Raw genomic sequence first — 57,671 nt, 5'->3', positions numbered from 1 at the left:
CGCGCCGGCCGGCCGACACGATCGCCGACTTCGTCGAGCAGGACGTGGAGCTCTTCCGGGCCCAGACCCGCTCGGTCGCGGAGCGCGCGTACGGCCTGATGAGCCACGCCGTCAGCCGCGGCACGCGGGGCATGCGCGCCCACGCGGACGTGGCCCCGGCCTACGGCCTGGCCGGGGTGGAGGGCCTGGCCGAGGCCCGCCGCCGGCTCGCCCACGCGCTCGACGTGCAGATCGTCGCCTTCCCGCAGCACGGCGTGATCCGGACGCCCGGCACCGCGCGCCTCCTGGAGGAGGGCGCCCGCCGGGGCGTCGTCGACATGATCGGCGGCATCGACCCCATCGGCTTCGACCACGCCCTCGACGAGCACCTGGACACCGTCTTCGGCATAGCGGACCGGCACGGCGTCGGCGTCGACATCCACCTGCACGACGACGGGGACGAGGGCGTACGGGCCGTCCGCGGCATCATCGACCGCACCCGGGCCCTGTCCCTCGCCGGCAAGGTGACGATCAGCCACGTCTTCTGCCTGCCGTTCCTGTCCGACCGCGACCTCGGCGCCCTCGCGACCGAGCTCGCCGCCCAGGACATCGCCCTCACGACCGTCGCCCCCTCCCGCGACCTCGTCCTCCCGATCGCCCGCCTGCGCGAGCACGGGGTCCGCGTCGGCCTCGGCTCCGACGGCGTCCGCGACTCCTGGAGCCCCTTCGGCAACGCCGACATGCTCCACCGCGCCCACCTCCTCGGCTGGGTCACCGACGTCCGCCTCGACGAGGAACTGGCCGACTGCTACCGCGCGGCCGCCCACGGCGGCGCCGACGTCATGGGCCTCCCGCACGCCGACCTGAAGCCGGGTGCCCCCGCCGACTTCGTCCTGGTCCGGGGCCAGAACCTCCCCCAGGTCGTGGTGGACATGCCGCAGCGCGACCTCGTCGTCCACGGCGGCGCGGTCGTGGCCCGGGACGGCGAGTTCCTGGACTGACCGAACGGGCGGCGCCGCTCGGGGAACTGACGTGACGTCGGGGTCGGGAACGGCCGCGGAATGAACGCGGGACGGCGGGGTACGCGCAGCACATCCAACCCACCAGGGAGGGAACAACCATGGGTCTGGGACTGTGCATCATCCTGATCGCCGTCGGAGCCATCCTCACCTTCGCGACCGACTGGGAGGTCGACACGGTCGACCTCGACCTCGTCGGCCTGATCCTCATGGCGGTCGGCGTCATCGGGATCGCCGTCTACACCAGCATCCTGCGCCGCCGCAGGATGGTCGTCCCGCCCGTCGCCCCCACGGTGACCGAGAGCGACCGTCGTGACCTGCTCTGACCCCGGCCCGCGCGGAGGGCGGGGTGTGGGGCGGGACGGGCGGGGTAGGCGCGGAACCGGCCGCGGAGATCCCGCGGCACGGACGCCCCCGGCACGCCGGACGGCTGGACCGCGTGGAGGACGCGCCGAGCGCGCGGCCACGCGGAGCACGCCGGCGCAGGGAACGCGTCGAGCACGTCAGGAGGGCCGATGAGCATCCCGCCCCCGAACGACCCCGTCCCCCCGAGCCCCACGCCCCCGCCCGGGCCGGGCCCGGCCCCCGAGCCCGGTCCGCTGCCGGGTCCGGCCCCCGGGCCCGGCGGACCGGATCCCGTACCCCCGACGCCCCCGACGCCCCCGGACCCGCCGTGGCCCACCCCGGGGCCGGTCCGGGAGGGGTGACCCGACGCCGGCCAGGTGGCCGACAGCGGCCCGGATCGCCGGGCGCTCCTGCCGGGGCCCCGCCGGGCGGGGTGGCCACGAGACCGGGCGCGACGACGTCGACGGCGACGCCCCTCTTCGCCGGACGCACCGGGGCGCCCCCGGAGTCGTCCGCCCCGGGGCGTACGGGGCAGCGGCTCCAGGGGCGCGGGCTGGGGCTCGGGAAGGTCCATCGGCGCGTAGAAGTGCCGGCGCAGCAGCTCGGCGACCGGCCCGGCTCCGAGGTGACGAACCCGGCGGGCCCCCGCCCCGACCGGTACGCGAATCGCCGGAGGCCCGGGCCCCGTCCGTGACCTCCTGAACGTGCCGACGTCGTGGCGCAACCGGCCCGTCCGCCGCGAAAGGCACCCCTCGGAGCGCGAGGAGGAGGATGGGAGGATGCGTCGATGGAGATGATCGAGGCCGGCGACGACACCGTCCACTACGTGCGGTTCCAGTCTCCGCACCGGAACGACCGAGGCCACTTCACCGGAGTTTTCGGACTCCTCAACAATCTCGCGAGAGAGGGAAGGCTCACGGACGAGCAGGAGTCGTTCCGCCGCCGTAACAACAGCTGGTACGACGCCGCGTACACCGACCCCTCGACCGTCGACCCCCGTGTCTACGACGACGGGATCAACCCCGGTGCGGCGGCCTGGTTCAAACCGACGGCCGTGCATCTCCTCGCCCGCGTCCCCGGTTATCTGCGGATCCTGGCCGCGCACGGCGTCGACTGCCAGGTCCTTCGCTCCGCGGACCCGGGACGGGTCGTCTACGAGGACGACGTACAGATCGTGGTGGTGCCCCACGCGCTGCACGCGACCGCTGTCCCGGGCGCTTCGGCGCCTGACGTGCGGGCCGTGGAGGTCCCGGAACCCCTGGCGGAATGACTCTTCGAGATCGGCTCCTCGTCGCGCAACGGTGTCGGACAGCAGGGGGGACGGCCTTCGGCCGGCCTCTGGCGCGCGAGCGAACGCGGTGCCTGACGGTGCCCGCTCCTTGTGGCCGGCCCGGTGGCACAGCCTGTCCCACCGCTATGAGGGGCCCCGTCAGCCGAGGTGCGAGCGGTTGATCACCGCCCGGAGTCGCGCGTTCGGTCTGCTCGCGGAGAGCTCGCCGCGTCAGGTCGCCGCGTGAGGTCGCCGCGATGGGGCGGTCCGGGGTTCGTGTCGGTCGGATGACCGATGTGGGGCGGGGGCGGGTCCGGCGAGGGTTCTCGGAGACCGTTCGTGGGCGCCGGTCGTGCGCCCGGTTTTCGAAAGGACCCTGCTGTGGGTACGTATGCGGATCTGGTGTTCGTCGGTGGGCGGGTGGTCACGGTGGACGCGGAGTTCTCCGTGGCGGAGGCGCTGGCGGTGACCGGGGCGGTGATCGGCGCGGTGGGTACGCGGGAGGACGTCGCGCCGCTGATCGGGCCCGGCACCCGCGTCGTCGACCTGGAGGGGGCCACGCTGCTGCCCGGGATCAACGACTCCCACCTGCACGGCTGCGCCTACGGGATGGCGTCCCCGCCGTTGTCGGTGGAGGTCGGGCATCCCGCCGTCTCGTCCCTCGCGGACGTGGCGGAGGCGGTGCGGGAGGCCGTGGGGCGGGTGCCCGCCGGGCAGTGGGTGACCGGGCACGGCTGGGACGCCGGCTTCCTCGCCGAGTGCGTGGCCGACCCGTCGCGGCAGCCCTCCCGGGCGGACCTCGACGCGGTCAGCCCGGACCACCCCGTCGTCCTGTACTCCTTCTCCGGGCACGCGACCTGGGTCAACTCCAAGGCCCTGGAGCTGATGGGCGTCGACCGGGACACCGTGGCCCCGCCCGGCGGCGCGATCGTCACCGACGCCGAGGGCGAGCCGACCGGGCTGCTCCACGAGGGCGCACAGGCCCTCGTCCAGAACGCGCTGCCGCCGCTCGGCCTGCGGGAGCGGACCGAGGCGATCCGGTCCACCCTGGCCTCGCTCGCCGCCCTCGGGATCACCAGCTACACCGAGCCGGGTCTCGGGCCCGGCGGTGACGGCATCATGCGCGGCGCGCTCGGGACGCAGACGCTGGAGGTCTACCGGCGGCTGCTCGCGGACGGCGAGCTGACCGCCCGCGTCGGCGTCCTGCTCCTTCCGACCGGGATGACGAGCACCGCCGAGGAGTTCGCCCGCACCCTCGACGCCCTCGACCTCCCCGGGGAGCCGGACCCGCGCCGCCTCGCCGTCCACGGCGTGAAGGTCTTCGCGGACGGCATCGTCCCCAACAAGACGGCCTGGATGCACGAGCCGTACGTCGGCGGCGGCTGCGGCTCCCTGTGCGTGGGCGGCGAGGTCGACGACGAGCGGGTCGCGGAGATCCGGGCCATGGTCCGCCACGCGCACGCCGCCGGGCACCAGCTCGGCGTCCACGCCACCGGGGACCGGGCCATCGACACCGTCGCGGACGCCTTCGCCGAGGCCGCCGCCGAGAACCCGCGCGAGGACGCGCGCCACTACGTCATCCACGGCGACTTCCTCACCCCGCACGCCATGAAGGTCCTCGCCGCGCACGACTTCGGCGTCAACATGAACCCGACCATCAAGTGGACGGTCGCGGACATGGAGGAGGAGTTCGTCGGGGCCGGACGGGCCGCGTACGCCTGGCCCTACCGTGACGCCCTCGACGCCGGGGTGCGGGTCGCGAGCGGTTCTGACGCGCCCGTCACCCACCCGGACTGGCGCCAGGGCGTGGCCACCATGGTGCTGCGCGAGTCGAAGGCCGCCGGCCGGGTCAGCGGTCCGGAGCAGCGCATCCTCCTGGCCGAGGCGATCCGCACGTACACGATCGACGCGGCCTGGCAGGACTTCGCCGAGGACTGGAAGGGGTCGCTGGAGCCGGGGAAGGCCGCCGACCTGTGCGTGCTCGGCGGCGACCTGCTCGGCGCGGACCCCCACGCCGTCCCGGAGATGCCCGTCCTCCTCACCGTCATGGACGGCCGGGTGGTGCACGACGCCCTGCCGGCCTCCTGAGCGGCGTCCCGCGCGACATCCCGCACGTTTGACGTATCCCGGGCGGATGATCATCCTGGGGTGCATGGCGGCACGGCACAGCACAGCGGACATCCTGGACGCCGCCGTCCACGTCCGTGAAGCCGCCAGGAGCGTCGCGGCCGGCGCGACCGGCGTCGACACGGTCCTGGCGGCGCTCTCGGAGGTGGTGGAGCACGACCACGCCTCCCTGACCCGCTGGGACCCCCGGCGGCAGCGCCACGCCACGCTGGCGGGCAGCTACCCCGAGGCCGCGACCTCCTACATCGAGACCCGCCTCCACCGCGATCCGGTGTTCTCCGTGCTGCACAGCCCGGCCCGGGGCGGACTCTGGCTCGGGGACGTCCCCGGGGAGCTGCTGGCCGTCTCGCCCGGGTTCCAGGACGTGCTGTCCCCCCTCGGCGTCGAGGACGGCGTGGCCCAGTGCCTGTTCGCCGCGGACGGCCGGTACGTCGGCATGCTGAACCTCAGCATCCGCGGCCGGCACCGCAGCCCCGGCCCGGCCCGTGCCGTGGTCACCCTCCTCACCGAGTCCCTCGCCGCCGCCGTGGCCTCCTGCGGAGCCGGTGCGGAGCGGGGACCGGGCCGCCCCGGCGGGCTGTCGCCGCGCGAGCTGGAGGTGCTGGCCGAGCTGACGACCGGGCGCACCAACCGGCAGATCGCCGAACGCCTCCACGTCACGCCGCGCACCGTGGGCACCCACATCGAGCACATCCTCGCCAAGCTCGACCTCCCCAACCGCGCGGCGGCCGCGGCCCGCGCCGTCGCCTGGGGGATCACCCCCGACCGCTGAGCCGGGGGCGGACCGGAGCCGTCCGGTCCGTACGGGACCCCGGTCCCGCCTCAGCCGACGGCGACGTCCAGGCGCTCCGCGACCGCGGTGAGGGTCTTGCCGAGGGGAAGGGCGATCCGGGCGGCGGCGAGCTTGTCGCCGCGCGTGGGGTCATGGTTGACGATGACCACGGGCGTGCCGGCCTGCGCGGCCTGCCGCACGAACCGCAGCCCCGACATGACGGTCAGCGACGACCCGAGGACCAGTACCGACCTCGCGCCGCGGACCAGCTCCCGGCAGCGTTCCACGCGCTCCGCCGGGACGGTCTCCCCGAAGAAGACCACGTCCGGCTTGAGGACCCCGCCGCAGACCACGCACGGGACCACGTGGAAGCCCGCGACCTGCTCGTCCGTGAGGTCGGCGTCCCCGTCCGGGTTGAGGGCGGCGGGCACGGGGTCGAAGCCCGGATTGGCCTCCTCCAGGCGCCGGGCGAGCTCCCGGCGCGCGCTCACGTCACCGCAGTCCAGGCACACGACCCGGTCGAGGCTGCCGTGCAGCTCCACGACCCCGTCGCTCCCCGCGGCCTGGTGCAGCCCGTCCACGTTCTGGGTGATGACCCCGGCCAGCAGCCCGTGGCGCCCGAAGGCCGCCACCGCCCGGTGCCCCTCGTTGGGCCGGGCCCGTCCGAAGGTCCGCCACCCCAGGTGGCTGCGCGCCCAGTACCGCCGCCGCGCCGGCTCCCCGCCCGTGAAGTCCTGGTAGGTCATCGGGGTGTGCCGGGTCAGGCTGCCGCCCTCGCCCCGGTAGTCCGGGATCCCCGACTCGGTCGAGATCCCGGCCCCGCTGAGCACCAGCACGCCGCCGCCCCGCACCACCTCCACGACGGGTTCCGGATCCGTCGTCCCCGGCGGGAGGTCCTCGGTCGGGGTCCAGCTCAACGTAGGCCGCATGCGCATGCAGCCAGCGTACGGAACCGGCCGCCCCACGAGAGGCGGGGCGGGGCCGGACGGGGACGGGGCCGGAGGGGGGCGGGGCCGGGACCCGGGATCAGAACCAGTGCAGGCAGTGCGGCGCGCGGTCGGTGCGGAACAGGGCGTCGGCGAGGGCGACCGCGGCCGGGTGGTGGGCCCGGACGTGCCCGGCGCGCACGAGCGTGCCGGGGGTGGTGCCGCCGAGGTAGACCGCGCCCAGGTCGGCCACGTCGAGGGAGAGGTTGGGCTCCCGGTCCGTGGGGACGCACGTGGCCCTGCCGTCCCGGACGGTCAGCAGGAGACGCTCGCGTCCGCCGAGGAACGGGTCGGTGACGTCGAGGACCAGCTCGCCGTCGGCGGACCAGCCCCGGGCGGTCAGCGCGCGCGGGACGTCCAGCAGCCGCACCCAGAGCCAGTCGGTCTCGCTCGCCTGCGCGGCACGGAGGTCCGCGAGCTGCCAGCGCAGCGGGTGCCCGGGCGGGAGGTGCTTGAGGACGACCTCGGTGACCAGGTCGTGCCCGAGCACGAAGCGGACGAGGGCCGTGAAGACGGCGTCGTCGAGGGCGATCGTCTCGTCCACGCCGAGGGTGGTGCCGTCGAGGGAGTACACCGCGTACCCGTCCGGGACTCCTGCCGCGTCCCGGTGGACCGCGACGTAGCGCGGCGCGGCGGCGACCGGCGGCTGTCCCGCGCCCCGGGCCCACCAGCGGTGCGGCCGGGACAGCGCGCCGTGCTGCGCGCGCCGGTACCGGTCGTAGACCTCCTCCAGGACCTCCCCGCACTCGGAGCGCCGCAGCACCTCCACGGAGCCGGAGTCGGGGGCGGAGCCGGGGGCCGTCTCCGGGGCGCCGCCGGCCGTCCCGTACGCCCGGGGACGGGCGAAGCCGGCCTGGTGGCGCGGCACCGTCATGCGCTGGGTGTAGGTCGCGGGGCCGTAGCCGTACCGGCCGTAGATCGGCGCCTCGGAGGCCAGCAGGACGGACAGGAACTCCCCGCGGGCCCGCAGCTCGTCGAGCTGGTGCCGCATCATCGCGTTGAGCACGCCCCGGCGCCGGTGCGAGGGCACGACGCCGACGGCGGTCACGCCGGGCGCCGGGACGACGGCCCCGCCGGGGAGGGTGAGCTCGAAGGAGTACGCGGCGGCGGTCCCGACGGTCCGCCCGTCCGCCGTCACGGCGACCAGACCGCGGTCCATCTCGAACGCCGACCACCAGACCCCGCTGCCGTCCTCGGCCGCGGTCTCCGGGAAACGTCCGAACGCGGTGTGAAGGGTGTCGACGAAGACGTCGAGGTCCTTCTCGGTCGTGGGACGGATCTCCATGCTGTTTCTGCCTCCCCGTGGACGGGCGCCGCGCGCCGCGGCACCCCCGCCCCAGTGCAGCGGTGATCGACTACGGGGTCAAACGAATTACGCCCGCGTCCCGTGGGAGCGCGGAGCCACCGGCCGGGCCGGTCCCGGGCGGACAGGACCAGCAGGCACCCGTCCGGGTCCCGGAGGACGACGCCCCGGATTCGTCCCCGCCTCCCGTGCCGGTGCGGCCCTCTCCGGGCCGGGGGCGGCACCGGGCCCGGGAAGCGCGCGCCGGTCGTGCGTCGGGCGCCGGTCCTGGAACCGTCGCCCCTCCCCGGGCGGGGCCGGAGCACACCGGCGGCGGTTATCGTCACCGGATGTCCGGAGCAGCCGAAGCACGCGAAGTCCCGACGGCCCCCGGGGCCCCGACGGCCCCGAAAACCCCCCGGGTGCCGGAAACCCCCAAGCCCCCCAAGACCACCGAAGCTCCCGAAGTGCCCGACCCGGCGCAGAAGTTCGGCCGGGCCATGTCCGTGTGGAAGGAGTGGCAGGAGGCGCCCTGGGGCCGTCTGCGCTACGCGATCGCCGAGGCCAACCTGGTGCGCCACTGCGAGGCGCTCTCCGACGGGCCGCTGCGCGTCCTCGACCTGGCCGGCGGGGACGGCGGCGACGCCGTGCGGCTGGCGGCCCGCGGCCACCACGTGACGATCGTCGACCTCGCCCCCGCCATGCTCGAAGCGGCGGCCGGGCGCGCCCGGGAGGCCGGTCTGGCGGACCTCGTCGACTGCGTCGAGGCCGACGTGGACCGGCTCCCCGCCGGGCTCGCCGGCGGCGGGTTCGACGTGGTGCTGTGCCACAACCTCCTCGCGTACGCGGACGACGCCCGGCACACGCTCGGCGCGGCCCTCGCCCCGCTGCGCCCGGACGGCCTGTTCTCGGTGATGGCCCTGAACCGGCACTCGCAGCCGCTGACCGTCGCCGTACGCGAGACGGACCTGCCCGCGGCGGTGGCCGCGCTCGACTCCGACCGGGCGGGGACGCGGATGTTCGGCTCGACGCTGACGCTGCACACGGCCGAGGAGGTCACCCGCCACCTGACCGGCCTGGGCTGCCGGGACGTGCGCCACTACGGCGTCCGCAGCGTCTGCGACTACCTCGTCGACGACGCCCGCAAGTACGAGCCCGCCTTCTACGCCGAACTCGAAAGCCTCGAACTCGCCCTGACCGACCGTCACCCCTACATGCACACCGCGCGCCTCTTCCAGCTCATCGCCCGGAAGGACGGCTGACCGCGCCCGGCTCGGGGACGGGAGGGGCCGGTCCGGCCCGGCACCGTGTGCTTCCGTCAGGCCGGAAAGGCCACCCGCCGGGGAGACCGCCTGGACACCGGCGGCGGCCCCGGCACCCCCGTCCCCGAGCCGGGCGCGCCCCGCCCTCTCCCGCTCCGCTTTCCGTACGGCTCCGACCCGCGGCGCCCTCCGTCGGCGTGGACTCGCCACCGCGGCGAACGGTTCGCGCCGGGAGGAGGCGAAGCGGAGATCCGCTCCCGCACCCGCACGCCCCCGCACCGCGCCGCGTGCGACCTGCCCCGCCACGGCCGTCCCCGGGCAGGGTTCGATCCGTGATCTTCCACGCCCCGCCCTCCCCGGGCGGGCCGACGACAGGAGTGGCGACATGGGACGGACCCCGACCCGACTGCGTCTCGCCGCGGCGGGCGCCGCCGTGCTCACCGCGAGCGTGCTGCTCGCCCCCACGGCCCCCGCGGCCGCGGCGCCCACCGCGCCCGCCGCCTGGAACTGCAACGACGGATCCTTCTGCGTCTACAGCGGGAGCAACGGAACCGGCTCGGTCTGCGCCTGGAGCGGCGACGACCCGGACTGGAACAACGGCACCAGCCGCTGTAGCTGGTCGCCCCGCACCCGCGTCCGGTCCGCCTACAACCACGGCCTCTCCGGCGCGTCGGTGTCCGCGTACACGGCCGTCGACCTCGGCGGCACGAAGGTCTTCTGCCTCCGCCAGGGCGGCAGGACGAACCTCCCCGGCTCCGGGACCTTCCTCCGCTCCCACACCTGGTCCTGCTGAGCCGTCCCGCGGCTCACGCGTCCGAGGCGGTGGCGTGCCTGTCGAGTTCGCGCACCGCCTCGGCGTGGGCGCTCATCCGGCCGCTCGGCGTGCCGAGGGCGAAGAGGGCGACACCGGCGATCGACACCGGCACGGACAGGCCCAGGACGGCCAGGGCCTCGGGCCAGTTGCGCTCGCTCGCGCACCAGGTGGCGGTGCGGCGGCCCCCGACGACCAGCCGGCGGACCATCCGCCCGCCCCCGCCCCCCTCCCCGCCCGGACCCTCTGGACGGGGCCCCCCTTCCCGGTCCTGCGACCGTGAGCGGCTTGCGGAGAAGGGCGGTTCGGCGCCGTGCGCGGGTGGCCGGCAGCCGGTGCGGGGCGGCGGCCGCCTGCGGACCCCAGGCGGGTCCGCCGCCGGGCCGGCCCCCACGCCGGGCGCGTCTCCGAGGAGCCGGCCGCCCCTGACGGAAGGCCCCGCTGTGCCGCCGGGCCGGATTCCCCGTGGCGCCGGAGCGGTCCGGGTCGGCATCATGCGCCGGTGACCCCACCCCTTCCCGACGCCCTCCCTGACGACGGAAACCCCTCCGCCCCCTTCCCCGTCCCCACGTTCCGCCGGGCGTGGCGGCTCCCCCTCGCCGACGCCGCCCGGGGGCGCCGGGCGCTGTGGTGGACCGCGGGCCCCGCGGGGGAGCTCGCGGTCCTCCTGGTCCACCGGCGGCACCTGACCCGCGCCCGCCACGTCAAGGGCTGGCCCGGCCGGAGCCCCCGCACCCCCTTCGACGCCGAACTGGTCACGGTCTCCGGGCGGGGCGGGGAGCACCGTCTCCCCCTGGCGGACGTCCAGGTGCGGCCCGGTCACCTGGCCGTGCTGCCGGACGGACGGTTCCTGCTGGCCGGAGGCCGTACGTTCCCCGGCGCCGACGGCGTGTGGGCGCCCAACGCCACGGTGTTCTCGCCGGAGGGGGTCCCCGAGCGGGAGTTCTGCGTCGGCGACGACATCGCCGCGCTGACCACCGACCGCCGGGGAGGGATCTGGACCGTCCACGGGGACGAGGGCGTCTACGGCGGCCACCCCGAGTCGGGCGCCGGCCTGGCGGGCTGGGACGACCGGGGCGGCGCCGTGTGGGGCCCGCGGGGGCGGCTCCCCGCGATCCCCCTGCAGGGCTGCACGGCCGCGACCGAGGGCGACCGGGTGTGGGCGGTCTGGTACTCGGGCGGCGGACGGAGGGGCGCGGGCACCTTCCTGACGCAGATCGACCCGCCCACCGGAGAGGTGACCACCTGGCCCAGCCCCGTCCACCAGCCGGACGGCTTCGCGGTCCGGGGGACCCGGGCCGTGCTCACCCGCCGCGTCCACGGCAGGCGCGCCGTCGACCTCACCCGCGCCGAACTGCACGGCTCCACCTGGACCGTGACGGAGCGTCGGAGGATCCGGGTGCCGGGGAGGGTGGTCCTCCGCTGCGCCCAGGGCCGCGACGGCTTCCTGTGGCTCCGCGCGGGAGACACCTGGATCCGCGTCGCGGCCTGACCCGGTCCCGGCTCATACGGGAGTGCGATTGTCGGTCGCACGTGATAGTCACTACACCCACGGGCGGGGAGATCATCAGCCGCCCCGTGTGAACACGGCAAGGGGTGGGGACATGGCGTTGCTCCGGAATCTGGGGACCACGCTGGGTAAATGGACGGGCAGGCCCGCGGCGCGCATCGACGCGGACGCGGGGGACCCGGACGTCCGGAGGGTCCGCGAGGCCGCCGAGGCGGCGGACTGGGCGACCGTGCGGGAGGTGCTCGAAGCGCGTCCCGAGAGCGAGGACCGGACCGGTCTGCTGTGGGCGGTGGGGGACGTCGCCGGAGCGGAGCGGTGGCTCGCCGAGGCGACGGCGGCGGAGCCGGACGCCCCGCTGCCGCGCCTCGCGGCGGCCGTCCGGCACATCGGCTGGGCCTGGGAGGCACGGACGGCGGCCAGCGCCAAGCACGTGTCCCGCGAGCAGTTCCGGATCTTCCACGAGCGGCTCGACACGGCCGAGACCTGGCTCTACGAGGTCGCCGAGCGCGAGCCGGAGTGGATCTCGCCCTGGTACGGCCTCCAGATCACCGGCCGCGGGCTCCAGGTCGGGCAGGAGACGGCACGGCGCCGCTTCGAGGCGGCGGTGCGCCGGGACCCGCACCACCTGGGGGCGCACCAGCAGCAGTTGCAGCAGGTCTGCGAGAAGTGGGGCGGCTCCCACGAGGAGATGCACGCCTTCGCCCGCGAGGCGGCCTTCGGCGCGCCCGGCGGGACGCCCCTCGGCCAGCTCGTCGCCCTCGCGCACCTGGAGCACTGGCTCGCCCTCGACTCCGGCCCGGACGCCCGCTACATCCGGCAGCCCCAGGTGGTCGCCGCCCTGAACGAGGCCGCCGACCACACGTACCGGCACCCGGACTTCGCCGGCGGACCCGGCCTGCTCCCGCTCCACAACACCTTCGCCATGGCGTTCTCCCTGGCGGGCGACACCGCCTCCGCCCGGGAGTGCTTCCGCGCCACGGAGGGCCGGGTCACCGAGTTCCCCTGGAACTACCTCGACGGCTCCGACCCCGTCCGCGCCTACACGGAGCACCGCGCCCGCGCCGGGCGCTGACCCCGGCCGAAAGGCGCCGGTCCCGGCCGACGGCTCCGACAGGCGGTGCCGGCCGCCGGTCCTGGTACGAGACCCGGTACGAGGCACCCGTACGGCTCCGAGGCCGTACGGGCCCGCCCGGTACCCACGTCCACGCCCATGCCCGCACCCACACCCGTACCCGCGTCCGCGAAGAGCCCGGGAGCCCGGGAGCGCCGCCCCGCCGCCGACCAGCGCCCGTCCCCGTACAGGCACCCGCATCCGCACCCGTACCTGTGCCCGCACCCGTCCCCGTACTCCTTCCGCACCCCGCCCCTCATCGAAGGACTGCCCCAGGTGTCCCACTCAGAGACCTCCCACACCTTCCAGGTCGACCTGCGCGGCCTGGTCGACCTGCTCTCCCACCACCTCTACTCCAGCCCCCGCGTCTACCTGCGCGAACTGCTCCAGAACGCCGTCGACGCCCTCACCGCCCGACAGGCCCTCGAACCCGGCGCGCCCGGGACCATCACCGTGCGGGCCGGGGAGACCCTGACCGTCACGGACACCGGCATCGGCCTGTCCGAGGCCGACGTGCACCGCTTCCTCGCCACCATCGGCCGCAGTTCCAAGCGGACCGCCGACGGGGCGCTGGACGGGGCCGGCCTCGACGCGGCCCGCGGCGAGTTCATCGGCCAGTTCGGCATCGGCCTGCTCGCCTGCTTCGTCGTCGCCGACGAGATCACCGTCCTGAGCCGGTCCGCCGCCGACCCGGCCGCGCCCACCGTCGAATGGCGCGGCCACTCCGACGGCCGCTACACCATCCGCACCCTGCCCTCCGGGACCCTCCCCGAACCCGGCACCACCGTGCGGCTCGTCCCGCGCGCCGACACCGCCGAGTGGACGACCCCCGAGCGGGTCGTCTCCCTCGCCCGGCACTACGGCGGGCTGCTGCGCCACGAGGTCACCGTCGTCGGCCCGCGCGGCGAGACCCACCGCGTCGACGAGGCGCCGCCGTGGGCGAGGACGCACCGCTCCCCGCTGGCCAAGCGCGAGGCGTACACCGCGTACTGCCGGGAACTCTTCGACTTCACCCCGCTCGACACGATCGAACTGGACCTGCCGGCCGCCGGACTGCGCGGCGTCGCCTACGTCCTGCCGACCGCCGTCAGCCCCGGCCGGCGCGCCGGACACCGCGTCCACCTCAAGGGCATGCTGCTCACCGACCAGGCACCCGAACTGCTCCCCGAGTGGGCGTTCTTCGTGCGCTGCGTCGTCGACACCACCAGCCTCCGGCCGACCGCCTCCCGCGAGTCGCTCTACGAGGACGGCGCCCTGTCCGCCGTACGGGACGCCCTCGGCGACCGGATCCGCGACTGGCTCACCGGGCTCGCCGCCAGCGACCCCGCCCTCCTGCACCGCTTCATCGACATCCACCACCTCGCGGTCAAGGCGCTCGCCCGCCACGACGACGAGCTGCTGCGGATCGTGCTGCCCTGGCTGCCGTTCGAGACCACCGACGGCAACGTCACCCTGGAGGAGTTCGCGCGGACCCACCCGACCCTCCTCGTGACCCGCAGCGTCGAGGAGTTCCGCCAGGTCGCGCCCATCGCCGCGGCCGCCGGACTCGGCGTCGTCAACGGCGGCTACACCTACGACCGCGACCTCGTCCACCGGCTCCCCGAGATCCGCCCCGGCACGTCCGTCACCGACCTCGACCCGGCCACCGTCACCGCCCACCTCGACGCCGTCGACCCGAGCGCCGAACTCCGCGCCGCCGCCTTCCTCGCCGTCGCCCGCGAGACGATCGGCGTCCACGACTGCGACGTCGTCCTGCGCGACTTCCAGCCCGTCACCGCGCCCGCGCTGCTCCTCGACAACCGCGACGCCCGGCACGAGCGCACCCGGTCGAGCCTCGCCGCCGAGAGCGACGGCCTGTGGGCCGACATCCTCGGCTCCCTCCGGAACGACACCCCGCGCGCCCAGCTCGTCCTCAACCACCTCAACCCGCTGGTCCGCCAGGCCCTCACGATCGGCGAGCGCGGCCTCGCCGTCACCACCGCCGAAGCCCTCTACGGCCAGGCGCTGCTGCTCAGCCGCCGCCCGCTGCGCGCGAGCGAGAGCGCCCTGCTCAACCGGGCCTTCATCGGCCTCCTCACCCACGCCATGCACCACCCCGCCACGGCGGGCCCCGGCACCGACGACTCCGCGCCCCGGAAGGAACTGTAGAGATGCTGGACACCCCCGAGGCCGTCGTCGAGGCGCTCCGCGAGAACCACGAGCGCCCCCACGGCCTGCCCCGCACCGTCATCGCCGAGGAACTCGTCGAGGCCGCCGAGGCCTTCGAGCAGCCCGACGTCCTCGTCACCGCGCTCCTCGAACTGATGACGGCGTACGAGTTCACCGGCGAGCAGCGCAAGTCACCGGTCGCCTTCGCCCGCATCCTGAAGCTGTGGGACACCGCCCCCGACTCCTTCAGCCCCTACGAGGCCCACCAGGTCTTCTGGCGCTTCAAGTGGGTGACGACCTCCCTCCTCCAGGTGCCCGACATCCCGCTGACCGCGATCGGCGGCTGGATCGACCAGATGCGCGCCCGGTACGAGGCCGCGGGCCACGGCGTCCAGCCCGTCGCCGCCATGCGCTACCACCTCGCGCACCACACCGGCACCGGCGTCGCCGACGCGTACGACCTCTGGGCCACCCGCCCCCGCACCGACCTCAGCGACTGCGAGGCGTGCGAGACCCGGCACCTCGCCTGGCACCGGGTCGCCGAGGGCGACGACGCCGCCGCGCTCGACGCCTGGCGGCCCGTCCTCACCGGCGAGCAGGGGTGCAGCGAGGAACCGCAGATGAGCCAGGCGCGCGCCCTGCTCCCGCTGCTGCGCACCGGCCGCACCGACGAGGCCCGCTCCCACCACCTCACCGGCTACCGCAAGGTGCGCGGCAACACCGGCATGCAGGACGAGGTCGGCCTCCACCTGGAGTTCTGCGCCCTCTCCCGCAACGAGGGCCGCGGCTTGGAGATCCTCGCGGAGAACCGGTCCCTCTTCGAGGCGACGGGCGCCCCGCTCGACCGCCTCGGCTTCCTCACCGGCGTCGAGGTGCTCCTCGCCCGGCTCGCCGGGACCGGCCACGAGGACACCGCCGTGGCCGGTCCGCCCGGCCGCTCCTGGACGGCGGCGGAACTCCTCGCCCACGTCCGCGCCGAGGCCGGGCCGCTCGCCGCCGCCTTCGACGCCCGCAACGGCACGAGTGCCGTCGGCGACCGCCGCCGTGCCCGGCTCGCCCGCCGCCCCCTGCTCGACGAGCCGCTGCCGCTCGGCCTGCGCACCGCCGCCGCCGCCGTCGCCCGCCCCGCGACCCCGGCCCCCGCGTCCGCCGCCCCGGCCACCGCCCGCACGGAGGTCCCCGACGACTTCACCGCCCTCGTGCGGGAGGCCCGCCGCATGGGCCGCGACGGCCACCCCGGCGACTCCCGGCTCTGGGACCGGATCGGCGAACGGCTCGCGGAGACCACGGCCCCGGACTTCGAGGCGTACGCGGACGAGCTCGGCCCCGAGGAGCTCCTCCGGGCCGAACTCGCCGAGCACCGGGCCCAGGAGCTCTGGCTGGACGACCGCCACAAGGCGTCCGCCGCCGAACTCGCCGCCGCCGTCGAGGGGTACGAACGGCTCCGCATGCCCTGGCACGCCCTTTCCGCCCGCGCCCGCGCCCTCGCCTGGACGACCCGCCCGGGAGCTCGGGACGGGGAGGACGAGGAGAGCGGTGGAGCGGGGTCGGGCACCGGCGGCCTGGACCGCGCCGAGGTCCGCGCCGCGCTCGACGCCGTGATGGGGGAGACGGAGAAGCTGCTCGCCGAGGTGCCCTTCGACGGCGCGTCGCTGGGTGACGCGGAGGCGGTGTTCGGCGCCGACCTGAGGACCGAGCGGACCCTGGCGTACCTCTCCGTCCGCTACGCCGACACCTTCGCCGCCTACCAGGAGCTGGTCGAGGCCGCGGAATCCGATGCCGATGCCGATCCAGACGCAGACGCCGGCCTCGACCTCGCGGGCCGGTTCGAGGAGCGTGCCGGGACCCTCCTGACGGAGGCCGAGCGCCTCGGCTTCCCGCACCAGAGCGCCAACGCCCGCCAGTTCCGCGCGGACGTCATGGGGCGCGGCGGCGACCTGACCGGAGCCGAGCGGGAGCTCCGCGCGGCCCTCCAGGACCTGGAGACCGCCGGGCGGCCCTGGCGCCGTCCGCGCCCGCGCGCCCTCCTCGCGCAGGTCCTCCTCGCCCGGGACGAGCCGCAGGAGGCGGTCGACCTCCTCCACGGCGCGATCGCCGACGCCGTCGCGCACGACGACGCCTCCTTCGCGCTCGCCCCGACGTACCTGCTGCTCGGCCAGGCATCCGCGCACCTCGGGGACTTCTCCGGCGCGGTCCGCCACCTGTCCGAGGCCGCCGCGCGGTTCGACCAGGCGGGGGACCCCGGCGAGGCCACGCAGGCCCGGCTCCGGCTCGCCGACGTGCTGTCCCGCTCCGGTCAGCCCGCCGACGCCGTCGCCGTCCTGGAGTCCGTCCTCGCCGACGACGCCACGGCCGGCGTCGACGAACGGATGCTCGCCCAGGCCCGTCTCACCTTCGCCCGGGGCCTGCGCGACCTGGAGGAACACCTGCCCGCCGCCCGGGAGTTCCTGGCCCTCGCGGACACCGTCGCCGGCTGGCCGCAGGAGGACCGGGCCGTCCTCACCCTCGTGGCGTCGGAGGCGGCGACCGCCCTGGCCACCGCCGACCACTGGGAGGCCGCGGACACGGCGTACGAACGCGCCGTCGCCGCCCACGCCGAGGCCCCGAACCCGCCCATGATCGCCCTGATGATGCGGGAGTTCGCCCGCCTCACCATGCGGGCCCGGGGCGCCGAGGGGACGGACGCGGCCCTCGCGCACCTGGACCGCGCCGACGCGGTCCTCGCCGCCCTGCCGGCCGACGAGGACGGCTTCGCCGTCTGGTACGAGCGCGGCGAGATCCACTACCGCCGGGCCAGGGTCCTCGCGGAGGCCGATCGCTACGAAGAGGCCCTGCCCCAGGCCGAGGCGGCCGTCGCCGCCCACGAGGAGGGCGGCCCGCAGGGCGAGTTGGCCCGCGCCGAGGCCGTCCGCGTCGCGGCCCTGATCGAGGGCAACGGCCTGGACCGGACGAACGAGGCCATCGCCCGCCTCACCACCGCGGCGGCCCGCTGCCGCAAGGCCGAACTCCCGGAAGCGGCCCAGGTCCTGGACGCCCTCCGCCAGGAACTCCTCTCCCGGTAGACGCGGAACACCGCCGCCCGGTCCTCGCTCAGTCCCCGCGCGTCCGGAGGACGGCCGGCGGGGGCGGCGGAGGAGGCGGGAAGGCCGGCGGGGGCGGGACGCGGGGCCCGGGCGGCCGCGCCGCCGGAGGCGGCGGCGGAGGCGGCGGCGGAGGCTCCGACGGGAGCCCGCCCCCGCCCCGCCGAGGCGGACGCCCCGGGGGCGGAACCGCCGGCGGAGGCGGGAGCGGGGGCGGCGGGACGGGCGGTTCCACGCCCAGGAGGAGGGGGCCGCCGGCGCGGAGCCGGGCGACGGCGAGTTCGTTGCGGCGGCGGGCCGGGGGACCGTCGTCGCGCTCGTAGACGAGCTTGACGCCGTAGAGGAAACCGAGGTTCTCGACGCCGGCCGGCCGGTAGCCGAGCGCATGGGCGATGGCTTCGATCCGCTCTCTGCCGGCCGTCGTGAGCCGGTTGCCCGGCCGCAGTTCGACCCGTCCGCCGCCGTCGAAACGCGCACGCACCTCGTCGTCGTCCACCCGGCTCCGCCCTCCCGCGAAGAGGCCCCGGCCGGGACCGCCCCGACCACCTCGCCCCAAGGCCCGCCCCCGGCCCGCCCCATGGCAGGCCAGGGTCTTTCCGTCGCCCCCTCCTTCTTCCCTTCCGGGGGACGACGCACCTTGTTATGGGGATGTTAGTGGCTTGTTCTCACCGCTCGGCAGGATGGTGATCAAGCGAGCGGGGCCCGCCGCACGCGGTGCGGACCGCGGGCCCGGCCCGCACGTGTCACCCGTGCACAGGAAACGGAGAACACCGGGCATGAAGCGCACGATCGCCGCCACGGGAGCGGCCGCGGCCGTCCCCGCGGGCCTGGTCGTCACGGCCCCCACGGCCTCGGCGGCCGGCGGGGCGTACGGCCCGAACACCCGCGACGCCGTCTCGTGGCGCCGGATCCACCATCCGTCCGGCGGCGGGACCCACGCCCGCCTCTGACGGACCGAACGCCCCGCACGGCCGGTGATCCTCCCCGGCCGGGGGCGAACCACAGCTCCGCCACCGGCCACCGTACCGGCGGCGGATCACGACGGGCCGTCCCCGCGCGGGCGGGGGAGCTCGGCGGGCGGCCCGTCGAAGGTGAAACGGGACCGGGCGGTCCGGGGCGGAAGGGGCCCCGGGCCGCCCTCTTCCGTGCCCGCCCCACCGTCTTCCCGCGCCACCCCCTGCCTTCCCGCGCCCACCCCACCACCTTCTCCCGCCCTGCCCCGCCCCCGCCGTCGTACGGTGGCCGGCCGCCCTCCGTTGTCAGTGGCGTCCGGCAGGATCGCGTCCATGACGCCCTTCCTTCTCTCCGACATCGAACGGGCCGTGCGCGGCAGCTGGAGCGCCGAGACCTGCACCCCCGAGTTCCGCGCGCACTGGACCGAGGACAATCCGGCCCGGGACCAGTGCGGGGTCACCGCCATGGTGCTCAACGACCTCCTGGGCGGCGAGCTGCTCCGGGGCGAGGTGCACGTCGGCGGGCGGCGCGTCGACTACCACTGGTGGAACCGTCTGGGCGCGGGTGTCGAGGTCGACCTCACCCGCGAGCAGTTCGGCCCGGAGGAGACCGTCACCGAGGGCGTCGTCGTGCCCCGCCCGCCCGTGACCCAGTGGTCCAGGCTCCAGGCGGAGTACGAGCTGCTGCGCGACCGGGTCCTGCGGGAGCTCGGCCGGGAGCGGACCGCCGCCCCCGAGGCCCCGTCCGCCTGACCGCGTCCGGGCCGGACCGGACCGGGCCGAGGTCCGGTCCGGAGGACGGTGGTCAGGACGGGGAGGCCCCGCCGAGGAGCGGCGCGAGGCCGTCGAGGAGCCTCTGGAGCCCGAACTCGAAGAGGTCGTCGAGGCCGAAGTCGTACCCGCGCTCCGCGAGGAGGGCGAGCATGGGGTAGGGCCCCTCGCCGAAGGACGCCACGACCTCGGGCTCCTGGGTGTCCATCCACTCCTCGCTGTCGAGCCCGCTCTGGGCCTCCGCCTCCCGCTCCGCCTCCAGGTTGACGGCGAGGCCGCGGATGTAGTTGAGCAGCATGAGGTGCGCGGTGAAGGCCGTCTGGAGGTCGAGCCCGTTCCGGTGCAGGGCGGACAGTCCCCACTCGCTGTACGAGAGGGCGGAGGTGATCAGCTGCGGCCGGGTCATCGACAGGGCCGGCGCCAGCCAGGGGTGGGCCCGGAACACGCCCCAGAGCTGCCGGGCCGCCAGTTCGAGCGGTTCGCGCCAGCCCGGGGGCGGTGCCGCGGGCAGCGGATGCCCGGCGATGACCGTGTCCATCATCCGCACCAGCAGGTCGTCCTTGTCGGCGACGTGCCGGTAGAGCGACATCGTCGCCACCCCCAGCTCGGCCGCGACCCGCCGCATCGACAGGGCCGCCAGCCCCTCCCCGTCGGCGACCGCGACGGCCGCCTCCACGATCCGCCCGAGCGTCAGCGCCCCCGGTTCCGCCCCGTCCCCCTGCCCGGCCCCCGTCCTCGGGGCCGACCGCATCACCGGTCCCGACTCCGGCCCTGACCGCGACCCCGGTCCTGACCGCGACCCCGACTCCGGTCCCGACCCGGCCCGTGAATCCGCCCCCGCCGCCCCCGGCTCCCGCCCCTGTGCCACGGCCGGGCGGGCCGTCCGCGCCGGGCGGGACGCCGTGGTCGCCACGACCGTGCCGACGCCGGGGACGGCGCGGACCAGGCCCTCGTGGCGCAGCTCGGTCAGCACCTTGGTCGCGGTCGCCATGGCGACGCCCCACTGCCGGGTGATCTCCCGGGTCGACGGCACGCGGTCGCCCGGCGCCAGCTCCCCCGTCTCGATCCGCCCTCGCAGCTCGGCGACGATCCGGCTGTACCGAGGCACTGATTTCTCGCCCACCGACACTCCTCCGCACTAGTGCACCTGGATGCCCGTCATCCTAGCCCTGACGGGCGGGAATCCCCGCGCGCCAGTGCGCCAACACCGCATTGCACTAGTGCGCGAACTGCCAACAGTACAGCAGAACGCTGTATTTAGTGCTTGCGCACTACCCTGCGTACGGCGTACGTTCAGTGCATGACGAACAACGAGATCCTCATCAGCGGCGCAGGCATCGCAGGGACCGCGCTGGCGTACTGGCTACGCAAGCGGGGCTTCGCGGTCACGATCGTGGAGCGCGCCCCCGAGCCCCGCCCGGGCGGGCAGACCGTCGACCTCCGCGGCGCCGGCCGCACCGTGATCGAGCGCATGGGCCTGATGAACCGGGCCAAGGCCCTCACCGTCGACCAGCGGGGCCTCGCCCTCGTCGACAGGGCGGGCCGGGTCACCGCCCGCGTCCCCGCCGACAGTTTCGGCGGCGAGGGCATCGTCTCCGAGATCGAGATCCTCCGCGGCGACCTCGCCCACCTCCTGTACGAGGCGACGCTGCCCGACACGGAGTACCTCTTCGACGACACCGTCACCGGCATCGACCAGGAGACGGACCCGGACGCGGTCCTCGTCACCTTCGAGAAGGCCGCGCCGCGCAGGTTCGCGCTGGTCGTCGGAGCGGACGGGACGCACTCCGTCGTGCGCGCCCTGGCCTTCGGACCGGAGCGGGACCACACCCACCCCCTCGGCCTCTACACGGCCTGGTTCACGGCCTTCGAGGAGGATCTGGACCTCGACGGCTGGTACCTGATGCACAACGCCCCCGGCGGGCTCGTCGCCTCCGCCCGTCCCGGCCGCCTCCCCGGCGAGATCAAGGCAGGCTTCAGCTTCCGCTCGGAGCCGCTCTCCTACGACCGCCGGGACGCCGCCGCCCAGAAGGAGATCGTCGCCCGCCGCTTCGCCGCCGCGGGCTGGGAGACCCCGCGCCTGCTGCGGGCGATGCGCACCGCCCCGGACTTCTTCCTCGACTCCATGGCGCAGGTGCGGCTCGACAGCTGGTCGCGCGGCCGCGTGGCGCTGCTCGGCGACGCCGGCTACTGCGCGACCCCGCTGACCGGCCTCGGCACCAGCCTCGCCCTGGTCGGCGCCTACGTCCTCGCCGGTGAGCTCGCCGCCGCCGGCGGCGCCCACGCGCCCGCCTTCCGCCGCTACGACACGGTGATGCGCCCCTACGTGACCCAGGCCCAGGAACTGCCGCCCGGCGGCGCCGCGGGCTACGCCCCGTCCGGCCGCCTCGGCATCCGCCTGCGGGACTTCTCCATGCGTTCCATGACCCGCTGGCCGATGCGGAACCTGATGGCCGCCCAGTTCGCCAAGGCCGGCGACATCGCCCTGCCGGAGTACGACCCGGCCCCGGCCCGCCCGACGGGCGCCACCGCCGAGCGGTGACGGCCGCCGGGAAGCGGACCGGGGAACGGAAGGCACGGAGGCCCGGGGAACGGAAGGCACGGCGGCCCGGGGAACGGACAGGACGGCGGCCCGGGCGACGGACCGGGCGACGGCCCGGGGCAGACCCCTCGGAAGGTCAGTTCATCAGCAGCAGGCGGGTGTTCGACACGAGCTTGCGGTTGACGCTGGTGCTCTGCACGAAGATGGTGAAGTCGGCGTTCTGGTCGGGCTTGACGCGGACCTCCTCGTCGGGCAGGCCGAGCAGGGCCCGGGCCTCGGGCCCCGCGTACACCCGGTCCGTCTTCTTCTCCAGCACCGCGATCCGCTTCCGCGCCTGGATCTTCTCCGACTTGCTCAGCTGGTAGAACGCGCCGCCGGTGCGGTACGTGTGCCCGGACTCGGTGACCCACTCGCGGATCGCCACGTCCCGGGACACGGGGATCAGGTGGTAGCCGGCCGGGTCCACCGGGGTGAGGCCGGCCGCCTCGATGGTCTCCTTGTTGACCGCGTCGGCCCCCGTGGAGAACACCGCCCGGGAACCCCGGATGCCCTTGGTGCGGCCCACCATGAACTTCTCGGTGGCCTGCTGGATGACCTGCGCGGCCTCTTCGAGGCCCCGGGTGCTCGTGGCGTCCCAGATGGCCACGTTGTCCTTGGGGAAGCCGCAGTTCATCGCCTCGCGCCGGCCCATCTGGTCCGGCACCAGGACGGCCAGCGTCCAGTTGTCGTCCTGCGTCTCGATCATCCGGGACACCGCCTCCACCAGTGCGGCCGGCTTCTTCGAGGGGGCGTCCGGGCAGCGGTGGCTGGCGTTCTCCTGCCCGTCGGTCAGCACGAAGGTGAGGAAGCTGTGGTCGCCGTACAGCTGGGCGGTCTGCGCGAGCTCCCGCTGCGACTTCAGCGCCGCCGCCAGCAGCGAGGTCATCCCCCCGACCCGGTACAGCTCCTTCAGGGACGGCATCCGCAGCACGTCCTTGTCGTAGATGACGCACTCCACCTTGTCCGCGAACACGTACACCGTGACCCGCGTCTCCTGGTCCAGCTCCCGCGACCGGCGCGCGAGGTACGCGATCTGCTGGTCGGCGACCTCGACGACCTTGCCCCTCAGGTGCGACATGGACGAGCTCGCGTCCAGGACGAGCGCGACGTGATTGATGTAGTTCTGGTTTCCGGACACAGTCAACTCCCCGTCTCCGCCGGCGCGGTGTCCCGGCCGGCTCGATGGGAAAACCGTCTCACCCACCACTGACAATCGAGCCGCCCGAAGCCCCCGTGCGCCCGCACCGCGCACGACACGGGCCACCCCGCCGAGACCCCGCGCCGACCGGGACCGCGCCCCCGTCGGCACCCCGTCCCGCGTCCCCCGCCCCCGCGTCCGGTCCCCGCCCCCGCCCCGTCACACGCCGCCCGCGGCCTTGTCCTCGGCGAGGGTGTGGGCGACGAGGGCGTTGGCGTGGCCGTGTCCGAGGCCGTGCTCGGACTTGAGCCAGCCGACGAGCTCCATGTGCTTGGTGAGCGGCGAGGAGCGGATGGCCTCCTGCCATTCGGCGATCGGCCGGCCGTACTTCTTCTCGATGGAGGGGAAGTAGCTGGCGGGGCCCTTCACGGCGTCGGTCATGAGGTGTCTCCGTTGTGCAGGGGTGCGGCCGGGCGGCCGCACGACCATCGAAATGATCTTGATGGGGTCCATGGTGCCCCGAGGGCCGGGGGACCGCTACCGGTTCGCCGTCGTGCCGCCGGCCGGCCGGGCCGTCACCAGGGCCGGCCACAGCAGCCCGAGCCCCGCGGCGGGGGTGAACGCCAGGGCGGAGGCGGCCGACGCCATGAACCCGGCGAGGACGAACGCCGGAACGATCCGGCAGGCGACGGCCCAGCCCCGCAGTCCCCGCGCGGCGAACGCCCGCGCCAGGACGACGAACGCCGCGCACAGCGCCAGGTGGCCGACCGTCCCGTGCCCGCTCATCACCGTCTCCTCGGCGGCACCGGCCGGGAACCCCGCCCCGGCGTCGGCGGGGAAGCCCGCCGCCACCCAGAACGACACGCCGAACACCCCGACCAGCACCGGCCCCCAGGTCCCGCCGGGCCCGCCCCGCAGCACCTTCCGCAGCCCCACCGCCGCACCCGTCAACAGCACTCCGGCGAGCAGGAAGTCGACCGTCCGGATCCAGCCCGCCTCGCCGAGGGCGAGCCGGCTGATCGCGTTCCGGGTGGAGGAGAACCCGTCCCGCGCGAGGCCCTGGGCGACGCCCACCGCCAGGAACAGCGGCCCCGCCACCACCCCGCCGAGGGCGGCTCACGACACGCACGGGGCGGTGGCGGTGGTGGCGGTGGTCTGAAGGGGAGTGGCGAGCGTGTCGGTCATGACGGGCCTTCCTCGCGGCTCTGGTGGGGCCGCTGTTCCTCTTGCTTCGTTCTCGACACCGGTATGACCGTCCCCGCCCCGGAAACTCATCGCCCGTCCGGCGATCCGGTCACGTGGCGGCCTCCTCGTCCCACGGCCGGGGGAGCGACCGCCGGCAGCACGAAGCCCCGGGGCACTCGCCCCGGGGCTTCGGACTGAGACATGGGCCAGCGCGCCGGGACACTCTCCGGCGTCGTCGTCGCGACGGCGAAAGGGGCGCGCTTCATGCCGGGAGAGCCGACAGCGGGAGGAGACGCCCGCATCCGCTTTTCCGGCGGGCTCCGACCGGAGCCCCCCTCGTCCTGCCGTGCCCGGCCTAGCCGATGGCCTCGGCGGAGAAGCTGCCGTCGCCGTCACCGGTGGACTCGGTGAAGCCGTCCTCCTCGAAGCCGGCGCCCTCCTCGAAGCCCTCGTCCCCGAAGCCCTCGTCCTCGCCCATGGCGGAGCCGAAGCCGCTCATGAGCTCCTCCATGTCCAGCTCGGCGGCGCCGGCCGGGGCGACGGGCTCGACGCCCTCGCTCATCTTCAGGGAGAGGCCGAACTTCTTGATCTTCGCGTTCTCGGTCAGCTTGGCGAGGTCGATGTACACCTCGGCCAGATCGCCGTTCTTGAGCGTGAAGTCGGCCGTGACCTTGGTGGCCGGGGCGTCCTTCAGGTCGCTGTTCGACGGCAGGTCCATGCCGGGCGGCAGGTCCTTGGCGAGCGGGCGGATCTCGTCGAAGAGGTCCGTGATCAGGGTGCGGAACGGCGCCGTGGCGGTGATGTGCTCGGTGCCGTCCTTCCCGCCGGCCGTCGCGAACTCGACGTCCCGGGCGATGACCTTCCGCAGCGACTCCAGGAGCTTCTTCTGCGTCTTGGGGTCCAGCGACGGCTCGGGCGACGCCTCGGCGTCCGCGGCCATCTCCTCGCCGGCCTTCTGCATCGCCTTGATGTCGAACTTGACCCACTCGCCCTTGAGGAGGTTCTTCAGGGCCCCGGCCTCGGCCGGCAGCTCGTCGGCGGGCGGCATGGGGGAGCCCATGGCCTCGCCGATCGCCTTGGCGTCGGAGCGGAGGTAGGCGTAGTCGCCGATGACCCGGTACTCGACGAGGTCGCCCTTCGGCGTGTCGACCTTCATGGCGATGCCGACGAAGTCCTTCTCCCCGGACTCGGAGATCGGCTTCTTCGAGGTCATCGTGACGTTGATCTTCGCGCCGGCGATCAGGTCGGCGGCCTCGTCCGGGATCTCCTCGCCGGGCTCCGGGTCCGTGCCGGAGTCCAGCTGCTTGAGCGTCTCGGCGTCGGCGTCGAGGGCCAGTTCGAAGGAGACCGACTTCTCCTTGCTCAGCTTCTCGAAGGCCTGGTCCAGCTTCTTTCCTGCGGACAGCTGCTCCACCGTGCCACAGGCGGCCGAACCCACCAGGACGGCGCCGACGACTGCGGTGGCGGTGAGGGTCTTGCGGATGGCGGTGATGATGGTCTCCTCGAAAGTCCGATCACGAGACGGTGATCGCCCAAGGTGACTCACAGCGTCCGCACAGGGTTGTACGACGATCGCTTTTTTATTTTTCCTGTCCGGTTTCTTTCTTCCTTGGCTGAATCCCCCCTCTCCCGGATCTCAGGCGGGCGCCGGCGGAAGCCCGCGCGGCCCCACGCACAGGGCCCCCGTCTCCTCCACCCGCCGCCGCAGCTCGCGGTCGGCGGTCACCACCAGACACGGCCGCCCCCGCGCGGCCCGGGCCAGCTCGGCGATCAGGTCGTCGCCGCTGCCCGGCGCCTCCTCGACCCGCACGCCGGGCACCGACGCGACGCCCCGGGCCCGCCCCTCCACGACCAGGACGATCTCGTACGGCCCCGGGAACGGCCCGTCCACCGGCCCGCCGACCGCCGCGAGCCGGTCCCGCAACCGCTCCGCCGCCCCGCGCCGGTCACGCCACCACCCGTCCGGCACCGACCCCACGACATTGGCGCCGTCCACCACCAGCAGGGGAAGGACGGCCGGCTGCTCAGCACTCATGGCCCCAGCATGGCAGCCGCACCCCGCCGCCGCCCCGGCCGGCGATCCGGACGGGATGGTAGAACCGTCCGGTCACCCCTCCCGGACCTTCCGGAGGAACGACACCCACCGACGGAACGGCGCGGACGAAAAGGGGCTCAAGCGTGACCGATGGGGGACGGAACCCGTATGCCTCCGGGCAGGGTTACGGAAACGGCCACGGCTCTCACCGGAACCGACGGCGCGACGGGAGCCCGAACAACCCGTACGCCGCACCGACCTGGGGACCGGGCGTCCCGCCGCAACCTTCCCGCCCCCCGTACGCGCCCCGCTCGCCGTACTCCCCCCACACCCCGCCCCGCCCGCGCTGGGAACGCTTCCGCGAGGGCGACTGGCCCACCTCCCGGGAGCTGCTGGGACGGGTGCGCCTCGGCGGGTGCGTCTGGGCGCTGCTGCTGTTCTGCCTCTGGCCCCTGCTCCTGCTGCTCACCGTCTATCCGCTGGCCCGCACGGCGTGCCGGAAGGCCCACCAGGTGTTCCCGGGCCACGCCTATCCCCGCGTGGTGGACCCGTTCATGAAGCGCGTGCAGGACGCCAGGGCCTGGGCCGCGCTCGTGGCGAGCGGCCTGATCCTCGTCGCCTACGGGGCGGAGCAGACCTTCTCGGACCTCCAGGAGCAGTACTTCCTCCGGGTCACGACGACCCCGTGGCTGCTGCTCCTCACGGCGCCGCTGGTCGTGCTGGTGGTCTTCCGCCTGGCGCCTCCGGCCGCGCGCCCCGGCATGCGGTCCGGCCTCGCCTTCTCGGGCCGCGCGGCGCTCCGCTACTTCGGCGCCTTCACCGCCGTGCCGCTGCTCTTCGTGGGCGTGGTGTTCGTGAACGCGGAGTACACCTCGTCCGTGACGCTCGGACCGCTGCTCATGCTCGCCATGCTGGCGCCGGTGGTCTGGGCGCTGTTCTTCGTGGTCTTCGCCTCCCTGACCCTGGTCCCGTCCGTCTTCGGGATCTCCCGGGTCCACTCCGGCCTCCCCGCCCTGATCACCGGCGTCCTGGTCTGGGAGCTGGCCGCCGTCAACCTGGCGGCCTCCGGCCTGCCGCCGGGCCCCCTCCCCGTCCAGCTCTGCGCCGTCCTGGGCGGCCCCGCCTCGGTCACGGCCGTGGCCCACTGGGAGCTCAAACGCCTCCGGACCCACTACGGCGTCACCTTCAGGGCCCCGGCCGCACGCGGACCGCACGCGCCGAACGACCCGGTCTGATCCGGCGCCGGTCGCCGGACAGGCCCTAGGCGTCCGAGGACACGGCCCGGACGTCCTGCGACGCCTCCGCGTGCCGCAGTTCCGCGAGGAGTTCGCTCTGCCCCGCCAGCAGTTCGGTGAGGATGCGGCGGGCCGCCTTCAGGAGGTCCGCCACGTCACCGCCCGCGAGGGCGTAGCTGACCGTGGAGCCGTCGCGGATCGAGATCACGATGCCGGACCGGCGCAGCACCGCGAGCTGCTGGGACAGGCTGGACGGCTCGATCTCGATGTCCTTGAGCAGTTCGCGCACGGGACGGGGGCCGCCCTGGAGCAGTTCCAGGACGCGGATCCGGACGGGGTGCCCGAGCATGCGGAAGAACTCCGCCTTGGCCTGGTAAAGCGGCACCTGCATACGACAACACTCCCACCCGGATCGATCCGCCTGGACGCCGCCGGCCGGACCTGCCGGTTCCTCGTTCCACGGCCGCGGTCATTCTCCCGTCTCCCGGCCCCCGCACACCCTCAAGTGATCACTTTCGGATGTGACGAGTTGAAGACTTCTTCAAGTCGAGGGCGTGCGGAGCCGGGACGAAGGAGGACGACTACAGCTCCAGCTCCGCTTCGATGCGCTTGAGCTGGTGCCGGGCCATGGCCAGGTTGGACCTCTCCTTGTCCAGGACCACGTAGAGGAACAGGCCGTTCCCGCCGCGCCCCTTGAGCAGCCGGATGAGGTGGTACTGGGTGTCCAGGGTGATCAGGACGTCCTCGATGCCGTCGTTGAGGCCCAGCATCTCCATGGCGCGTATCTTCGCCCGGATCACGTCGGTGTTGCCGGCCGCCGCGACGGTCAGGTCGAGATCCTTGCCCCCGCCGAGCGTGCCGAGCGCCATCCCGCTCGTGTAGTCGACCAGCGCGACCCCGACGCTGCCCTCGATCGAGGTCATCGCCTCTTTCAGCGACGTCTCCACACTCATCATCTGTACGTGCTCCCTTGTTTCCCGACTGCCCCGGCCGGACTTCGCGTCCACGGCGGGGGGTTGATCTGACGCCTCCCACTAGACACCAACAGCGAAGGGAGTGAAGGGGTTTTGCCGGAAAGCGATGCCCCGGGCATAGGCCGAAAGGCGTGACGGCGCGACGGCCGCACCGCTCGACGCCCCTGCCCGCCGCCGCTACTCGACGACCCGGTCCCGCACCGGGGCCCGCGCCCCGCCGTTCTCCGCGCCCAGGTCCGCGAGCAGCCGCAGCCCGTCCTCGGCGGGACTGCCCGGCGCGGCGGACAGCACCAGCAGCTCCCTGCCCGGCGCGTCGGGCAGCGCGAAGTTCTCCTGGTGCAGTTCCAGCAGCCCGACCAGCGGATGCCGGTACGCCTTGCGCCCGTGGGTGCGGGCGCGCACGTCCGCGCGGGCCCACAGACGGCGGAAGCGCTCGCTGCCCATCGCCAGTTCGCCGATGAGCGAGGCCAGCCGGGGGTCGTCGGGATACTTGCCCGCGGCCAGCCGCAGGTGCCCGACCACGTCGAGGGTGCACTGCTCCCAGTCCGCGTAGAGCCCCCGCTCGGCCTCCTCCAGGAAGATGTGCCGGGCCGTGTTCAGCCCCGGCAGCGACCGGCCGAGGAGGAGCTCCGCGAGCCGGTTCCCGGCTAGCACGTCCAGCCGGTGGTCCATGATCAGCGCGGGCGCGCCGGAGACCAGGCCGAGGACGCGCAGCAGCTCCGGCCGGACCCGCCCGCCCGGCGCCTTCGCCGGACGGCGGCGCTGCCGGGCGAGCCGGCGCAGGTGCCCCTGTTCGGTCCCGTCGAGCCCGAGGACCCGGGCGAGCGCGTCGAGCACCTGCTCGGAGGGCTGGGTCGCGCGCCCCTGCTCCAGCCGCACGTAGTAGTCGACGCTGACCCCCGACAGGTGCGCGACCTCCTCGCGGCGCAGCCCCTCGACCCGGCGGCGGCTGTCGGCCGGGATGCCGACGGCCGCCGGATCGACCCGGGCGCGCCGGGTCCGCAGGAAGCCCGCGAGATCGTCCATGCCTCCCAGTATCGCTCCGGGGGCGCGTCCGAGGGTGGCCCTGCCGGTACCAGGAACCGCCGTCCGACGGAAACGGCGCCCCTGAACGACGGCCGCCGAACGGCGCAGGATCGACCGCGTCCGATCCGAGACCCCTGCCCCGAGGAACACCCCATGAAGACGCTGATCGTCCACGCCCACCCGGAACCGAACTCGCTCAACGGCGCCCTGAAGGACCTCGCGGTGTCCACCCTGGAGGGGGCGGGGCACGAGGTGCGGGTGAGCGACCTGTACGCGATGGGCTGGAAGGCCGTCGTCGACGCCGGGGACTACGGCCCCGAGGCGTCCTCCCCGCTGAAGGTCGCCCGGGACTCCGGCCGCGCCTTCGACGCCGGGACGCTCACCCCGGACGTCCGCGCCGAGCAGGAGAAGCTGCTGTGGGCCGACACGATCGTCCTCCAGTTCCCCCTGTGGTGGTACACGATGCCCGCGATCCTCAAGGGCTGGGTGGACCGGGTCTTCACCCACCACTTCGCGTACGGCGTCGGCGAGCACAGCGCCACCCGGTACGGCGACCGCTTCGGCGAGGGCACCCTCGCGGGCCGGCGGGCCCTCCTGTCGGTGACCGCCGGCGGCCCGGAGTCGCACTACGCCGCCCGCGGGATCAACGGCCCCATCGAGGACCTGCTGTTCCCCATCCACCACGGCATCCTCTACCACCCGGGCATCGAGCCGCTGCCGCCGTTCGTCGTGTACGGCGCCGACCGGATGGACGAGGACGGGTACGCGGACGTCGCCGAGGCGTGGCGGCGGCGCCTGCTCACCCTGGAGACCACCGAACCGATCCCGTTCCGCCGCCAGAACGCCGGCGACTACGAGATCCCGTCGCTCCACCTGAAGGAGGGCCTGGAGCCCGCGGGCCGCACGGGCTTCGGCCTGCACGTACGCGGCTGACCCCGGTGCGGGACGCGCCCGCCCCGCACCGGGGCCGCCCGCACCGGAGGCCGTACCCCGCCTCAGGCCGCGTTCGGACCCACGTCCGCCGTCGTCAGCGGGGCGCGGACCGGCGCCAGGGCGGAGTACTCGTCGGCACCGACGTCCCGGGCGGAGCCGCGGGCGTGTCCGTCCGCGTCCTCGGTCACCACGGCCGCCGTGGAGACGGCCGAGTCGATCGCCGGGCTGCCGGCGGTCAGGCGGTACACCCCGTCGGCGTCCTTGCGGAGCAGCGGGTCGACGCGCCGGAAACCGCCCGCCGGGATGGTGCCGTTGGCGGCCGAACCCCAGAGGATGTTGCCCTGCCAGACGAAACCGCTGGTGGTGCCCAGGTTCACCAGGCTGCCGCTGGACCCGACGAGGATGTTGTCGGCGACGGTCACGTCGCGCGGCTCGTAGGTCCGGCTCTCGCCCGAGATCGTGGCGGAGTTGCCGACCAGGGTGTTGTGGACGATGACGGCCCGGTCGCAGGCGTCGTTCCCGCGCCGCTCCTCCGTCGTCTCGCCCGCGTCGTGGTCGCGGGTCGTGCCGCTGCCGATGACGATGCCCCGGGAGGTCGTCCCGGAGATGTGGTTGTTCACCACGAGGTGGTCGTTGCCGTACAGCCGCACGCCGTTCTCGCCGCCGAGTACGTGGTTGCCCGCGACGGTGGTGCCGTTGCCGTGCCGCAGCACGATGCCGCCCCTGCCGTCGCGGAGCGTGTTGTAGCGCACGGTGTTGCCGGACGACTTCACCGAGATCGCCTCGGGGTCCCCGTCGCAGCGCTCGAAGAGGTTGTACTCCACGAGGGCGTCGGCGGTGGACAGGGCCCGCTGGCTGACGCCGAGCCGGATCGCCTCGCCGCCGTTGTCGCCGCTGTAGGAGTGGTCGGCGAAGTAGTTGCGGAAGATGTGGGTCCGCTGCGCCATGGCCGTGGCCCCCGGACCGTCGACCACGAGGAAGATGCCCTGCGAGGTCCGGTGGTGGAAGTAGTTCCGGTCGATCTTGGCGTCGTCGCCCCGCACCGTCACCCAGTCGAGCCCGGTGGTGTCGGCGAGCTTGAAGTCGTTGCGGGTCAGCCGGATGCGGGCGCAGTCCGCGGGGACGGCGAGCGTGCTGCTCTGCCGGAAGGCGAAACCGCTGATCGTGATGTTGCTGGAGGCCGAGAGGAGGAAGCTCACCGACCCGGTGAGCACGGCCCCGCCGCGGCTGGCGGAGACGATCGTGATCGGGGCGCTGCTCGTCCCGTTCTTGCCGGACACGCGGATGCCGGCCGACGGGACGGCGTAGGTGCCGTCGGCGAGGACGATCCGGTCGCCCGGCACGGCGGCGTCGATCGCGCTCTGGAGCGCGGAGATGCTGCTCACGGTCACGGTCCCGGCCGCGGAGGCCGCCCCCGCGGACAGGACCGACAGCGGGACGGCGGCCGTGGCCGCCCCCATCAGGGTCCCCTTGAGAAAGATGCGTCGTCGCATGGATGCCTCCTGGTGTGGTCCCCCCTACCCTGACCCGCACCCCTGACGTCTCGCTGACGTCCGGCTAACGGCGGAGCACCCTGTCCGGAACGCGCCCCCGGACACGCGCGCTGGGCCGCCCCGGCCGCAGGCTCCGGCGACCCGGATCCAGCGGTGCGGAACGGCCCAGCACCCCCCGTTCCCCGGCGGCGGACCACCGGAGAGATGCCTCCGAAGCTACGCGGAAGCCGCGCCTCCCGACGTCAACCCGCCGGTGGAGCCGGGGTAAACCCTGGCGGTACACGCCACCCCCGACATGGCCGGAAACACTCCGCGCAACCGGCCCCGGAACAGGCCCGGTTCCTCTCCGCCGCCCCCACCTCCCCGCGTACCGCGCACGGTTGACGCCCGCCCGGCACCCCGCCGCTAGGCTGCGCCGATGCAGCGTCAGCGCCCACGGCCCCGAAGACCGGCCAGGACCCCGATCCCCAGATCCCCCCTGGTCGCGGACACCGGCATCGCCGCCGCCGTCCTGGCCTGCGCGCTGCTCCTGGGCCGCCAGGACACCGGCGAGGGATACCCGCCCCTGGGCGTCACGGGCGGCCTGCTGACGCTCGCCGCCCACCTGCCCCTGTGCCTGCGGCGCCGGCACCCCGTCGCGGTGGCCGGAGCCGTCTTCGCCGTCTGGACGCCCTACATCGCGCTCGGCCACTGGCCGGTGGTCAACAGCCTCGCGGCCCAGCTCGCCCTCTACACCGTCGCGTCCACCCGCCCCCTGCGCACGGCCGCCGCCACCGCAGCGGCACTCGGCGCGATCTGGCTGTACTCGGGGTTCGCGGCCCCCGACGGCTCGGTGGCGGCGGCCGCCGCCCTGGCCCTCGTCGTCCCGGCGGTCCTGGTGAGATTCGGCCAGTCCGCGCGCGAGTCCGAACGCCGCGGCGAGCGACTGGCCGAACTCGCCGCCCAGCTCCAGGAGGAACGCGACGCCAAGGCGCGCCGGGCGGTCGCCGAGGAACAGGCCCGGATCGCCCGCGAACTGCACGACGTGATCGCCCACCACATCTCGGTGATCTCCGTGCAGGCGGGCCTGGCCGACTACGTCTTCGACACCGACCCCGGCACCGCGCGCAAGTCCCTCGGCACCATCGCCGACACCTCCAGCGAAGCCCTGGAGGAGATGCGCCGCATGCTGACCCTCCTGCGCACGGGCGACCGCACCCCCGAGACGCACGCCCCGGAGCCGTACGACCCCGAGCCCTACGCCCCGATGCCCACCCTGAGCGGCCTGGAGGAGATGGCCGCCCGCATGCGCGCCGGCGGGGTGCCCGTCGACCTCCTCGTGGAGGGCCGCCCCCGCACCCTGCCGCCCGGCGTGGAGCTGTGCGCGTACCGCGTGGTCCAGGAGGCCCTCACCAACGTCCTCAAGCACGCCCGCCCGGCCGCCGCGGTGGTACGCGTGCGCTACCGGCCGCACCGGCTCCTGGTGGACGTCACGGACGACGGCCCCGGCCCGGACCCCGCCCGGATCCCCACCGGAGGCGGCCACGGCTTGATCGGCATGCGCGAACGCGCGAAGCTCTACGGCGGCGCCGTGACGACCGGCCCGCGCCCCGAAGGGGGCTTTCAGGTACGGCTGGTGCTGCCGGCCCCCTCCACCCCGGCGGGGGAGACGGCGGCCGGAGGCTGAGACGAGGGAAGGGGAGCGGTCCGCCATGACGATCCGGGTGCTCGTGGTCGACGACCAGTACCTCATCCGCGCCGGCATCGTCGGCCTGCTGAGGGCCGCCGACGGCATGACCGTCGTGGGGGAGGCGGCGGACGGCACGGAAGCCGTCACCGAGGCGGCGCGCTCCCGGCCCGACGTGGTCCTCGCGGACACCGCCGACCCGCCGCCGAGGATCCTGATGCTGACCACCTTCGACCTCGACGAATACGTCTACCGGGCGCTCCGGGCCGGCGCGAGCGGCTTCGTCCTCAAGGACACCGGACCGCAGCGCCTGCTCGCCGCGGTGACCGCCGTCGCGGGCGGCGACACCCTCTTCGCACCGAGCGTGACGCGGCGGCTGGTGGAGGCGTTCACCCGGGCGCCCGCGCCCGACGGCCCCGCCGCCCGGCGGCCGGAGATCGACCAGCTCACGGCCCGCGAGACGGAGGTGCTGCGCCTGACCGGCACCGGCAGGTCCAACGCCGAGATCGCGGAACGCCTCTTCATCTCCGAGGCCACGGTGAAGACCCACCTCAACCGCACCATGGCGAAACTGGACCTGAACAGCCGGGCCCAGGCCGTGGTGCTGGCGTACGAGTCGGGCCTGGTGGCCCCGGGCCGCCCCCTCACCCCCGACACCCCGGACTGACACCACCCCCTCCCGTGCAGGCGGCGGGTCACGCCTCCGTGTCGAGGCCCCGCAGCGCCGCGACGGCGAGCCGCACGGCACGCCGGGACACCGCGTCGTAGTCGCCCCCCGACTCCAGGGCGCTGGTGGCGGCGTTGACGAAGCCCTGGAGCAGCCGGGCGGTCAGCAGGGGAGCGTCGTCGCCGAGCTCGCGGAGGGCGGCGACGAGTGGATCGAGAAGGGCCCGGTGGGCCGCGTCGGCCCCCTCGCGCAGGGCCGCTGCGTCCTGCGCGTCGGCGGTGGCCCGGGCGACGCGGTGCTCCCCGTCGCGGACCATTTCGAGCTGGGCGGTGACATGGGCGGCCACCCGCTCCTCGGGGGAGTCCCCGGCGGCGGCGAGCGCGGCGCGGATCCGCTCGGTCCAGCGCGGAGCCGCCTCGCGGACCACCTCGGTCAGGAGGTGGCGCCGGTCGGGGAAGTACTTGTAGACGCTGTTGCGGGCGAGACCGGTGCGGCGCGCCACCTCCGCGAACGTCACCCGTGACGCGTCGCCCTCCGCGAGCAGCTCCCGCGCCGCGTCGAGGAGCGCGGCACGCTGCTGGGAGCGGTGATCGGCGACCGTGGCGGCGTGGATCTTGGGCACCGGCCCAGTCTAGGCGCCCACCCACCACCCCACTTGGGGACGCTGCGTCGCCATCTTCTATCTTGGGGACGCCCTGTCCCTATCTTTGGAGAGAACGCCATGCTCCTCGCCCTGCTGGAGTTGAAAGCGGCCCGGGGCCGCTTCCTGCTGATGGGCAGCGTCGTCGTGCTCGTCGCCGCCCTCGTCGGCATCGTCTCCGGCTTCACGACCGGACTCGGGGACGACACCGTCTCCGCCCTGCGCAGACTCCCCGCGACACACATCGCCTTCGCCGCCGGCTCGGACTCCGACCAGTTCGCCCGCGGCCTGATCGACGACCGCACCGCCTCCGGCTGGAGCGGGGAGGACCACACCGAGGCCACCCCGCTCGGCGTCTCCCTCACCCGCGGCACCACCGGCCGCGGCGTCGAGGTGGACCTCGCCGCCTTCGGCGTCGACCCCGGCGCCTTCGCCGCCCCCGCCACCGACACCGGCACCCCCCTCGACGGCGCCGCGCCGAACGGCGTCGTCGTCTCGCGCCAGCTCGTGAACGAAGGCGTCCGCGTCGGCGACACCCTGACCGTCGACCGCCTCGGGATCACCCTCGACGTCGTCGGCACCACCGGCCGCTCCTCCTACGGCCACGTCCCCGTCGCCTACGTCACCACCGACACCTGGCGCCGCATCCGCTTCACCGTCCCCGGCGCGAAGGACCTCCCCGCCGACCTGCCGGCCCAGTACAGCGCCATGGCGCTGAGGCTTCCCGCGGACACCGGCACGGTTGAGCTCGCCGCCGCCGACCACCGCCACGGCACCACGACCGTCCCCCTGGAGGAGGCATTCGCGGCAGCCCCCGGCTACGACGGGGAACGCCTCACGATGACGTCCATCCAGACCTTCCTCTTCCTCATCGCCCCCCTGGTCGTCGGCGCCTTCTTCGCCGTGTGGACCGTCCAGCGCACCCCCGAGCTCGCCCTGCTGCGCGCCATGGGCGCCTCCCGCCGCCGCCTGCTCGGCCACACCCTCGCCCAGGCGGCCGTGGTCGTCGTCACCGGCACCGCCGTCGGCGCTGCCCTCGCCTCGGCGGTCGGCCTGCTCGTCGGCGAACAGGTCCCCTTCAGCCTCCCCGCGAGCACCCTCGCGACCACCATGGCCGCGGTGGCCCTGGTCGGCCTCGCGGGCTCCGCCCTCACCCTGCGGCGCGTCACCACCGTCGACCCGATGACCATGCTGGGAGCCGCCCGATGAGCCTCCACCTCCACGACGTCACCGTCACGCTGGGCCGGGGCGACTCCCGCACCACCGCCCTGTCCGGACTCGACGCCACCTTCAGCCCCGGCGCCCTCACCGCACTCGTGGGCCCTTCCGGCTCCGGAAAGTCCACCCTGCTCGCCGTCGCCGGCGCCCTGCTCCGCCCCGACGAGGGCCGGGTCCTCCTGAACGGCACCGACCTCGCCGCCCTCACCGACCGCGAACGGGCCCGCGCCCGCCGCGAGCGCATCGGCTACGTGTTCCAGAGCGGCAACCTCCTGACCGGCCTCACCGCAGAGGAGCAGCTCCTCGCCGCGGCCTCCCTCACCGGCCGCAGGCCCCGCACCCTGCGCGCCAGGATCCGGGAGCTGCTCACCGAGGTCGGACTGGAACACCGGCTGGCCCACCGTCCCGACCAGCTCTCCGGCGGCGAACGCCAGCGCATCGCCCTGGCCCGGGCCCTCCTCCTCGAACCGGAGCTCCTCCTCGTCGACGAACCCACCGCCGCCGTCGACCGCACCCGCGCCCACGACCTCACCGCCCTCATCGCCCGCGCCACCCACGACCGCGCCTGCGTCACCGTCGTCGCCACCCACGACCCCGTGGTCACCGCCGCCGCCGACACCACCGTCGACATGCAGACCCACCCGACCCCGACCCCCGCCTGACCCCCACCCCCGGCACACCCCACGTCGGAGTCCCGCAGGAGCCACCTGCGGGACGGGGGTTGACACGGCCGCGTCCGATCCGTAATGTCCTCCGAGCTGTCCGACGTGAGCACCGGCCCAGGCCGGCCCCGGACGGCCATTCCGCAAGAACCACAAAGCCTGACGGTTTCGATTCGTCGTCCCGTTCTGTCTTCCTGTGTTGTTCTCGCGAAATGAGGAATCCGTGTTCGAATTCTGGACGCGGCCCCCGATTCGCACCGGGGGCGGGGAATCCGCTAAAGTCTCACTCGTCGGAACGGCCCAATAGCCGGAAAGACGAAATCCCCTTCCGACGGGGAATCGGACACCGAAAGGGTCTGATAGAGTCAGAAACGAAGGAAGCGCCCGGAGGGCCCGGAAACGGGATCGAAGGAAGCGTCCGCACCTTGAGAACTCAACAGCGTGCCAAAAATCAACGCCAGATTAGTTGATACCCCGTCCAGCCGGTTCCGGTTGGTCGAGGTTCCTTTGAAAAGTCCATCCTCTTCGGGGGGTGGCGATGACACAGCGAGGACGCTGTGGACAGCGGGCCTTATTCCGGCTCGTCTGTCCCGCTCAACGCGAGTGTGACCGGATATCCGGTAAACATTCACGGAGAGTTTGATCCTGGCTCAGGACGAACGCTGGCGGCGTGCTTAACACATGCAAGTCGAACGATGAAGCCCTTCGGGGTGGATTAGTGGCGAACGGGTGAGTAACACGTGGGCAATCTGCCCTTCACTCTGGGACAAGCCCTGGAAACGGGGTCTAATACCGGATACGAGTTCAGGAGGCATCTTCTGGACTGGAAAGCTCCGGCGGTGAAGGATGAGCCCGCGGCCTATCAGCTTGTTGGTGGGGTAACGGCCCACCAAGGCGACGACGGGTAGCCGGCCTGAGAGGGCGACCGGCCACACTGGGACTGAGACACGGCCCAGACTCCTACGGGAGGCAGCAGTGGGGAATATTGCACAATGGGCGAAAGCCTGATGCAGCGACGCCGCGTGAGGGATGACGGCCTTCGGGTTGTAAACCTCTTTCAGCAGGGAAGAAGCGAAAGTGACGGTACCTGCAGAAGAAGCGCCGGCTAACTACGTGCCAGCAGCCGCGGTAATACGTAGGGCGCAAGCGTTGTCCGGAATTATTGGGCGTAAAGAGCTCGTAGGCGGCTTGTCACGTCGGGTGTGAAAGCCCGGGGCTTAACCCCGGGTCTGCATCCGATACGGGCAGGCTAGAGTGTGGTAGGGGAGATCGGAATTCCTGGTGTAGCGGTGAAATGCGCAGATATCAGGAGGAACACCGGTGGCGAAGGCGGATCTCTGGGCCATTACTGACGCTGAGGAGCGAAAGCGTGGGGAGCGAACAGGATTAGATACCCTGGTAGTCCACGCCGTAAACGTTGGGAACTAGGTGTTGGCGACATTCCACGTCGTCGGTGCCGCAGCTAACGCATTAAGTTCCCCGCCTGGGGAGTACGGCCGCAAGGCTAAAACTCAAAGGAATTGACGGGGGCCCGCACAAGCAGCGGAGCATGTGGCTTAATTCGACGCAACGCGAAGAACCTTACCAAGGCTTGACATATACCGGAAAGCGCCAGAGATGGTGCCCCCCTTGTGGTCGGTATACAGGTGGTGCATGGCTGTCGTCAGCTCGTGTCGTGAGATGTTGGGTTAAGTCCCGCAACGAGCGCAACCCTTGTCCTGTGTTGCCAGCATGCCCTTCGGGGTGATGGGGACTCACAGGAGACCGCCGGGGTCAACTCGGAGGAAGGTGGGGACGACGTCAAGTCATCATGCCCCTTATGTCTTGGGCTGCACACGTGCTACAATGGCCGGTACAAAGAGCTGCGATGCCGCGAGGCGGAGCGAATCTCAAAAAGCCGGTCTCAGTTCGGATTGGGGTCTGCAACTCGACCCCATGAAGTCGGAGTTGCTAGTAATCGCAGATCAGCATTGCTGCGGTGAATACGTTCCCGGGCCTTGTACACACCGCCCGTCACGTCACGAAAGTCGGTAACACCCGAAGCCGGTGGCCCAACCCCTCGGGGAGGGAGCTGTCGAAGGTGGGACCAGCGATTGGGACGAAGTCGTAACAAGGTAGCCGTACCGGAAGGTGCGGCTGGATCACCTCCTTTCTAAGGAGCACAGTACCGATTGCAGGCAAACGTTCTGCACGGTCAGCTCATGGGTGGAACGTTGATTAGTTGGCGTGATTCTTCAGAGTCTCCGGTAAGTACTGCTTCGGCGTGGAACACCGGACGAACCGAGAAGGTCACGCCTGGCACGTTGTTGGGTATCTGAGGGTACGGCCGCAAGGTTGTATCTTCGCGATGCCGGCCCCAGTGAAGCACCGAGTTTCGGTGTGTGATGGGTGGCTGGTCGTTGCTTGAGAACTGCACAGTGGACGCGAGCATCTGTGGCCAAGTTTTTAAGGGCGCACGGTGGATGCCTTGGCACCAGGAACCGATGAAGGACGTGGGAGGCCGCGATAGTCCCCGGGGAGCCGTCAACCAGGCTTTGATCCGGGGGTTTCCGAATGGGGAAACCCGGCAGTCGTCATGGGCTGTCACCCACTGCTGAACACATAGGCAGTGTGGAGGGAACGAGGGGAAGTGAAACATCTCAGTACCCTCAGGAAGAGAAAACAACCGTGATTCCGGGAGTAGTGGCGAGCGAAACCGGATGAGGCCAAACCGTATGCGTGTGATACCCGGCAGGGGTTGCGCATGCGGGGTTGTGGGAGTTCTCTTGATCAGTCTGCCGGCTGGTCGGCGAGTCAGAAACCGTATGGATAGTCGAAGGACATGCGAAAGGTCCGGCGTAGAGGGTAAGACCCCCGTAGACGAAATCTGTACGGCTCGCTTGAGTATTTCCCAAGTAGCACGGGGCCCGAGAAATCCCGTGTGAATCTGGCGGGACCACCCGCTAAGCCTAAATATTCCCTGGTGACCGATAGCGGATAGTACCGTGAGGGAATGGTGAAAAGTACCGCGGGAGCGGAGTGAAATAGTACCTGAAACCGTGTGCCTACAAGCCGTGGGAGCGTCGGACACAAGCTTGCTTGTGTCTCGTGACTGCGTGCCTTTTGAAGAATGAGCCTGCGAGTTTGCGGTGTGTTGCGAGGTTAACCCGTGTGGGGAAGCCGTAGCGAAAGCGAGTCCGAACAGGGCGGTTCAGTAGCACGCTCAAGACCCGAAGCGGAGTGATCTAGCCATGGGCAGGTTGAAGCGGAGGTAAGACTTCGTGGAGGACCGAACCCACCAGGGTTGAAAACCTGGGGGATGACCTGTGGTTAGGGGTGAAAGGCCAATCAAACTCCGTGATAGCTGGTTCTCCCCGAAATGCATTTAGGTGCAGCGTCGTGTGTTTCTTGCCGGAGGTAGAGCACTGGATAGGCGATGGGCCCTACCGGGTTACTGACCTTAGCCAAACTCCGAATGCCGGTAAGTGAGAGCACGGCAGTGAGACTGTGGGGGATAAGCTCCATGGTCGAGAGGGAAACAGCCCAGAGCATCGACTAAGGCCCCTAAGCGTACGCTAAGTGGGAAAGGATGTGGAGTCGCAGAGACAACCAGGAGGTTGGCTTAGAAGCAGCCACCCTTGAAAGAGTGCGTAATAGCTCACTGGTCAAGTGATTCCGCGCCGACAATGTAGCGGGGCTCAAGCGTACCGCCGAAGTCGTGTCATTGCAGTACATACCCCCAACGGGGACTGTGATGGGTAGGGGAGCGTCGTGTGCCGGGTGAAGCAGCCGCGGAAGCGAGTTGTGGACGGTTCACGAGTGAGAATGCAGGCATGAGTAGCGATACACACGTGAGAAACGTGTGCGCCGATTGACTAAGGGTTCCTGGGTCAAGCTGATCTGCCCAGGGTAAGTCGGGACCTAAGGCGAGGCCGACAGGCGTAGTCGATGGACAACCGGTTGATATTCCGGTACCCGCTTTGAAACGCCCAATATCGAGCCCATTAATGCTAAGCCCGTGAAGCCGTTCCGGACCCTTCGGGGAATGGAAAGTGGTGGAGCCGGCGAACCAAGGTGGTAGTAGGTAAGCGATGGGGTGACGCAGGAAGGTAGTCCAGCCCGGGCGGTGGTTGTCCCGGGGTAAGGGTGTAGGCCGTGTGGTAGGCAAATCCGTCACACGTTAAGGCTGAGACCTGATGCCGAGCCGATTGTGGTGAAGTGGATGATCCTATGCTGTCGAGAAAAGCCTCTAGCGAGTTTCATGGCGGCCCGTACCCTAAACCGACTCAGGTGGTCAGGTAGAGAATACCGAGGCGTTCGGGTGAACTATGGTTAAGGAACTCGGCAAAATGCCCCCGTAACTTCGGGAGAAGGGGGGCCATCACCGGTGATGACACTTGCTGTCTGAGCTGGGGGTGGCCGCAGAGACCAGCGAGAAGCGACTGTTTACTAAAAACACAGGTCCGTGCGAAGCCGTAAGGCGATGTATACGGACTGACGCCTGCCCGGTGCTGGAACGTTAAGGGGACCGGTTAGTGACCTTTCGGGGTTGCGAAGCTGAGAACTTAAGCGCCAGTAAACGGCGGTGGTAACTATAACCATCCTAAGGTAGCGAAATTCCTTGTCGGGTAAGTTCCGACCTGCACGAATGGCGTAACGACTTCTCGACTGTCTCAACCATAGGCCCGGTGAAATTGCACTACGAGTAAAGATGCTCGTTTCGCGCAGAAGGACGGAAAGACCCCGGGACCTTTACTACAGTTTGATATTGGTGTTCGGTTCGGCTTGTGTAGGATAGGTGGGAGACTGTGAAGCGGCCACGCCAGTGGTTGTGGAGTCGTCGTTGAAATACCACTCTGGTCGTGCTGGATGTCTAACCTCGGTCCGTGATCCGGATCAGGGACAGTGTCTGATGGGTAGTTTAACTGGGGCGGTTGCCTCCCAAAGGGTAACGGAGGCGCCCAAAGGTTCCCTCAGCCTGGTTGGCAATCAGGTGTTGAGTGTAAGTGCACAAGGGAGCTTGACTGTGAGACCGACGGGTCGAGCAGGGACGAAAGTCGGGACTAGTGATCCGGCGGTGGCTTGTGGAAGCGCCGTCGCTCAACGGATAAAAGGTACCCCGGGGATAACAGGCTGATCTTCCCCAAGAGTCCATATCGACGGGATGGTTTGGCACCTCGATGTCGGCTCGTCGCATCCTGGGGCTGGAGTCGGTCCCAAGGGTTGGGCTGTTCGCCCATTAAAGCGGTACGCGAGCTGGGTTTAGAACGTCGTGAGACAGTTCGGTCCCTATCCTCTGTGCGCGTAGGAATATTGAGAAGGGCTGTCCCTAGTACGAGAGGACCGGGACGGACGAACCTCTGGTGTGCCAGTTGTCCTGCCAAGGGCATGGCTGGTTGGCTACGTTCGGGAGGGATAACCGCTGAAAGCATCTAAGCGGGAAGCCTGCTTCGAGATGAGTATTCCCACCTCCTTGAGAGGGTAAGGCTCCCAGTAGACGACTGGGTTGATAGGCCGGATGTGGAAGCCCAGTAATGGGTGGAGCTGACCGGTACTAATAGGCCGAGGGCTTGTCCTCAGTTGCTCGCGTCCACTGTGTTTGTTCTGAAGTAACGAACTCGCCAAGTATCTGGCTGGAGTTCAACTTCATAGTGTTTCGGTGGTCATAGCGTTAGGGAAACGCCCGGTTACATTCCGAACCCGGAAGCTAAGCCTTTCAGCGCCGATGGTACTGCAGGGGGGACCCTGTGGGAGAGTAGGACGCCGCCGAACAATCATTGTGGGAAAGCCCCGCACCATCTGGTGCGGGGCTTTCCTGCGTTCCGGGGCCTTTTTCTCGGGGGCCCAGATCCTGTCGGACAGCTTTGCGAGTGCTGGTCATTGAGGATGAAGCGGCGCTCATGCCGTGCCTCCGGCGGCCCTCCGGCTGTTCTTCCGGCGGAAGATCGTCTTCGAGATGGGGAGAGGCGCGATGGAGGTCGGGAGCCCGGCCGTTTCCGAGTCCGCCCGGACGGCCGGTACGGCCCGTGCGGTGGCCGAGGAACTGCTCGGCCGTACGCTGGACGGCGCTTCGGCCGGCGTGGGTGACCGGCCGCAGTGGACCGTCGGGGGCGCCGGGCCCGTCGGCATCGACGCGGGGGACGAGCGTGCGGCGCAGGCCGCGTGCGGTGTCATGGAGGTGCACGGGCGGGCCACCGGGGCCCCCGCGCCGCTCGCCGTGGACTACGTGTCCACCGTGACGGGAGTGCTCGCCGCCCAAGGGGTGACGGCTGCCCTGCTGGCCCGTGCCCGGGGCCGTGGGCCGCTGAGGGTCGGGACCTCGCTCGCCCAGGGAGCGCTGCTGACGGTCACCCAGTACCTCGCCGCCGCCACGGCCGCGGACCACGACGACGAACTGCTTCCGCCCGGGAACTGCTCGGGGCTCGCCACGCTCGTCACCGCCGAAGGGGTGCGCGTCGAGGTCGAGACGCTCGACCCGACCGCATGGGCCGGGTTCTGGCGTCGGTTGGGAGTGACGTCCCGGGCGGCGGGGCGCGGCTGGCTGCCCTTCCAGAGCCGCTTCGGGACCGCGGTCTGCCCCCTGCCCGGCGAACTGCGCGCGGCCGTCCTGGCCCAGCCGCTGGAAGCCGTGCGGCAGGCGGGCGCCGCCCACGGGGTGTCCGTCGTCGAGATCGGGGAGACGACGCTGCCGCCCCGCCTCGACCCCTGGAGCATCGCACCCGCCCCCGTGCCCTCCGGCCATGCTTCCCCGTTGCTTCCGGCCGTGCCCATGCCCGTGCCCGTCCCCGGCGGGGGAACGGTCGGGCCGGGCGTGCTGCCGCTCGCCGGGGTGCGGGTCGTCGAGTCGGCCCGCAGGGTGCAGGGGCCGATGGCCGGGCACGTCCTGCGGATGCTCGGCGCCGACGTCGTACGCGTCGAACCGCCCGGCGGGGACCCGCAGAGGGCCCTGCCGCCGGTCGCCGGAGGATGCTCGGTGCGGTTCTCCGCGCTCAACCACGGCAAGTCCGTCGTCGAGGCCGACCTCACCACCCGCCGGGGACGGGACGCCGTCGGCGAACTGGTCGCCGGCGCCGACGTCTTCCTCCACAACTGGGCCCCCGGCAAGGCGCGCGAACTCCTGCTCGACGCCGACGCGCTGCACGCCCTCAACCCCCGTCTGGTGTACGCCTCCGCCTCCGGTTTCGGCACCGCCCTCGGCCCCGTACCGCCCATCGGGACCGACTACCTGGCCCAGGTCCACGGCGGACTCGCCGCCGCGCTGCGTCCCGCCGGGGAGGCCCCGGCTCCCTCCCTGATGACCGTCACCGACGTCCTGGGCGGACTCGTTCTGGCGCAGGCCGCGCTCGCCGGACTCCTCGCCCGCGAGCGGACCCGCCGGGGCTGCCGGGCCAGGTCCTCGCTGCTCTCCGCGGCGACGCTGGTGCCGCGTCCGGGGCGGAGGATCGAACCGGGCCCGCTCGACCTGCCCCTGGCCACCGCCGACGGACTGCTCCAGCTGGGGGCCGAGGCGCGGCTCCGGCCCCAGGACGTCGCCCGGACCGTCGGTGCCGCAGGGGCCGACTCCGTGGGGGAGCGGCTGAAGGCGTGCGCCACGGACGTGTGGCTGGCCGAACTGCGGGCGGCCGGACTGCCGTCCGTGGCCGTCCGCACCGACCTGGCCGGCCTCGCCGCCGACCCCGCCTTCGCGCGGGCCGTCCTCCCGCCGGACGCGGACCTGCCGTACGCCCGCCCGGCCGCGCCCTGGACCTTCACGGAGGAGACCGCCTGACAAGGCGGCACCCCGCGCCCCATCAGGCCGTGACTCCGTGCCCCCTGGTGAGCCGGACCCGCGCGCGGGCCGCTCGCCACGAGCCAGAAGACAGGAACCGATGACCGCGACGCACACCCTGCGAGAGGCGCCCTGGCGCTCCCGGAACGGCCTGGAACTGCCCGACCGGGTCCCGTCCGCCGACCGCAGGGCGTGGGAGGCGCGGGGACTGTGCCCCGACGCCGACCTCTTCACCCTCTTCCGGCGGCACGCCCAGGACGCCCCCGACCGGGAGGCGGTGATCGACGAGCGGGGCACGGTCACCTACGGAGAGCTGTACGCGGAAGTGCTGCGCGTCGCCGGGCTGTTCGCGGAGGCCGGGCTCGGCGCGCGGGACGTGATCGGGCTCCGGACGCCCAACGGGCGGCTCGCCGTGACGGCGGAACTGGCCGTCTACGCCCTCGGCGCGGTCGCCCTGCCCTACCCGCTCGGCGGCGGAGTCCGCGACACCCGCAGCCTCCTGGCCCGCTCCCGGGCGGGCGGCGCCGTCCTCAGCGAACCCGAGGACCTGGCGGCCGCGGCCGAACTGCCTTGGCTGCGGGCCGTGTTCACCACCTCCTCTGGGGCGGCCACCGGAGTGCGGCGGCTGGACACGGCCGTGCCCCGCCGGGCGTTCCGGCCGGCCGAGCCGCCGGCCGGGGCCGCCGACCCCGCGCGGCTCCTCGTCTCCTCGGGGTCCGAGACCGAGCCGAAGGCGGTCGCCTACAGCCACCAGGCCATGGCCGGAGGGCGGGCCGCCTACCTGCGCGCCCTCGCCGGATTCCCGGCCGACCCGCCCCGCTGCCTCGTCCTGGTCCCGCTGGCCTCCTCGTACGGCTCGCTGGGCGTCCCCGTCGCGCTCGCCGCGCTCGGCGGGACCCTCGTCGTCCGGGAGGGGTTCGACGCCGCCGAGGCGCTCCGGGCGGTCCACGACCACCGGCCCACCCACGTGTTCGGGGTGCCGACCATGCTGCGGCGGATGGCGGACCTGCCGCGCCTCCCCGGGGAGGACACCTCCTGCCTGAAGGCCGTCGTCTCCAGCGGCGCCGCGCTGCCCGCCTCCACCGCGACCGCCTGCCGGGAACGCTTCCGGGTGCCGGTCGTCACGGTGTACGGCTCCTCCGACGGCGTCAACTGCCACACCGTCGCCCCCGCCGGGGACATCGCCGGCACCCCGGACCCGGCCGTCGCCGCCATCCGCATCGTCCGGCCCGACGGCTCCCCGGCGGCCACCGGGGAACCCGGCGAGATCCAGGCCAAGGGGCCCATGACACCGCTCTGCTACGTGGGCGCGCCCGAACTCGACGCCCGCTACCGCACCGCCACCGGCTGGGTCCGCACCGGCGACCTCGGCGCGCTCGACGGGAACGGCCGGCTGCGGGTCCTCGGCAGGCTCAAGAACGTGGTGCTCCGGGGCGGCTACACCATCAGTCCCGCCGAGGTCGAGCACGAACTGGGCACCGACCCCCGGATCGCCGAGGTGGTGTGCGTCGCCGTGCCGGACGAGGAGTTCGGGGAGCGGCTGTGCGCGTGCGTACGACCCGCCCCGGGGGACCCCGCCCCGGCGCTGCACGCCGTCACCGCGCACCTCGGGGCCCGGGGCCTGGAGCGGCGGAAGTTCCCCGAGTACCTGCTGGTGCTCGACCGGATGCCGCTGCGGCCCACCGGGAAGGTCTGCCGCCGCACCGTCACCGCCTGGGCCACGGCAGCCCTGGGCACCGGCACCCCGCCCGGCACGACGGTCGTGGTGAACCCCGTGGCAGGCGATGTCACTCGTGCGAGGGAAGCAAGGCATTTGTAGCGTTGCTGCATCGAATCGCATGCAATCCTGTAACAGGAAGCGGAATTCGCGATTCATTTCTTTCGCGACAGGACCCTTCGGCGGCTTCCGAGACCGACGGCCGGACCGGGAAGGGTGCGTACGGAAAGCATGGGGGAGCACGTGTTAACAGAAGTCGCCGTGGTCGGCCTCGGCTACGTCGGCCTCCCGCTGGCCCGCAGGGCCTGCGAGGCGGGGCTGGCCACCGTCGGCTACGACATCGGTGCCGACGTCGTCGAGGGGCTGAACGGGGGACGGTCCCACATCGAGGACATCCGCGCCGAGGACATCGGCGCGATGCTCGACGCGGGCTTCCGCGCCAGCACCGACCCCGGCGTCCTCACCGGTGCCCACACCGTCGTCGTCTGCGTGCCGACCGGACTCACCCCGGCCGGCGAACCGGACCTGGGGCCGCTGGTCTCCGCCGTCCGCACCGTGGCCCGCCACCTGGAGCCGGGCACGCTGGTCTGCGTCGAGTCCACCAGCCACCCCGGCACCACCGAGGAGATCGTCCGCCCCCTCCTCGAAGCGCACGGCATGCGCGTCGGCGAGGACTTCCACCTGGCGTACTCCCCGGAGCGCATCGACCCCGGCAACCGCAGCTACACCCTGCGCACCACGCCGAAGGTCGTCAGCGGCTGCACCGAACTCTGCGCCAAGCACGCCACCGCCTTCTACGAGCAGCTCGTCGACGAGGTCGTCGTCGCCGCGGGGACCCGGGAGGCGGAGATGGCGAAGATCCTCGAGAACGCCTACCGGTACGTCAACATCGCCCTGGTCGACGAGGCCGCCGTCTACTGCGACCGGGTCGGCATCGACATCTGGGACGTGCTGCGCTGCGCGGACACCAAGCCCTTCGGCTTCTCCGCCTTCCGTCCGGGGCCCGGCGTCGGCGGGCACTGCATCCCCGTCGACCCCCGCTACCTGATGACCCGCGCCGCCGAACAGGGCTTCACCTTCCGCACCCTGGGCGCCGCCCGCGCCGTCCTCGACGCCATGCCGGAGCACGTCGCGGGACGCGCCCGCGACCTCCTCGTCGCGGCGGGCAAGGACCCCGCGCAGGCCCGGGTGACGCTGCTCGGCGTCGCCTACAAGGCCGACATCTCCGACACCAGGGAGTCGCCCGCCTACCCCGTGGCCCGGGCCCTCGGCGCGCTCGGCGCCCGGCTCTCGTACCACGACCCGTACGTCGGGCGCTTCGAGGTCGACGGCGTCGCCGTGCCCCGGCAGCCCTCGCGGGAGGAGGCCCTGGCCTGCAGCGACCTGGTGGTGCTGCTCCAGGAGCACTCCGAGTACCGCTCCGCCGACTGGGACGCCGCCGACTGCCCCGTCCTGGACACCCGGGGCGCGGCGGAGGGCAGACGCGTGGTGCGGCTCTGACGCCGCGTCACGCCCCACAGACCTCCGGCCCGGCCGCGCCCCCGTGGCCCGGGCCGCGGGAAACGCCGTCCGGACGACCGTCCGGCGGCACCGAGAAGAAACCACAAGGAGAACCACTCATGACCATCGCCCAGGAGCGTCTCGCGAAGCGTTTCGACAAGTGGGACGTGAACGGCGACGGTGTGCTGGAGCCCTCGGACTTCATCACCGAGGCCGCCAACATCGCCACCGCCTTCGGCGAGACCCCCGACTCGGCGAAGGGTGCCCAGCTGCGCGACGGCTTCATCGCCATGTTCACGACCCTCGCCGACAAGGCGGGCGTCGGTGCGCAGGGCCCGATCAACCGCGCGCAGTTCCTCCAGGCCGCCGGTGAGGTCGTCGACGGTGGCGCCGCCACCTTCAACCCGGTCCTCGGCCCGGTCACCAAGGGCATCGTCGCCCTCGCCGACAAGAACAACGACGGCGTCATCGACGAGGCCGAGTTCGCCGCCTGGCTCAAGGCGGTCGGCGTCGACGAGCAGGAGGGCCGCTCGGCCTTCCAGCAGATCGACACCGACAAGAGCGGCACGCTGTCCGAGACCGAGCTGCTCGACGCGGTGCGCCAGTTCCACACCGGTGAGCTCCACGTCGAACTCCTCGGCTGAGTTCACCACCCACGCCGATAGCGGCCGGCCGGCACCCTCCCAGGGCGCCGACCGGCCGTTTCGTCGTCGGCGCCCCCGCTCAGTCGGCGGGGACGAAGACCACCGGGGTCTCCGGCGCCAGCGCCAGGGAACGGCCGGTCAGCAGCCGGGCGGCGTGGATCACGATGTTGTAGTGGTTGGGCAGGTGGCAGCCGTCGAAGCCGAGGACGGTGCCCACCGGCTCGTCGCCGATCAGCACCGTGTCCCCGCGGTCGACGACACCGCCGTTCTCCAGCTCCACGAAGCCGAGGAAGCCGACCCGGTCCACCCGGGAGCCCGGCACGTCGGTCCACCGGTCGGTCGTCAGCAGCTCGTGCACCTCGCCCCGGCGGACGCAGCGGGCCGCGAACGGCTCCAGGACCATGCCCCGCTCCGTACGCTCGTGCAGCAGCACCTTGACCAGGGTGCCGCGCACCGCGCGCTTGGCGCCGTTCTCGTGCCGGCCGGCGTCCAGGGACGGCGCGGCCGAGGGGAGGGCGGGCGAGGTGGTCATCGGGACTCCGCTCGGAGGGCGGGGCGCGGGGCGCGGGGCGCCGGGAGGCCGGGGGCGGTCTCCGCGGCGTAGACGTCGGCGACGAGTTCGAGGGCGGCCAGGCCGCCGTCGACGGCCCGGGAGGGGTCGGGCAGTCCGCGCAGTCCGGCGAACGCCCGCAGGATGCCCTCGTACTCGTGCCACAACGACTCCTTGAAGCCGGGGCGGCCGTCCAGCATGTCCGCGAAGAGCTCGGTCCCGTCGTCGAGCCGCACCAGGACGTCCTTGACCTCTCCCGGGTACGACCAGTCCAGCTCCACCCGGCCCCGGCCGCCAGGACCGGCCAGTTCGACCACGGCCTGCCGGTCGGTGTCGGCCGCGTCCCTGACCACCTCCGCGGCGACGACCTCGGAGGGGTGCTCGCCCAGCAGCAGCCGGACCAGGTCGAAGGCGTTGGGGCCGTTGTCGGCGACGCAGCCGCCGCCGCAGCGGGCCGGGTCCAGGTACCAGGTGTCGGCGCCGATGTGCTCCTCGATCCGCTCCAGGTACCGCACCCGTACCGACTCCACCCGCACCGGGGCGTCCGGCGGGGGCAGCCGGCGCAGCAGCGCGAGGACCCGGTCGTTGTACCGGCGATGGAACGCGGTGAACAGCGGGACGCCGTGCTCCCGGGACAGGGCGGCGAGCCGCCGGCCGTCCGCCGGGTCCAGGGCGAGGGGCTTCTCGACGCACACCGGGACGCCGGCCCGCAGCGCGTCCGCGCACACCTCGGCGTGCGCGTGGTTCGGCACGGCCACCACCAGGGCGTCCAGCGCCCCGGCGGCGAGCATCTCCCGGTGGTCGGTGTGGCAGGCGACCCGGCCCCGGTGCGGGGCGAGGGCCTCCTCGCGCAGGTCGCAGACCGCGGTCAGCTCCCACTCGGGCAGCCGCTCGGCGGCGGCCAGGTAGAAGCGGGAGATCATGCCCAGGCCGGCGATCCCCAGCCGGCGGGGGGAGGCCGTCATCGTGTCCCCTCCGGGGCGGCCGGGAGCCGCAGGCCGAGGGCGGTCAGCTCGGCGTGGAGCGGGAGGGAGAGCGGTACGCCCGAGGCGCGCCGCTCCTCGGCGCGTTCGGCCTCGGGGTGCCCGGGGTAGCGGACCGGGCCCTCGCCCGGCAGCGGAGGACAGTCCGCCACCGTGCCGAACACGCTCAGGGCGTCCTCCTCGAAGCCGTCGCGCAGCGCGCCGGGTGCGATCGCCAGGACGAGGAAGCCGATGTCGTCGTCGCTGCCGCCGGGCCTGCCGTCCCCCTCCAGCGCCGCCGGGGCGGGGCCGGTGGCCGCGCCGGGCAGCACGGCGGCCAGCAGCTCCACCGCGAGGCCCAGGCCGAACCCCTTGAAGGCGCCGGTCGCGGGGGTGCCGCCGAGCCAGCCCAGCCACGCCTCGCCCCGGTCGTAGGCCGACGCGTCCCGCACCGGGCGGCCGGCGTCGTCGGTGAGCCAGCCCTCGGGGGCCTCCCGGCCGTCGCGGGCCGCCGTGCGGACCCGGCCGGTGGGGACGACGGTGGTGCTCATGTCGAGGACGAACGGCCGTCCTTCGAGGGCGGGGGCCGCCACGCTCAGCGGGTTGGTCCCCAGCAGGGCGGCGGCGCCGAGCGGCGGACGGGCGATGCGCTGGCCGCCGCAGTTGGAGGCCACCACGCCGATCATGCCCCGGTCGGCGGCCCGGCGGGCGTGGACGCCCGCGCAGCCGAAGTGGGTGGCGCCCCGCACGGACACCAGCCCGATGCCGGTGCGGGCCGCGCGCTCGGCGGCGAGGTCCATCGCCTCGGACGCGGCCCACAGGCCCAGCGCCCGCCGGTGGTCCAGGAGCACGCAGGCGCCCAGGTCGCGCAGGACGAGCGGCTCGGCGAGAGGGTCGGCGCCGCCGGATTCGAGGAGCGGCCGGTAGAGCCGGCCCAGGTTGAACACGCCGTGCGAGTCCATGCCGGTCAGGTCGCCGTAACAGAGCGCCTCGGCGGCGAGCCGGGCCCGGGCCTCCGGGACTCCGAGCCGGCCGAAGAAGGCGGTGGTCTCGTCGAGCAGCACCTCGTACGGGACCCTCACCTCCCCGCCGCGGGGTTCCGGGACGGCGCTTCGGGTGGCGGCGCCGTCGGGCAGCGTGGACGTCATGCGGTTCCTGCTTTCTCGGTGGAGACCGGTGCGGGGCGGTCCGCCGCGCGGCACCGGAGGTCGTCGGCGAAGGCGGTCAGCAGCGCGGAGATCCGGGCCGCGAACGCCTCCAGGTCGGCCAGGTCGACGAACTCGCCCGCCGCGTGCGCCCGGTTGGCGTCCAGCGAGCCCGGTCCGAACACCGTGGTGTAGGTGTCCTCCGTGCCCGCCAGCCAGATCGCGTCGCAGGTGAAGGCGGGTTCGTCGGCAGGCCAGGGGGCGATGCCCGCCCGGGCGAGCAGCTCCTCGCCCCAGGCCGGCTGGGCTCCGAGCGCGGGCAGGCCGCGCTTGAGCCACTCCAGGCGGGTGATCCGGGCCGCGTCGGACGCGGTCCTGGCGAAGAGGGGGAGGCCCGAGAAGCGGGCGGTGAACTCCCGCAGCCCCTCGCCGAGGGCCCGGGAGAGGGCGTCCTCGGCGGCGGCGCCGGCCGCGGCGGAGGCGTACGGCAGGTTGAGCAGGAGGCTGCCGGTGCCGTGCACCTTGTTGTGCAGCGTGCCGGTGTGCAGTCCCGCGACGCAGACCGCGGGCGAGGGCCCGCCGCCGGCGGCCGGGCCGAGGGCGGCGGCGAGGTGCTGGGCGAGGAAGCCCAGCAGGACGGTGGCGTTGTGCCCGGCGCCGGGGCGGTCGTCGACGGCGTCCTCGCCGTCGACGGTGACACGGGCGGTGGCGGCGGCGGTCGCGCGGGGCAGGTGGCGCAGTCCCGTCGGCTCGCAGAACACGTTGAGCCGGCCCACGTGTCCCGCCTCCACGAGCGGCCGGGTGCCGAAGGTGCCCAGCGCGCCGCCCTCCTCGCCGGCCACCGCCTGCACCAGGACCGTGACGTCCCGGCCGATCGCCGGGCGGGCCGCGGCGGCGGCCGCGACCCCGGCGAGCAGCGCCACCGCGGGGCCCTTCGCGTCCACGGCGCCCCGGCCGGTGAACCGGGACCCGTCGAAGGCGGGGGGTTCGCCGCCGGCGACGGTGTCCAGGTGCACGTTGAACATCACCGTGTGCTCCCGGGGCCGTTCGGGGCCGAGCCGCAGCAGCAGGCTGGGCTGGCGCTCCAGGAACGAGGGGTCGGCGGCGACCGCGCGCCGGACGGGCAGCGGGGTGTCCTCGCGCAGGACGGCGGCGGGGGCCGGGGCGCCGAGGCGCACCGCCCTGAAGCCGAGCCGGGCCGCAGCCGTCGCGTAGGAGCGCAGGGCGGCGGTCAGCGCGTGGGGCGCGCCGGGGCCGGTCTCCAGGGGGCCCGCGGTGGGCGTGTGCAGCAGGTGCAGCAGCAGGCCGGTGTCGACTGCGGGCGGGTGCGGAGGCGAGGGGGGCCGGGTGGGGGAGGGCAGGACCGGGTCGGGGGGAGCGGGGGCGCGGTGGGGTGGCGGTCCCGCGGTCGGAGGGGTCGGAGCGGGCGCGGGAGGGACGGGGAGGCCGGCCAGGCGGCGGGCCGCCCGGACGAAGGGGAGGGCCGGGTCGTCTCCCCCGGCCGGCCGGATCCCGGCGTGCGGCACCACGGCGAGGTGGGGTTCGAGGGAGTACACGCCCCGGTAGCCGTGGTCCTCCAGGAGGCGCACACAGTCGGCGACCCGGGCGGCGCCCTCCCCGGGCAGGGTGTAGACGGCCTCGCCGGGGCGGTCGCCGGGCAGCGCGTCCTTCACGTGGACGTGGGCGACGTGCGGCAGCAGCCGGGTGAGGAGCGCGTGGGCGTCGTAGCCGTAGGGCACCCCGTTCCCGATGTCGAACAGGACGCGCAGCGCCGGACTGTCGACCTCGGCCAGCATCCGGAGGGTCCGGTCGGCGTCGGAGCCGGCCCAGCCCGTGCAGTTCTCGTGCAGCAGTTCCACGCCGAGCAGTTCCGCGCGGCGGGCGAGGCGGCGCATCCGGTCGATCGCCAGGGCCGCCCACTCCTCCTCCGGGAGGCCGCCGTCGGTCCAGGACATGACGCGCAGGCTGCGGCAGCCCAGTACCCTGCCGTGCTCGGCGAGCCGCTCCAGCTCCTCCAGGTCGGCGGAGAGGGGGCCGGTGACCGGGCGGGCCCAGTTGCCGATGCGGGAGTCGAGGCAGACCACGCCGAGCCCCGCCGTGTGCAGCAGATCGGCCGCGTCCCGTACGGCCGGCGCGGGGAGCTCGGCCAGCGGAGTGCCGCCGAGGGTGCGCAACTCCAGCGCGGACCAGCCCAGTTCGCGGGCGACGGCGATCTGGCCGGGCAGACCGGGGGCGGCCTCGTCGCCGATGCCGGTGATCCGGCCGGTCAGGTCAACGGGTCGGGACACGGGGCGCCTCCTCGGGCGGTCCGGCGGTGGTGGCGTCCGCGCAGCGCCGCTTGGCCTCGTCGAGGAGCCGGACCGCGTCGGCGTGCAGGGCGAAGTCGGCCGCCCAGGAGGGGTCTTCGGCGGGCACGGTGGCGAAGCGGGTGTAGGTGCGGTGCAGGAAGGAGGCGAGCGCGTCGTCGTGGAACACCTCGCGCCGGCCGGCGACGTCGAGCTGGACGTGGTCGTCGGCGTCGCTCGGGGCGAAGTGGCCGACGGCGGTGCCGTGTTCGAAGACGAGGGCGGCCCTGCGCTCCCGTACGGGAGCGGTGAGGTCGGAGAGGATCCGGGTCCGCACCCCGTTCGCGTGCCGCAGCTCCAGCAGCGCGGAGCCCAGACCGGGGCGGACCGCGCTGCCGACCCGCAGGTCGGTCAGCCGGGCGCCGGTCGCCTCGGCCGGGCCCGCGAGCGAAAGGACCAGGCCGAGGGAGTGCGGCAGCTCCACGTCGAAGGCCGTGGGATGGCCGTCGTCGGCGCGCAGCGAACGGGTGAAGCGCGGCTTGTGCTGGGTGACGTCGATGCGCAGCAGCCGCCCCAGCTCGCCCGAGCCGATCAGCCCGCGCAGGCGGTCGGCCAGGGCGGAGGCGGGCCAGTGCGCGACCACCGCGAGGCGCAGCCCGTGGCGGGCGCGCAGCTCCGCCACGGCGGCCAGTTCCCCGGCGTCGGCGGCGGCCGGCTTCTCCACGATCAGGTCGCGGTAGCCCGCGGCGCAGAGCTCGGCCAGGACGGCGAGCCGGGCGGCGGGCGGCGTGCAGACGTGGACGACGGCGCGATCGGGGGGCAGCAGCTCCCGGGCGCGGGCCGCCGACGGGACCACGGTGACCCCGTCCGGCACCGGGGCCCGCTCCCCGGGCCGGGGGTCGACGGCGACCACGGGGCCCCGCCACAGGCCCGGGGAGCGGTCGAGGGCGGTGCGCAGGGCCCGCAGGTGCAACCCGGCGCCGGAACGGCCCAGTCCGACGATCAGGGGCTGTCTCATGAGGTCGTTCCGTCCAGTGGTGCGGGTGAGGTGCGGCGAAGAATCTCTCCGTAGCACGTGACGGCGGTCAAGAAAATCGGAGGGGTTGTCACCGAAAAGTATGAAGTTCCATTGAGGATTCGGGACTTCATTCTTCCGGCTGTTACGTTCACTGCGCAGACTTCCGAGGGTGGGCCCCGCCCGCCCGCCACCCCTCTCGGGCCCTTGACCTGGCCCCAGTTGAGGCCGGCGCACCCGTCGGCAGAGAAGAATTGTTTCCGCGTGACGTCATCCAGCATTCCCTTTTTCTCCCAGGTGAAGACCTTCGAAAAGGTCTGGCCCGATCTCCGTGCCGGAGTGGACGAGATTTTCGCCGACGGAAAGTTCTCGCATTCCCGCCAGGTCGGCCGTCTGGAAAAGGCGCTCGAGCACTACACCGGCGCCCGCCGCGTGATCGGGGTGAACAGCGGGACCGACGCCCTGGTCCTGCTCCTGAAGGCGTGCGGGCTGCGCCCGGGGGACCGGGTCCTGGTCCCGGCGTACTCCTTCGTCGCCACCGCCACCTCCGTCGTCCTGGCCGGCGGGCGGCCCGTCTTCACCGACATCGACCCCGACACGTACGCCATGCGCACCGAGGGGATCGGCGACGAGGAGGCGGACGGCGCCCGCTTCGTGCTGCCGGTCCACCTCTTCTCCCGGATGGCGGACATGACGGCGCTGGCCGCCTTCGCCGCCGGACACGGGCTCGTCCTCCTGGAGGACAGCGCCGAGGGCATCGGAATGCGGCAGAACGGCGTCCACGCCGGCCTCCACGGACGCGGCGGCGTGCTGTCCTTCTTCCCGAGCAAGACGCTCGGCGCGCTCGGCGACGCCGGGGCCGTCCTCACCGACGACGAGGACCTCGCCGACCACGTGGCCGCGCTGCGCCACCACGGCCGCACCGGCCGCACCCTCGCGCACTTCCCCGGCATCTCCAACGAGACCCTGCACGTCGGCCACAACAGCAAGATGGACGACCTCCAGGCCGCCGTCCTGCTCGCCAAGCTGACGGTCCTCGACGAGGACGTCCGCCACCGGGCCGTCCTCGCCCGCCGCTACGACGAGGGACTGCGCGAGGTGCCCGGCGTCACCCGGCGGCCCGCGATCACCGGCGCCCCCGACGAGGTCTTCTACGTCTACCTCATCGAGACAGACCGGCGCGACGAGCTCGTCGTCCACCTCCATGAGCGGGGCATCGGCACCGAGACGTACTACCCCCTGCCGCTCCACCTCCAGCCCTGCTTCGCGGAACTCGGCCACCGGCCCGGCGACTTCCCCGTCGCCGAGGCCGCCTCCCGCCGCGCCGTCGCCCTGCCGCTGTACGCCGATCTCACCGAGGCCGAGGTGGACCGCGTCTGCGCGGCCGTCCGCGACTTCCACACCGGAAGGGTCTCCGCATGACCACCCTCAGCGACCGCGGCGCGGACGACGCCCTCGCCACCGGCGGACGCGTCCCCTTCTTCCCGCCCGACCTCTTCCACGAGGACCGCGACACCCTCCTGCGGCTCCTGTACGAGATCGGCACCGGCGCGGACCAGAAGTTCATCCTGGGCGACCACACCCGCCGCCTGGAGGACGCCCTGCGCGAACGGCTCGGCGCCGCCGACGTGGTCGCCTGCTCCAGCGGCACCTCCGCCCTCCACCTGATCCTCACCGCCCTCGGCATCGGCCCCGGCGACGAGGTCGTCGTCCCCGCCCTCGGCTGCGCCCCGCTCGCCGCCGCCGTGCTGCACACCGGCGCCGTCCCCGTCTTCGGCGACGTCGACCCCCGCACCCTCACCCTCGACCCCGCCGACGCGGAGACCCGCGTCACCCCGCGGACCAAGGCCCTGATGCCGGCCCACATGTTCTCCGTCATGGCCGACATGCCGCGCTTCGTCACCCTGGCCGCCGCCGCGGGACTGCTCCTCGTCGAGGACTCCGCCGTCGCCCAGGGCGCCGAACTCGACGGCGTCCCCGCCGGACTGTGGGGAGACGCCGGGCTCTACTCCTTCGTCCAGGTCAAGTCCTTCGGCATGCCCGGCGAGGGCGGCGCCGTCGTCACCCGCGACGAGGACACCGGCCGGCGGATCCGCATGCTCCGCAACCACGGCCAGGACGGCGTCCGGCGCGGCCTGCACCACGTCGTCGGCGTCAACAGCCGCTTCGACGAGATCCAGGCCGCCTTCCAGCTCCACCGGCTCCCCGGCCTCACCGCCCGCCTGGAACGCCGCGCCGCGATCGCCGCCCACTACACCGAGCACCTCGCGGGACTCCCCGGCCTCGACACCCCGCCGCCGGGCACCGAAGGCCGCTGCCACTACGTCTACACCCTGCTCGCCGACGATCGCGACGCCCTGCGCGACCACCTGTCCGCAGAGGGCGTCGACACCCACGTCTACTACCCGAAGACCCTGCCCGACCAGGCCGCCTTCGCACCCGTCACCGCGGGCCGCCCCGGGCCCGGCTGGCCCCGCGCCCGCGACGCCGCCCGCCGCCAGCTGTCCCTGCCCGTCCACCACCGGCTCACCGACGCCCAGGTCGAGCACGTCACCGACGCCGTCCGCGCGCACGTCCTGCGCACCCGCCGGTGACCGTCCCGCCCCGGACGGACCGCGCCACCCTCCCCAGCCCCGCACGGAGTGCCCTCGCATGACCCCTGATCTCGACATCGCCGTCGTCGGCGCCGGACTCGCCGGACTCGCCGCCGCCCACGAACTGCGCCGCAACGGCCACGAGGTGTGCGTCTTCGAGGCCGCCGACGCCCCCGGCGGCCGGATGCGCAGCCTCCGCCGCGGCGGCTACCTCATCGACACCGGGGCCGAGCAGATCTCCGCCCAGGGCTACCGCGCCACCTGGCAGCTGGTCCGCCGCGCCGGGCTCACCCCCGAGGACGTGCCCCGCATCGGCCGCCCCATGGCCGTCTGGCGCGGCGGCCGGCCCCACAACGGCGTCGGCGAACCCCGCGCCGTCCTCACCGGCGCCGGGCTCGTGCCCGCCGCCCGGCCCTCCCTGGCCCGCTTCCTCGGCTGGAGCGGCCGGCACCGCGCCGCCCTCGACCACGACCACCCCGAGGACACCCCGCTCGGCGGCGACACCATCGCCACCGCCGCCCGCCGCTACCACCCCGACCTCCACGACCACCTGCTCCAGCCGCTGTCCGCCGCCTTCTTCGGCTGGGACGCCGCCCGCAGCGCCGCGGCCCCCCTCGTGAGCCTCCTCCTCGC

General features: G+C 73.2%; 47 protein-coding genes and 3 rRNA genes (2 of these 50 cut by a window edge). 30 read left to right on the top strand and 20 right to left on the bottom strand.

From position 1 onward, the window contains the following. The 5 genes from IE326_RS22525 to IE326_RS22505 form a co-directional block, all read left to right on the top strand. Positions 1-980, top strand: partial view of an amidohydrolase gene (locus tag IE326_RS22525; RefSeq protein WP_190042787.1) — the 3' portion only. The gene continues 361 nt to the left of window position 1, outside the view; only the last 980 of its 1,341 coding nucleotides appear in the window; its start codon lies off the left edge, out of view; it ends in the stop codon at positions 978-980. A 119-nt stretch (positions 981-1,099) separates the two neighbouring features. Beyond that, a complete protein-coding gene (locus IE326_RS22520; protein ID WP_150226555.1) occupies positions 1,100-1,324 on the top strand; it encodes a DUF6458 family protein in 225 nt (74 codons plus the stop codon). A gap of 806 nt (positions 1,325-2,130) precedes the next feature. Then, positions 2,131-2,613: a hypothetical protein gene (locus tag IE326_RS22515; RefSeq protein WP_190042786.1), complete on the top strand. Its 483-nt coding sequence runs from the start codon at positions 2,131-2,133 to the stop codon at positions 2,611-2,613. A gap of 381 nt (positions 2,614-2,994) precedes the next feature. Beyond that, positions 2,995-4,701, top strand: coding sequence for an amidohydrolase (locus IE326_RS22510; protein ID WP_229915572.1), 1,707 nt, complete (start codon positions 2,995-2,997; stop codon positions 4,699-4,701). Between the two features lie 64 nt (positions 4,702-4,765). Further along, the gene (locus IE326_RS22505; RefSeq protein ID WP_190042784.1) at positions 4,766-5,512 is read left to right on the top strand and encodes a helix-turn-helix transcriptional regulator; all 747 of its coding nucleotides are present in this window, start codon (positions 4,766-4,768) and stop codon (positions 5,510-5,512) included. A 50-nt stretch (positions 5,513-5,562) separates the two neighbouring features. Here the strand turns inward: IE326_RS22505 and IE326_RS22500 are convergent, their stop codons facing one another. Next, complete coding sequence (locus tag IE326_RS22500; RefSeq protein ID WP_190042783.1) at positions 5,563-6,447, bottom strand: NAD-dependent protein deacetylase; 885 nt, start codon at positions 6,445-6,447, stop codon at positions 5,563-5,565. A gap of 91 nt (positions 6,448-6,538) precedes the next feature. Further along, entirely contained in the window at positions 6,539-7,783 is a 1,245-nt protein-coding gene (locus IE326_RS22495) for a GNAT family N-acetyltransferase (protein WP_190042782.1), read from the bottom strand. Between the two features lie 464 nt (positions 7,784-8,247). On the opposite strand from IE326_RS22495, the gene IE326_RS22490 reads away from it, so the two are divergent. Further along, a complete protein-coding gene (locus IE326_RS22490) occupies positions 8,248-9,042 on the top strand; it encodes a class I SAM-dependent methyltransferase (RefSeq protein WP_229915571.1) in 795 nt (264 codons plus the stop codon). Positions 9,043-9,427: 385 nt separating this feature from the next. Continuing rightward, entirely contained in the window at positions 9,428-9,835 is a 408-nt protein-coding gene (locus IE326_RS22485; RefSeq protein ID WP_150226548.1) for a peptidase inhibitor family I36 protein, read from the top strand. 13 nt (positions 9,836-9,848) lie between these two features. On the opposite strand, the gene IE326_RS22480 is transcribed toward IE326_RS22485, so the two are convergent. Beyond that, on the bottom strand, positions 9,849-10,064 hold the full coding sequence (locus tag IE326_RS22480) for a hypothetical protein (RefSeq protein WP_190043538.1): 216 nt from the start codon (positions 10,062-10,064) through the stop codon (positions 9,849-9,851). 291 nt (positions 10,065-10,355) lie between these two features. On the opposite strand from IE326_RS22480, the gene IE326_RS40910 reads away from it, so the two are divergent. The 4 genes from IE326_RS40910 (at position 10,356) to IE326_RS22460 (ending at position 17,684) form a co-directional block, all read left to right on the top strand. Then, on the top strand, positions 10,356-11,345 hold the full coding sequence (locus IE326_RS40910) for a hypothetical protein (protein WP_229915570.1): 990 nt from the start codon (positions 10,356-10,358) through the stop codon (positions 11,343-11,345). Between the two features lie 112 nt (positions 11,346-11,457). Continuing rightward, positions 11,458-12,435, top strand: a complete 978-nt coding sequence (locus IE326_RS22470; RefSeq protein WP_229915569.1) for a cell division control 45 family protein — start codon at positions 11,458-11,460, stop codon at positions 12,433-12,435. Between the two features lie 315 nt (positions 12,436-12,750). Next, complete coding sequence (locus tag IE326_RS22465; protein WP_150226547.1) at positions 12,751-14,622, top strand: HSP90 family protein; 1,872 nt, start codon at positions 12,751-12,753, stop codon at positions 14,620-14,622. 2 nt (positions 14,623-14,624) lie between these two features. Continuing rightward, entirely contained in the window at positions 14,625-17,684 is a 3,060-nt protein-coding gene (locus tag IE326_RS22460) for a tetratricopeptide repeat protein (RefSeq protein ID WP_190042781.1), read from the top strand. A 28-nt stretch (positions 17,685-17,712) separates the two neighbouring features. Here the strand turns inward: IE326_RS22460 and IE326_RS22455 are convergent, their stop codons facing one another. Beyond that, the gene (locus tag IE326_RS22455; protein ID WP_190042780.1) at positions 17,713-18,198 is read right to left on the bottom strand and encodes a hypothetical protein; all 486 of its coding nucleotides are present in this window, start codon (positions 18,196-18,198) and stop codon (positions 17,713-17,715) included. Positions 18,199-18,478: 280 nt separating this feature from the next. Between IE326_RS22455 and IE326_RS22450 the strand changes: the two genes are divergently transcribed. Together IE326_RS22450 and IE326_RS22445 are read left to right on the top strand one after the other, a co-directional pair. Continuing rightward, complete coding sequence (locus IE326_RS22450; RefSeq protein ID WP_190042779.1) at positions 18,479-18,652, top strand: hypothetical protein; 174 nt, start codon at positions 18,479-18,481, stop codon at positions 18,650-18,652. 336 nt (positions 18,653-18,988) lie between these two features. Continuing rightward, positions 18,989-19,408, top strand: coding sequence for a YunG family protein (locus IE326_RS22445; protein WP_190042778.1), 420 nt, complete (start codon positions 18,989-18,991; stop codon positions 19,406-19,408). Positions 19,409-19,460: 52 nt separating this feature from the next. On the opposite strand, the gene IE326_RS22440 is transcribed toward IE326_RS22445, so the two are convergent. Continuing rightward, entirely contained in the window at positions 19,461-20,549 is a 1,089-nt protein-coding gene (locus IE326_RS22440; protein WP_190042777.1) for a TetR/AcrR family transcriptional regulator C-terminal domain-containing protein, read from the bottom strand. Between the two features lie 177 nt (positions 20,550-20,726). Here IE326_RS22440 and IE326_RS22435 point away from each other — a divergent pair, with 177 nt between their 5' ends. After that, positions 20,727-21,968: an FAD-dependent monooxygenase gene (locus IE326_RS22435; protein ID WP_190042776.1), complete on the top strand. Its 1,242-nt coding sequence runs from the start codon at positions 20,727-20,729 to the stop codon at positions 21,966-21,968. A gap of 136 nt (positions 21,969-22,104) precedes the next feature. On the opposite strand, the gene IE326_RS22430 is transcribed toward IE326_RS22435, so the two are convergent. The 5 genes from IE326_RS22430 to IE326_RS22410 form a co-directional block, all read right to left on the bottom strand. Further along, positions 22,105-23,145, bottom strand: coding sequence for a vWA domain-containing protein (locus tag IE326_RS22430; protein ID WP_150226542.1), 1,041 nt, complete (start codon positions 23,143-23,145; stop codon positions 22,105-22,107). Between the two features lie 219 nt (positions 23,146-23,364). Further along, positions 23,365-23,586: a DUF4287 domain-containing protein gene (locus tag IE326_RS22425; RefSeq protein WP_150226541.1), complete on the bottom strand. Its 222-nt coding sequence runs from the start codon at positions 23,584-23,586 to the stop codon at positions 23,365-23,367. 96 nt (positions 23,587-23,682) lie between these two features. Beyond that, positions 23,683-24,246, bottom strand: a complete 564-nt coding sequence (locus tag IE326_RS22420) for a DUF998 domain-containing protein (RefSeq protein ID WP_190042775.1) — start codon at positions 24,244-24,246, stop codon at positions 23,683-23,685. A 439-nt stretch (positions 24,247-24,685) separates the two neighbouring features. After that, positions 24,686-25,744 carry a hypothetical protein gene (locus tag IE326_RS22415; protein ID WP_229915680.1) on the bottom strand — a complete coding sequence of 353 codons (1,059 nt, stop codon included), beginning with the start codon at positions 25,742-25,744 and terminating at the stop codon, positions 24,686-24,688. Between the two features lie 222 nt (positions 25,745-25,966). After that, entirely contained in the window at positions 25,967-26,365 is a 399-nt protein-coding gene (locus IE326_RS22410; RefSeq protein ID WP_150226539.1) for a PIN domain-containing protein, read from the bottom strand. A 143-nt stretch (positions 26,366-26,508) separates the two neighbouring features. Between IE326_RS22410 and IE326_RS22405 the strand changes: the two genes are divergently transcribed. Then, positions 26,509-27,600 (top strand): hypothetical protein, encoded by a 1,092-nt coding sequence (locus IE326_RS22405; RefSeq protein WP_190042774.1) that lies wholly within the window; start codon positions 26,509-26,511, stop codon positions 27,598-27,600. Positions 27,601-27,625: 25 nt separating this feature from the next. Here the strand turns inward: IE326_RS22405 and IE326_RS22400 are convergent, their stop codons facing one another. The 3 genes from IE326_RS22400 to IE326_RS22390 all read right to left on the bottom strand — a co-directional run bounded on the left by IE326_RS22400 (position 27,626) and on the right by IE326_RS22390 (position 29,600). Then, complete coding sequence (locus tag IE326_RS22400) at positions 27,626-27,991, bottom strand: ArsR/SmtB family transcription factor (protein WP_190042773.1); 366 nt, start codon at positions 27,989-27,991, stop codon at positions 27,626-27,628. A gap of 190 nt (positions 27,992-28,181) precedes the next feature. Then, positions 28,182-28,556 (bottom strand): hypothetical protein, encoded by a 375-nt coding sequence (locus tag IE326_RS22395; protein ID WP_150226536.1) that lies wholly within the window; start codon positions 28,554-28,556, stop codon positions 28,182-28,184. Between the two features lie 195 nt (positions 28,557-28,751). Beyond that, entirely contained in the window at positions 28,752-29,600 is an 849-nt protein-coding gene (locus IE326_RS22390; protein ID WP_190042772.1) for a helix-turn-helix transcriptional regulator, read from the bottom strand. A 153-nt stretch (positions 29,601-29,753) separates the two neighbouring features. Here IE326_RS22390 and IE326_RS22385 point away from each other — a divergent pair, with 153 nt between their 5' ends. Beyond that, complete coding sequence (locus tag IE326_RS22385; protein WP_150226534.1) at positions 29,754-30,533, top strand: NAD(P)H-dependent oxidoreductase; 780 nt, start codon at positions 29,754-29,756, stop codon at positions 30,531-30,533. A 62-nt stretch (positions 30,534-30,595) separates the two neighbouring features. Here IE326_RS22385 and IE326_RS22380 read toward each other — a convergent pair whose 3' ends face one another. Then, positions 30,596-32,026 carry a polysaccharide lyase 6 family protein gene (locus tag IE326_RS22380; RefSeq protein ID WP_190042771.1) on the bottom strand — a complete coding sequence of 477 codons (1,431 nt, stop codon included), beginning with the start codon at positions 32,024-32,026 and terminating at the stop codon, positions 30,596-30,598. 418 nt (positions 32,027-32,444) lie between these two features. Here IE326_RS22380 and IE326_RS22375 point away from each other — a divergent pair, with 418 nt between their 5' ends. Then, the gene (locus tag IE326_RS22375; RefSeq protein WP_190042770.1) at positions 32,445-33,692 is read left to right on the top strand and encodes a sensor histidine kinase; all 1,248 of its coding nucleotides are present in this window, start codon (positions 32,445-32,447) and stop codon (positions 33,690-33,692) included. A 25-nt stretch (positions 33,693-33,717) separates the two neighbouring features. Then, positions 33,718-34,359, top strand: a complete 642-nt coding sequence (locus tag IE326_RS22370) for a LuxR C-terminal-related transcriptional regulator (RefSeq protein ID WP_190042769.1) — start codon at positions 33,718-33,720, stop codon at positions 34,357-34,359. A 28-nt stretch (positions 34,360-34,387) separates the two neighbouring features. Here the strand turns inward: IE326_RS22370 and IE326_RS22365 are convergent, their stop codons facing one another. Continuing rightward, complete coding sequence (locus tag IE326_RS22365; RefSeq protein WP_190042768.1) at positions 34,388-34,981, bottom strand: TetR/AcrR family transcriptional regulator; 594 nt, start codon at positions 34,979-34,981, stop codon at positions 34,388-34,390. 99 nt (positions 34,982-35,080) lie between these two features. Between IE326_RS22365 and IE326_RS22360 the strand changes: the two genes are divergently transcribed. From IE326_RS22360 to IE326_RS22320, 9 genes are all read left to right on the top strand, one after another. After that, complete coding sequence (locus tag IE326_RS22360) at positions 35,081-36,208, top strand: ABC transporter permease (RefSeq protein ID WP_190042767.1); 1,128 nt, start codon at positions 35,081-35,083, stop codon at positions 36,206-36,208. Then, on the top strand, positions 36,205-36,879 hold the full coding sequence (locus IE326_RS22355) for an ABC transporter ATP-binding protein (protein ID WP_190042766.1): 675 nt from the start codon (positions 36,205-36,207) through the stop codon (positions 36,877-36,879). Before IE326_RS22360 ends, IE326_RS22355 begins: the two co-directional genes overlap by 4 nt. A gap of 627 nt (positions 36,880-37,506) precedes the next feature. Continuing rightward, positions 37,507-39,031 (top strand): 16S ribosomal RNA (locus IE326_RS22350). A 283-nt stretch (positions 39,032-39,314) separates the two neighbouring features. Continuing rightward, a 23S ribosomal RNA gene (locus IE326_RS22345) occupies positions 39,315-42,436 on the top strand. Positions 42,437-42,513: 77 nt separating this feature from the next. After that, positions 42,514-42,630: ribosomal RNA gene (gene rrf, locus IE326_RS22340) — 5S ribosomal RNA — on the top strand. Together the 16S, 23S and 5S rRNA genes form the textbook arrangement of a ribosomal RNA operon. A 199-nt stretch (positions 42,631-42,829) precedes the next feature. After that, complete coding sequence (locus tag IE326_RS22335; RefSeq protein WP_190042765.1) at positions 42,830-44,626, top strand: CoA transferase; 1,797 nt, start codon at positions 42,830-42,832, stop codon at positions 44,624-44,626. 100 nt (positions 44,627-44,726) lie between these two features. After that, on the top strand, positions 44,727-46,445 hold the full coding sequence (locus tag IE326_RS22330) for a class I adenylate-forming enzyme family protein (protein ID WP_190042764.1): 1,719 nt from the start codon (positions 44,727-44,729) through the stop codon (positions 46,443-46,445). 129 nt (positions 46,446-46,574) lie between these two features. Next, a complete protein-coding gene (locus tag IE326_RS22325; protein ID WP_150226525.1) occupies positions 46,575-47,843 on the top strand; it encodes a nucleotide sugar dehydrogenase in 1,269 nt (422 codons plus the stop codon). A gap of 119 nt (positions 47,844-47,962) precedes the next feature. Next, on the top strand, positions 47,963-48,487 hold the full coding sequence (locus tag IE326_RS22320) for an EF-hand domain-containing protein (protein ID WP_150226524.1): 525 nt from the start codon (positions 47,963-47,965) through the stop codon (positions 48,485-48,487). 79 nt (positions 48,488-48,566) lie between these two features. On the opposite strand, the gene IE326_RS22315 is transcribed toward IE326_RS22320, so the two are convergent. From IE326_RS22315 to IE326_RS22295, 5 genes are read right to left on the bottom strand one after another with little or no spacing between them, the layout of a single operon-like run. Further along, the gene (locus tag IE326_RS22315) at positions 48,567-49,019 is read right to left on the bottom strand and encodes a DUF6917 domain-containing protein (RefSeq protein WP_190042763.1); all 453 of its coding nucleotides are present in this window, start codon (positions 49,017-49,019) and stop codon (positions 48,567-48,569) included. Then, entirely contained in the window at positions 49,016-50,002 is a 987-nt protein-coding gene (locus tag IE326_RS22310; protein ID WP_190042762.1) for a Gfo/Idh/MocA family protein, read from the bottom strand. The genes IE326_RS22315 and IE326_RS22310 overlap by 4 nt, the downstream gene beginning before the upstream one ends. Beyond that, on the bottom strand, positions 49,999-51,147 hold the full coding sequence (locus IE326_RS22305; RefSeq protein WP_150226521.1) for an Ldh family oxidoreductase: 1,149 nt from the start codon (positions 51,145-51,147) through the stop codon (positions 49,999-50,001). Before IE326_RS22305 ends, IE326_RS22310 begins: the two co-directional genes overlap by 4 nt. Beyond that, on the bottom strand, positions 51,144-53,432 hold the full coding sequence (locus IE326_RS41720) for a M20/M25/M40 family metallo-hydrolase (RefSeq protein ID WP_308440333.1): 2,289 nt from the start codon (positions 53,430-53,432) through the stop codon (positions 51,144-51,146). Before IE326_RS41720 ends, IE326_RS22305 begins: the two co-directional genes overlap by 4 nt. Next, on the bottom strand, positions 53,416-54,447 hold the full coding sequence (locus IE326_RS22295; RefSeq protein WP_190042761.1) for a Gfo/Idh/MocA family oxidoreductase: 1,032 nt from the start codon (positions 54,445-54,447) through the stop codon (positions 53,416-53,418). The genes IE326_RS41720 and IE326_RS22295 overlap by 17 nt, the downstream gene beginning before the upstream one ends. Positions 54,448-54,783: 336 nt before the next feature. Between IE326_RS22295 and IE326_RS22290 the strand changes: the two genes are divergently transcribed. The 3 genes in view from IE326_RS22290 to IE326_RS22280 are tightly spaced (at most 58 nt apart) and all read left to right on the top strand, a layout consistent with a single transcriptional unit that may run on beyond the window. Further along, positions 54,784-55,866, top strand: a complete 1,083-nt coding sequence (locus IE326_RS22290; protein ID WP_229915568.1) for a DegT/DnrJ/EryC1/StrS family aminotransferase — start codon at positions 54,784-54,786, stop codon at positions 55,864-55,866. Then, positions 55,863-57,038, top strand: coding sequence for a DegT/DnrJ/EryC1/StrS family aminotransferase (locus IE326_RS22285; protein ID WP_150226519.1), 1,176 nt, complete (start codon positions 55,863-55,865; stop codon positions 57,036-57,038). The genes IE326_RS22290 and IE326_RS22285 overlap by 4 nt, the downstream gene beginning before the upstream one ends. Before the next feature lie 58 nt (positions 57,039-57,096). After that, positions 57,097-57,671, top strand: partial view of a protoporphyrinogen/coproporphyrinogen oxidase gene (locus tag IE326_RS22280; protein WP_190042760.1) — the beginning only. Its footprint extends 778 nt past the window's final position; only the first 575 of its 1,353 coding nucleotides appear in the window; the start codon lies at positions 57,097-57,099; the stop codon falls past the right edge of the window.

This window comes from Streptomyces filamentosus (assembly GCF_014654895.1).
Taxonomy (GTDB): Bacteria; Actinomycetota; Actinomycetes; order Streptomycetales; family Streptomycetaceae; genus Streptomyces; species Streptomyces filamentosus.
This window is presented reverse-complemented; position numbering and strand designations above follow the sequence as displayed.

Bases quoted from the DNA above. Each gene is read 5' to 3' on its own strand.
- IE326_RS22515 (WP_190042786.1), top strand. From the start codon at position 2,131: ATGGAGATGATCGAGGCCGGCGACGACACCGTCCACTACGTGCGGTTC.
- IE326_RS22520 (WP_150226555.1), top strand. From the start codon at position 1,100: ATGGGTCTGGGACTGTGCATCATCCTGATCGCCGTCGGAGCCATCCTC.
- IE326_RS22295 (WP_190042761.1), bottom strand. From the start codon at position 54,447: ATGAGACAGCCCCTGATCGTCGGACTGGGCCGTTCCGGCGCCGGGTTG.
- IE326_RS22500 (WP_190042783.1), bottom strand. From the start codon at position 6,447: ATGCGCATGCGGCCTACGTTGAGCTGGACCCCGACCGAGGACCTCCCG.
- IE326_RS22285 (WP_150226519.1), top strand. From the start codon at position 55,863: ATGACCACCCTCAGCGACCGCGGCGCGGACGACGCCCTCGCCACCGGC.
- IE326_RS22495 (WP_190042782.1), bottom strand. From the start codon at position 7,783: ATGGAGATCCGTCCCACGACCGAGAAGGACCTCGACGTCTTCGTCGAC.
- IE326_RS22395 (WP_150226536.1), bottom strand. From the start codon at position 28,556: ATGATGAGTGTGGAGACGTCGCTGAAAGAGGCGATGACCTCGATCGAG.
- IE326_RS22360 (WP_190042767.1), top strand. From the start codon at position 35,081: ATGCTCCTCGCCCTGCTGGAGTTGAAAGCGGCCCGGGGCCGCTTCCTG.
- IE326_RS22390 (WP_190042772.1), bottom strand. From the start codon at position 29,600: ATGGACGATCTCGCGGGCTTCCTGCGGACCCGGCGCGCCCGGGTCGAT.
- IE326_RS22355 (WP_190042766.1), top strand. From the start codon at position 36,205: ATGAGCCTCCACCTCCACGACGTCACCGTCACGCTGGGCCGGGGCGAC.
- IE326_RS22425 (WP_150226541.1), bottom strand. From the start codon at position 23,586: ATGACCGACGCCGTGAAGGGCCCCGCCAGCTACTTCCCCTCCATCGAG.
- IE326_RS22450 (WP_190042779.1), top strand. From the start codon at position 18,479: ATGAAGCGCACGATCGCCGCCACGGGAGCGGCCGCGGCCGTCCCCGCG.
- IE326_RS22480 (WP_190043538.1), bottom strand. From the start codon at position 10,064: ATGGTCCGCCGGCTGGTCGTCGGGGGCCGCCGCACCGCCACCTGGTGC.
- IE326_RS22380 (WP_190042771.1), bottom strand. From the start codon at position 32,026: ATGCGACGACGCATCTTTCTCAAGGGGACCCTGATGGGGGCGGCCACG.
- IE326_RS22310 (WP_190042762.1), bottom strand. From the start codon at position 50,002: ATGACGGCCTCCCCCCGCCGGCTGGGGATCGCCGGCCTGGGCATGATC.
- IE326_RS22370 (WP_190042769.1), top strand. From the start codon at position 33,718: ATGACGATCCGGGTGCTCGTGGTCGACGACCAGTACCTCATCCGCGCC.
- IE326_RS22320 (WP_150226524.1), top strand. From the start codon at position 47,963: ATGACCATCGCCCAGGAGCGTCTCGCGAAGCGTTTCGACAAGTGGGAC.
- IE326_RS22375 (WP_190042770.1), top strand. From the start codon at position 32,445: ATGCAGCGTCAGCGCCCACGGCCCCGAAGACCGGCCAGGACCCCGATC.
- IE326_RS22335 (WP_190042765.1), top strand. From the start codon at position 42,830: ATGGAGGTCGGGAGCCCGGCCGTTTCCGAGTCCGCCCGGACGGCCGGT.
- IE326_RS22315 (WP_190042763.1), bottom strand. From the start codon at position 49,019: ATGACCACCTCGCCCGCCCTCCCCTCGGCCGCGCCGTCCCTGGACGCC.
- IE326_RS22470 (WP_229915569.1), top strand. From the start codon at position 11,458: ATGGCGTTGCTCCGGAATCTGGGGACCACGCTGGGTAAATGGACGGGC.
- IE326_RS22445 (WP_190042778.1), top strand. From the start codon at position 18,989: ATGACGCCCTTCCTTCTCTCCGACATCGAACGGGCCGTGCGCGGCAGC.
- IE326_RS22385 (WP_150226534.1), top strand. From the start codon at position 29,754: ATGAAGACGCTGATCGTCCACGCCCACCCGGAACCGAACTCGCTCAAC.
- IE326_RS22435 (WP_190042776.1), top strand. From the start codon at position 20,727: ATGACGAACAACGAGATCCTCATCAGCGGCGCAGGCATCGCAGGGACC.
- IE326_RS22485 (WP_150226548.1), top strand. From the start codon at position 9,428: ATGGGACGGACCCCGACCCGACTGCGTCTCGCCGCGGCGGGCGCCGCC.
- IE326_RS22410 (WP_150226539.1), bottom strand. From the start codon at position 26,365: ATGAGTGCTGAGCAGCCGGCCGTCCTTCCCCTGCTGGTGGTGGACGGC.
- IE326_RS22305 (WP_150226521.1), bottom strand. From the start codon at position 51,147: ATGACGTCCACGCTGCCCGACGGCGCCGCCACCCGAAGCGCCGTCCCG.
- IE326_RS22330 (WP_190042764.1), top strand. From the start codon at position 44,727: ATGACCGCGACGCACACCCTGCGAGAGGCGCCCTGGCGCTCCCGGAAC.
- IE326_RS22460 (WP_190042781.1), top strand. From the start codon at position 14,625: ATGCTGGACACCCCCGAGGCCGTCGTCGAGGCGCTCCGCGAGAACCAC.
- IE326_RS22505 (WP_190042784.1), top strand. From the start codon at position 4,766: ATGGCGGCACGGCACAGCACAGCGGACATCCTGGACGCCGCCGTCCAC.
- IE326_RS22325 (WP_150226525.1), top strand. From the start codon at position 46,575: ATGGGGGAGCACGTGTTAACAGAAGTCGCCGTGGTCGGCCTCGGCTAC.
- IE326_RS22400 (WP_190042773.1), bottom strand. From the start codon at position 27,991: ATGCAGGTGCCGCTTTACCAGGCCAAGGCGGAGTTCTTCCGCATGCTC.